The organism is Thalassospira permensis NBRC 106175 (assembly GCF_000714555.1).
GTDB lineage: Bacteria > Pseudomonadota > Alphaproteobacteria > Rhodospirillales > Thalassospiraceae > Thalassospira > Thalassospira xiamenensis.
On sequence record NZ_AUNC01000072.1, the window covers coordinates 57,672 to 115,342 of the forward strand.

Sequence of the window (57,671 nt, forward strand, 5' to 3'; positions counted from 1 at the left end):
CGTATCTTCAATCAGCGTCGCCGGATGCCCGATCCACAGACCGAACGCATCAATATAATTCTCGCAGATGCCAAGTTCGTTATAATCCTGCGCAACATTGTAAACGGTATCAAGATCCTCAAGCGTGATATCGTACCGCGACAGAAGCTCAAGCCACAATTCCCGCGATGCCGACCCTTCCGGCCCGATATTGATGCGTTTGCCGCGCAGATCGCCAACCGATTCAATGCCGGAATCATTGCGCACCACCAGCAACCCCATTTCATCATGCAGCGACATCACCGACCGCGCACCGGGGATCGGCGCAATGCCTTTCTGCGCCTCCCAGTTATTGTTCGACTGCACAATGGCAAGCTGCACCCGTCCTTCCTTCATCAGACGGATATTGCTGCCGACACCCTGGGATCGCAACGGCACGCAATGCACGCGATGGCGCTCAAAGGTACGGCTCATCATCTCGCAAATCTGGGCTGCAACCTTGAAATACACGCCACTCGTGCTGCCGCTGTAAATCGCCGCGTAATAGGATCGTTCGGTCTGGCCATCACCGGCAATCACATCGGTGTTGCTCAACGCCGCCAGACTTTCCGGATCGGTTGCCCGGCGGCGGTACTGCGACAACGGAATGGCATCGGGCTTGTAAATCAGGCCATCAATCAGGTCCGGGTTGGATTTTGCCGGGTCGATGATTGCATCGTCATATGTGTCGACATCGATATCAGGCAGGACGTCAACCGGCGACATATCGGCACTTGCATCCTCGGCAACGGTGCCACTTTCCTGCGCATACGCACCCGCCGCCCCCGCCGACAACAGAATTGCCAGCATACCGGTCGCAATCATTCTCATGCCGATCTCAAAACGCAAAACCGTCCACTCATCGTTTGTGATGAACCAATCCTCGCATCCCAACGGCCATCCTAAAGGATCGCCCGGAAGCCCGTCGAGAGCGAAGATGAATTAATACCCTTATTCTCAGCGATTTAACACAATCGTCTTCACCACGATCCTCACCGATCGTCGATATTCAGATTGTGTTTGACGCAACATCATACGCCCCTCATAAACCAGAAGACCATATAACAGAAAACCGGACCACGGCCAGATTTCGGAGAAGACGATGACGTCCATCATCGCCCTTGATCCCGGGCGCAACGATATTTATCAGGCGTTCGACCTGATATCCTCCTGGCCGGAATACCGCCAAAGCCCCCTGATCCGCGCCACCGGTCTTGCCCGCGAACTCGGTCTTGGCACTGTCTGGATCAAGGATGAAAGCAAACGGTTCGGTCTGGGCGGGGTCAAGGCACTTGGTGCCCCCTATGGCCTGAAACAGCAGCTTTTAAAACGCGGCCTCATCCCCGGAAGCCCGCAGTGCGCGGGCTATACCGCCGTTGCCGCAACCGATGGAAATCACGGCCTTGCCGTGGCATGGGCGGCCCAAAAATTCGGCTGTCATGCGCGGATCTATGTCGGAACCGAGGTCGATCAGGCCCGCATTGCCCGCATCACCGATAACGGGGCTGAAATCGTCCGGGTGGATGGCACCTATGACGATGCGGTCCTTGCCGCCGAAAATGCCGCACAATCGCCCGACGTGCTTCTGATCACCGATACCGATTATGGCCATGCACTCGACGTTACCCGCGATATCATGGCGGGTTATGCGGTTCTCGGCATCGAATGCGCCCGCCAGCTTCGGGCTGAAAACATCACCCCCGATCATGTTTTCCTGCAATGCGGCGTTGGCGGCATGGCAGCGGGTTGCGCCATCGGGCTCTGGCATGAAAGCGGTGAAAAACCGAATGTCTGCACGGTGGAGGCAACAAACGCCGCCTGCCTTCAGGCAAGCCTTTCAACCGGCGAACTGACATCGGTTCCGGGCAAGCTCCTGACCCGCATGATCGGACTGTCCTGTGGCAAACCGAGTCTCCCGGCGTTTGAAATCCTGCGCGAAGTATCCACCCACAGCATCGCGATTGATGATGACGTAGCGCTTCTGGTCCAAAACACGCTTTCCGCCGGGATCAATGGCGACGCCCCGCTTGAAACATGGGATACCGGCATCGCAGGCATCGCCGGGCTTTGGCATGTCGCCAAAAACCACGACCTTCGCGCCCGTTTTGGCCTGAATGCCCAAAGCAACGTGCTTGTGATCAACAGCGAAGGCCCCATTCCATTGCCATACCGCGCAAATATCTGAATTCTTTCGACGCGAAAAAGGCTTTCCGTTATGCCACCAACTGGACAGCGACTGGACAGCCCTGCCGGGCATCGGTACAGTCGCGCCAGACCGTGCAAATGCCCACGTCGGGTTCTATGGGGACTGCAAACAGATGAAATTGCTCGAACTGTTGTCTTGGGGGGATAACAGACTGATGGCCCGGCTTGCCTTTGCCGGTGCGCTATCAGGTGCGGGCAGTGCGGTCCTGCTGGGGCTGGTCAATACCGCCGCCGAAGGCATTGCCGATAACGGTGTCGATCAGGTCGACTGGCTTCTGGCCGGCGGCTTCATCGCCCTTGCCGTGGTCTATTTCCTGGCCGAGGTTTTCCTTCTTGCCAACATCTCGACCCAGATCGAACAGGGCATCGACAAGGTGCGTCGCAAACTGCTGGGTCAGATCGCCCATGCCGACTTTGCCCGGCTAGAAACCTTTGGTCAGGCCCGCCTGTTTGACAGCATCACCCAAAGCACTCAGGTCATTTCGCAAAACTCGCACATGATCGGCATGTCGTTCCGATCCCTTCTGCTGGTCGTTGCGGTGATGATCTATGTTTTCTGGCTGTCCACGCTGGCCTTTTTCCTGATCGTGATGGTGATCGGGGCCGGGATTGTCATTTACCTGCAGATGGGCAAACAGCTCGGCATGTGGTTTGGCAAACTCCATCTCGCCGAAACCAGCCTGTTTGGCAAGGTCGCCGACCTGTTTTCGGGCATCCGCGAAGTTCGCATGTGGTCATCGCGCAGCAGCACCCTTTTCAATGCCTTTTCGGAAAACTCGCTGACAAAGGAACAGATCACGGCAGAAACCCACAGCCTGATGTTCCGTCAGATGATCATGGGCATGACCGCCTTTTATGTCCTGCTTGCGGTGATCGTCTTTATCGTGCCGGTCTATACCGATAATTTCGGCTCCACGGTTTCCAAGGTCAGCACCGCCGTCCTGTTCATGATCGGCCCGATCAGCACTGTGGTGCAGGCAATGGCGGTTCTGGGGGCGGCCGAACAGGCCGCCGCGCGCATGGTAACCCTGTCACAGGATCTGGACGAAATTGCCGAACCGATTGACGAAAACGGTACAAAGCTGCCCGATACATTTTCAAACATCGCGTTTGATGATGTCTGCTTTACCTATCCCAACCGCGACCCGCGCCACGGCTTTGTTCTTGGCCCGATCAGCCTTTCGGTAAAAAAGGGCGAACTGATTTTCATCACCGGCGGCAACGGGGCGGGCAAATCTACCCTGATCAAGCTTCTGACCGCCCTTTATCGCCCGGTATCGGGTGCCATCCGGTTTGACGATATCCAGCTTGGCGCGCAAAATATCGCTTCTTTCCGCGATAAAATCGCCACCGTGTTTTCCGATTTCCACCTGTTTTCCGAACTGCACGGATCGGCCGAAATTGATCCCGACGAAGCAGATTACTGGCTCAACCTGTTTGAACTGTCCCATGTGACGGGTATTCGCGACGGCAAATTTGTTTCCATCGCCCTGTCTGCCGGGCAACGCAAACGTCTTGGCCTGATCACCGCCATTCTCGAACATCGCCCGATCCTTGTTCTTGATGAATGGGCCGCTGATCAGGACCCCTATTTCCGTAAAAAATTCTATTACGAAATCCTGCCACAGATCAAAGCACGCGGCATAACCATCATCGCCGTCACCCATGACGACCATTATTTCGATGCCGCCGACCGCCGCCTGCATCTCGAATCCGGCACCCTGCACGAACTTGACCGCAACGACCCGCGTGGAAGGATCTGATCATGCTGCTTATTGATCTTCTGCGATCCCGAACCCGCATCGATCTGCGCCATGCCGTCGGCCTGCTGTCGCTGGCATCAATTGCCACCACCATGGTGCTGATCATCGTCAATCTGGCCGCCGAACAGGCCGAAGACGGTGTGGCCAGCATGCGCTATCTCGGCATGATGGCTCTGTCGCTGATCGGCTATATCTGGGCCCAGAAAAAATCCAGCGACTTGATCGCCGCCGAGGTGGAACACATCCTCCATCAACTCCGCCTCAGCCTGTTTGATCGCGTGCGAAAAGCCGCCCCCGATACGCTGGCCAAGGTCGGACAGGGGGCGGTTCAAACCGCCCTCACCCAGGAAATGCAAACCGTATCGGCCGCCCTGCCCCTGATGTTGAATGGTGTGCAGCAGGTGGTCCTGATCATCTGTGTCGCGGCCTATCTCGCATGGCTGTCGACCTTCGCCTTCGTGATGATTTCCGTTCTGGCCGTTGTGGTTTCAACCATCCATCTGCAACGCATGCGCAAAATCAACGCCGCAACCCGTGACGCGATTGACGATGAAAACCTGCTTTTTGGCGGCCTGACCGATCTGTTGCATGGCTTCAAGGAAGTCAAAATGAACAGCCGGCGTCGCGACGCACTGCTCGGCGCACTCAATGACCGCTCCATCCGGGCACGCGACACCAAATCCGTGGTCAAGGCCCAATGGTCGCGCGAATTCGCCCTGATCCAGTTGGCCTTCTACGGCATGATGGCAGCCATGGTATTCATCGTTCCGATCTTCACATCGGATTATCATGACGTTGCCGTGCAAACCACGACCGCGGCCCTGTTCATGATCGGCCCGATCGGGGCCGTGGTTGCCTCAGTCCCCAGCTTCACCGATTCCGATGTGGCGCTCCGCAAGATCAACGATATCGATCACCAGCTCGAAGACGCCCTTGACGCCCAACATGCCCAAGAGGCCACCAACGGCACGTCATCGCCCGAAACCCTTGAAAAATTGGGCGGTGCCCTTGGCAATATCGCCGAAATCAGCCTGCGCGACGTTCGTTTCGCCTATCCCGGCACGACGGATAGCCCCGGCTTTGCCGTCGGTCCGATCAATGCCACCTTCAAAAAGGGTGAAATCACCTTTATCACCGGCGGCAACGGGGCTGGCAAATCGACGATCATCGCCGTCCTGACCGGCCTTCGCCCGGCGGCAAGCGGTTCGATCATGGTCAATGATTGCCCGCTCCCTTCCGACGCCTTGCAGCTTTATCGCGATCATTTCGCGACCGTGCTCTCGGACTATCATCTGTTTCGCGAACTTTACGGCATTGATGATATCGATCCCAAACGGGTTGAAACGCTGCTCAAACAGATGGAAATCGATGACAACGTCGAAATTGATGACAACGCCTTTTCAACGACGTCACTGTCACAGGGGCAACGCAAACGCCTTGCCCTGATCGCGGCCCTGCTTGAAGAAAAACCTGTTCTTGTCCTTGATGAATGGGCCGCCGATCAGGACCCGCATTTCCGCTCGGTCTTCTATGAAAAAATCCTGCCATCCTTACGCAAGCAGGGCAAGATCATCATCTGTGTCACCCATGATGACCGCTGGTTTGACGCGGCCGATACGATCTATCACGTCCGCGACGGCGAATTTGTCGACGGGCGTCAAACCACCTCCGCCTGATCTGTTACGCCACCATCAGCCCGTCCCTGACCACGTGCACGATGTCATCCCCGCCATCGCGCAGGAAAAAATGCCCGCCGGGCAAAACATGCTTGGCAAAATCACCCGTGGTCGCCGCCGCCCAGTCATCCAGTTCATCCGGCACCGGGTTCGGGTCATCCGCCCCGCCAAAGGCGGTAATCGGGCAGGACAGTTTGGGCAATCCGGTCGAAACCGCGGTTTCCGACAATCTGAAATCCGCCCGAAGCCCCGGCTCGAACAGGGCGCGATATTCCGCATTTTCCAGAATTTCGGTGGGCGTCCCGCCATAATTGGCAATCCCCTGCCAGAACTCATCTGATGACAGATGATGTAACGGTGCGCGATGCCCCGCCATATTCGGCCCGCGCCGTGCGGCAACAAACAGATGAACCGGCACTGCCATCCCCGCCTGTTGCAGATGGCACGCCAGATGATGGGAAATCAGCGCCCCCATCGAATAACCGAAAAACGCAAATGGCCGATCCATAACCGGCTTTAACCCATCGGCCACGGCCTCAACCATCGCCGAAAGATCATCAATCACCGGATCGCCAAACCGCTGTTCGCGCCCCGGCAGATTGACCGGCACCACATCAATGTCATCGGGGAACTGTGTCAGCCACGGCCGATAGGCCAACGCCCCACCCCCGGCAAACGGAAAACAGAACAGCCGCATCCGCGCCCCCGCCGTGATATTCTGACCGACCCAGACATTTTGCGTCATGTTTCTTTCCGCCCCAATTGCCGACTGCTTTACCTGTCGCAATAATATCGCGCAAATTCAAGCCGCTAAACGCGCCAGCGCGCCAGAAAACCCATCCATCGTTTCAATCGCGATCAATGTGGCCCGTGACTGCATCACCGGGTCGGTTTCGCCCGTCGCCTTGAATGCCGCCTCGTAATCGCACCAGCCCTGATAAAAATCCCGGCCATCCGCATCCCCGTCAAACAGCCAGCGTGACAGGGCGTCGATATCACGGCTCGGGTCACGATACTCGATATCGATGCCGATCATGGCATCCGGGTCTTTGGCAATCGCCACCGCCACAAGATCGCGGCTGTGGCTGATACTCGCACAATGGGTCACACCATCGATGATCAGGCCCGGCTGCCCCGAACTTTGCCGCACGGTTTCATATGTCCCATCCCCGGCGATATCCGGCCAGATATAATGTCCAAGATCGCCCAGCATCTGCCACGCTTGGGCCGAACTTTGGCGGCGTTTTTCCGTGCGGTCGCCCTTCAGATCATCGACCCGCTGCCAGCACCATAAAACGTTGCCCCCAAACGCGGTCTTGACATCGATGATTGCGTTTTTTTTCATGTATCTGGCAAGTTTTGGTTGTTTTGTTGTCGACGGGTTCATTAAATCAGGGACGTCTGCCCGGCTCGGGCAATAAAAAACGCGATAATTGATCCGATCAACCGGATCAATCTGATAATATCAATAAAAGGCAGGTTGGATATGCGCAGTTTGAAATTTGCAGTCGTCGGTTTGCTGGCACTTGTTGTTGCCGCGTGCCGCACCGCCCCCGTTCAGAATGTCAGCAGTCAGCCCTTCCCGGCTGATGCGTCAAAACTCAGCATGGCACAGATCGAAGAAAGCATCATCAAGGCCGCAGGCGAACGTGAATGGATCGTTCAACGCAAGGCCGAAGGTGAACTGATCGCCACCTATTCCCCACGCAACCATCTGGCCAAAGTCGAAATCGATTTTGACCAGTCCGAATTTTCCATTTCCTATGTCGACAGCACCAATCTGAACTATGATGGCACGTCGATTCATTATAATTACAATCGCTGGGTCAATAATCTGCGACAGGATATCTTGCGCGAAGTCTCGGCAAAGGCCGTACTCGCGAACTAGGTTTGGATATGAGTTTGCTGCACGCCAGAATTTCGCACTGGGCTTTCTGGGAAGACCGCGATGATCGCGCGGTCCTGAAATCCGGAACAGCCGGGCATACCGAAATCCCGCACACCGCAATCCCGATTGACGATATGACCGGTGCCAATCTGGCGCGCAGCCTCAAACCCGCCTGGCGGCGGCGTCTGGATCTTTATGGCCGGGCCGCCGCCGAGGTGCTCGGCCATACCATCCGTGATGGCGATAATCCGCATATCGTTTTTGCCTCCCGCCACGGCAATATTGATCGCACGCTGAAACTCCTCCATCAGGTCGCGACAAACGAAACCCTCTCCCCTGCGGATTTCAGCATGTCGGTGCATAACGCGCTGGTCGGGGTTGCCTCGATCAACTGGTCGATCACCCAAAGCCACACCGCGATTTCGGCTGGCAATGACAGCATGATTGCCGCCCTCACCGAAACATTATGCCAGCTCACCAGCGAAGATGGCCCGGTCATCCTGTGCTATGTCGATCTGCCACTGCCCGATATCTACCATGCCGAGGACCCGGACGACATTTCCGGCACCGCCCTTGCCATCCGCTTTGACCAGCCAACGAAACCGGACGGCAAAATGTTCTGGTTCGATCCGATCCCCGATCATGATCCCGCCCCCATGCCACACCGCCAGGCACGCGCCATCGCCGCCTGTCTGGGGGCATCGTCAAAAACCGGGTTGAACCTGCCGGGGAAATCCGGCGGCTGGGCCATGCAACCGCATGGCTGATAAACACGGCAGGCCGATACGGTCGTCAAAGGGCTTTAACTGGTATTGGCGGCTGCTGGCGACCGGCTTTGCCTTTTCATCCTTTGGGCTGGGTGGGCTTTTGCTGGCCATCACCATTTTCCCCGCCATGATGATCATCCTGCGCGACCGCGCCAAACGGCGCAAATACGCCCAGTTTGTCATCTGTCGCGGTTTTCGCCTTTTCACATGGATGCTTGATGTCACCGGTGTGGCCGTCGCCCAGACCGAAAATATTGAACGCCTTCGATCCGCACGTGGTGCGCTGATCATCGCCAATCATCCGACATTGCTCGATGTCGTGATGATCCTGGCCCAGATGGATCGCTGCCAGTGTGTCGTCAAACACGAACTGTTTCGCAATCCGTTCATGGCCGGTGTGGTACGTGCGGCTGGTTTCATTCGCAATAATGATGACCCGGAAAACCTGATTTCGCAGGCGCGCGATCATCTGGCAAACGGTGCCTGCATCCTGATTTTCCCCGAAGGAACCCGCACACCCAGCCGCCGCAAACTGGGCCAATTGCAACGCGGGGTAGCGAATATCGCGATAGAAACACAAGTCGACTTGATTCCTGTGGTTGTGCACTGTAATCACGATACCCTGAAAAAGGGGGTACCGTGGTATCGCATTCCGCCGTCGAAAATCCGTTTTCGCCTCGTGGTCGATGCACCGCTATCATTTGGGGACATTGCTGATCCGACGTTAAGCCGTGCTAAACAGGCGCGTTTGCTGACCCGGATCATCAAGGATTATTATCTGGACAGACTGACGCATGACTTCGCTGGAAACAGAACTTAAAGCCTTCATTATCGAGACGCTCAATCTCGAAGACATAAGTGTCGAGGATATCGACAGCGAAGAAGCCCTATTTGTCGATGGGCTCGGCCTTGATTCCATCGATGCCCTTGAACTTGGCGTTGCGATCCAGAAAAAATATGATGTCCGGATCGATGCCAAGAACGAAGATGTCAAAACCCATTTTGCATCGGTACGCAATCTGGCGAAATTCATTCAGGCTTCGGGCAAGGAGGGGTAATCATGCACAGTCGCCAGGACGTCTATCAGCAGCTTCACGATTACCTTGTCGAACTTTTCGAAGTCCCGTCCGAGGATATCACCCCTGATGCCCGCCTGTTCGAAGACCTTGACCTCGACAGCATCGATGCCGTCGACCTGATCGTCAAATTCCAGGAAATCACCGGCAAGAAAATCCCGGCCATGGAATTCCGGTCTGTGCGCACCGTCGATGACGTCGTCGAGAAGATCCATGACCTGGTCAGTTCCTAAACGGATCGCGGCCCTTCTGCTTGGCGTACTGGGTGTTACCTATCCGGTTCTGGTCTATTTCGGACTGTCGGCATTTTCGCCGCAATTCATCCTGATCGGCCTTTTGATCGTGGTGCTTTTGCGTGCCGTGACATTTGCGGTGCAAAAACGTTATGGGCCTGCCGGTCTTGCGGTTCTGGTCGCGGGTATCGTTGCCGCGGGTGGTCTGGCAAGCGAACTTCTCGCCATCCGCTTTTATCCGGTAATTGTCAGCCTGACGATGGGGGCGGTTTTTACCGTCACGCTCTTTACCGACCGACCGATGGTCGAACGCCTCGCCCGGCTGAAAATGCCCGATCTTGACGACTATTCGATTGCCTACACGCGCAAACTGACCAAAGTCTGGATCGGATTTTTCGCGGTCAACGCGATGATTGCCACATGGACGGCACTTTATGCGAGCATGGAAATATGGACGCTTTATAATGGGTTTCTGTCCTATCTGCTGATTGGCATTCTGTTTATCGGCGAATGGCCGGTCCGCCGCATTCTGCGCGCCCGCCATGACCGCAAGATCAAAGAGTCCTGATGACCGGCTTTATCGAAAAACTGCATGATCCGCAAAACGCCGATACCGCCCTTTGCATCGAAGGCGACCGGCTTTTTTGCGTTGGCGATCTGCGTTCCGATATCGACCGTCTTTGCCCCACCCTATCCGCATCTTCGCGCATCGCCATCCAATGCCAGTCGGCCCGTCTGTTCCTGATCGCGATCACCGCCGCATGGCGCGCGGGCGCCACCGTGATTTTCCCCGCGACGGATCGGCCAGCCTATCTTGATGGCATTGTCGATCAGTTCGATCTCTATCTCGACGATACTGCAATCCTTGCAAAGCTCGCCAAAGGCAACGACGCGACGCTGTCAACCACACTGCCCGCCGCATCCGATTGTCGGGCTGTGTTCTTTACCTCCGGCTCGACCGGGGATGCCAAACCCATCGCCAAGACCCTCGCCCTGATCGAAGCCGAAATAACCATACAGGAACCGCTGTGGCAGCCGCACATCCCGACCGGCGCACGCATTGTCGGACTGGTATCCCATCAGCATATCTATGGCCTGATTTTCCGCATCGTCTGGCCGGTGATGACAGACCGTGTCTTTACCGCCGATCCCGCCCCCTATTGGGAAATGATGCAGGGCGATATCGGGGCGGGCGATGTCCTGATCACAAGCCCGGCCCATCTTAAAAACCTGCATCCCGATCTGGCAGATGTACCGCGTCCATCCCTGATCTTCTCCTCAGGCGGGCCGCTTGACCTTGCCGCCGCAACCGAAACCACTGCGATGCTCGGCACCTGCCCGACAGAAATTTACGGAAGCACCGAAACCGGCGGTATCGCCCATCGCCAGCAGACCGGCGACAACTGTCCGTGGCATCCCTTGCCCGGTGTCGACATTGGTCTGAATGACGCCCGATGCCTTCGCGTGCGCGCCGCCCATATCGCGGGCGATGACTGGTATCAGACCGAAGACATCGCAAAGATCGATAACACAACCGGCACCTTTACCCTGCATGGCCGGGCCGACCGGGTGGTCAAGGTCGAAGGCAAACGCATTTCGCTGGGTGCTGTTGAACGCCATCTGCGCCAAAGCGATATGATCGAAGACGCCATTGCGCTGATCCCTGATGAAAATGACCGCCGCCTTGGCGTGGTGGCCGTGCTGTCGCCTGCGGGCCGCGATATGCTGGCCGATATCGGGCGGTTTCGCATGGGCCGGCAATTGCGGCGTGAAATCGCCAAATTCGAAGACGACGCTGCTTTGCCGCAACGTTGGCGCTTTGTCGATCGGTTACCATCCGACAGTCAGGGCAAACGCCCGCTTCATTTGCTGCGTGCGCTTTTTGCCGATATGGAACCTGTGACACCTGAAATCGTTATACAAAATCGCGATGATGACCGCGTCAATCTGGCGCTGCGCCTGCCAACGGACCTGCTTTATTTCCGGGGCCATTTCCCCGGCATGCCGATCCTGCCCGGCGTGGTCCAATTGCATTGGGCGGTGGATCAGGCCGCAACGCTTTTTGACGTACCGGTCACCATCGGCGAGGTGACACAACTGAAATATCGCAAACCGATTGCACCGGGGTCAAAACTGATGCTTGAACTTGATTGCGACCGGGAAAACAGAAAAATCAAATTCCGCTATCATTCCGACGCCGAAGGCGATCACAGCTCCGGTATTCTGAAATGGCGCGAGGCCCCCTCATGAAAATCTGTGCCGTCATCCCGACCCATAACCATCATGATGTACTTGGCGATGTGGTGGCGCGTCTGCGCGAATATGACCTTCCGGTGATCATTATTGATGACGGGTCAAACACGCAAACACACGATGTTGTCGCCGCCCTGCACGATCCCGAAAACGACATCACTTGCCTGCATCTGGACGAAAATGGCGGCAAGGGTGTGGCGGTAATGACCGGCCTTGCCATGGCCGAACGCGCCGGTTTCACCCACGCCATTCAGGTCGATGCCGATGGGCAGCATAACCTTGACCGGATCAAGGAAATGATCCGCATCGCACAAGAAGACCCAACGGCGCTTGTCACCGGCCTTCCGGTCTATGATGACAGCATCCCGCAAAAACGCCGGATCGGGCGCTGGATTTCCCATGTCTGGGTCTGGATCGAAACATTGTCGACCCACATCCGCGACAGCATGTGCGGCTTTCGCGTCTATCCCGTCTCCGAAAGCCTCGCGGTCTGGCGCGAAGAAGGCTGCGGCCATAAAATGGATTTCGACACCGAACTGATGGTACGCCTGTACTGGCGCGGTGTTCCGGTCCATCACGTCCCGACCGAAGTCACCTACCCCGAAAACAACACGTCTAACTTCCGCATGTGGAAGGACAATGTCCTGATAAGCTGGATGCACACCCGGCTGTTCTTTGGCATGCTGGCCCGCCTGCCGGGATTTATTGCGCGTGGTGGCCATTTCGGGCAGAAACACCGCACTGGTATTGATCCCGAAAAACATCCCGAAACCATCGGAGCCCCCGCCAAACACTGGTCGGAAATTGACGAACGCGGCATTTACTGGGGCATCCGGTTCCTCGGCGCGGTTTATCGTTATGGCGGGCGTCGGCTGTGTCTGGTGGTGATGTTTCCGGTCATCACTTATTTCTTTGCCACCGGACGGGTCGCGCGCCGCGCATCGCAGGATTTCCTGTCGCGCGTTGCCGCCATCACTGGTCAACCCAAACCGGGCCTGCGTGACAGTTTTCGCCATTTCATGAATTTCGGCGAAAGTGCACTGGATAAAATCGCCGCATGGTCGGGCGAAATGAAGATTGATGATCTTGATCTGCCCAACCACGCCGACAGCCTGTTTTCCTATATCCCGCGCGATCAGGCCGTCATCCTGTTCGTGTCCCACTTCGGCAATATCGAACTGGTGCGTGCGATTGCCAGCCGCGACCGCGATTTTCGCGTCAATGTGCTGCTGCATCAAAAAAACGCCGCCCGCTTTGGCCGCGTCTTGCAAAAATTCGCCCCGCAAAGCCAAGTCGATCTGATCGAAGTCACCGATATCGGCCCCGATACCGCTATGCTGCTGCGTGAAAAGGTCGAACGCGGTGAATGGGTCGTCATTGCCGCCGACCGCGTTGCCATTGGCGCACGCGATAAATCGGTGCGCGTCCCGTTTCTGGGTGATCCCGCCCCCTTCCCGCAGGGGCCGTTCGTTCTGGCCCATCTGCTGCAATGCCCGGTCTATATGGTTGCGGCATGGCGCAATGGGAAACGCTTTGAAATCGTCTGGGAAAAACTGGCCGATCAAATCACCCTGCCGCGCGCCAACCGGATCGGTAAAATCACCGAATATGCCGGGCAATATGCCAACTGGCTTGAAAAGCTTGTTGTTACAAAACCGCTGCAATGGTTCAATTTCTATGACTTCTGGGCGAAGAAAAAGGACGAGAATGAATAACAGCCGCACCACTGTGCAGTTTGGCGATGAAAACCTGCGCATCGAAGATATCGTTGCCCTTGCCGAACAGCGTGCCCTGCCCGTCCTGTCATCCGACCCGGAATTCACCACCCGCATTAAGGCCGGGGCCGATTTCCTTGATCGGGAATTGCGCGATCACGGCCATATTTACGGGGTCACCACCGGCTATGGTGATTCCGTTTCGCGCCGCGTCCCGCCCGAACTGGTCGCCGAACTCCCGCTTCATCTCAGCCGGTTTCACGGTTGCGGCCTTGGCGATATTCTCAAGCCCGATCAGGCGCGCGCTGTCCTTGCGGTCCGGCTTGCATCCCTTTGCACCGGCTATTCCGGTGTCAGCCTTGATCTTCTGCGCCAGCTTGCAGGTCTTCTCGAACACGACATCACACCCCTGATCCCCGAAGAAGGATCGGTCGGCGCCAGCGGCGATCTGACCCCGCTTTCCTACGTGGCCGCCGCCCTGATCGGCGAACGCGACGTGCTGTATCGCGGCCAGAAAATGACCGCATTGGATGCCCTTGCCACCTCCGGGTTAACGCCGTTAACGCTCCGCCCCAAGGAAGCCCTGGCGATCATGAATGGCACATCGGTCATGACCGCGATGATGTGTCAGGCATTCGTGCGTGCGGATTACCTCTGCCGCCTGACCGCGCGCATCACAGCACTTGCCTCTATCGGGTTGCTGGGCAATCCCGCCCATTTTGACAAACGCCTGTTTGCCGCCAAACCCCATCCGGGGCAGGCCCGCATCGCCGCCTTTATCGAGGATGACCTTGCCGATCTCGGCACCAATTATGCCCCGGCCCGGTTGCAGGATCGTTATTCGCTGCGCTGTGCGCCGCATGTCATCGGCGTTCTGGCCGACATGATGCCGACCTTCCGCGCAACGCTTGAAACCGAACTCAATAGCGCCAATGACAACCCGCTGATCGATGTCGAAGGCGAAACCATCCTGCATGGCGGTCATTTTTATGGCGGGCATGTTGCCTTTGTCGCCGATGGCATGAAAACCCTGATCGCCAATCTCGCCGATCTGATGGACCGGCAAATGGCGCTTCTGGTCGATACCAAGTTCAATCATGGCCTGCCATCGAACCTGTCGGGATCGGATGCGGATCGCGCCTCGATCAATCATGGGCTAAAGGCCGTGCAGATCGGCGTTTCCGCATGGACGGCCGAGGCACTTAAAAACACCATGCCCGCCAGCGTCTTTTCGCGTTCGACCGAATGCCACAATCAGGACAAGGTCAGCATGGGAACGATTGCCGCGCGTGATTGCCTGCGCATCCTGCAACTGACCGAACAGGTCGCGGCTGCCAACCTTATCGCCGTCAAACAGGCGATCACGCTGCGCCTTAAAAAGGGTGACATCAAACCCGAACAACTTGGCAGTGATATCACCGCCTTCCTTGATGAGCTTGGCAACGACATCCCCTTCATCGCCGAAGACCAGCCGCTCGAATCAACCCTTCGCCTTCTGATCGACCGCATTCAATCGCGCCACTGGGCGCTTTATGGCGGGGATCTGGCATCATGATCAGCGCATCGGTCAGTGAAACCATCCAGTTCTATCACCTCGATCCGATGAATGTCGTCTGGCACGGCAATTACGTGCAGTTCTTTGAAAATGCCCGCTGCGCGCTGCTGGATCAGATCGACTACAATTATCCGCAAATGGATGCGTCGGGCTATGTCTGGCCGGTGGTGGATATGCGGGTCAAATATGTCCGCCCCTGCACCTTCGGGCAGAACATCACGATCACCGCGACGCTCCGCGAATATGAAAACCGGCTTAAAATCGACTACCTCATCAGCGACACCAAAACCGGTGAAAAACTGACCAAGGGCTTCACCATTCAGGTCGCGGTCGAAAAATCCAGCGGCGAAATGCTCTATCGCAGCCCCGATTTCTTCATCGCAAAGATGGAGGCCATTGTTTGATCCCGATCCGCCGCCTCCTCGCACCGCTCATGATAACCGCCCTGCTTGGCACGGCCATGACCGGCACCGCACGGGCGGATGATATTCCGGCCCCGGCCACCATCGGCACCGAACAATATCTTGGCGGCTCCTTCACCATGGACCGCCATCTTGACGGCTTTGAAAAACCGCTCACCTCGAACGGCGATTTCGTCCTGTCCCCGACCAAGGGGCTGGTCTGGCGCACCCTCGCCCCGTTTCCCGGCACCACAATCCTTGATGATCACGGCATCACCCGGATCGATGATCAGGGCAACCGCGACGAACTCGCCCGCGGCGATCAGTTCCGCCAGTTTGTCGAACTGATTTCGGCTGTGCTTGCCGGAAACTGGCAACCGCTGGAACAGCGTTTTGACATCACCAGGGACACAATCGAAAACGGCACATGGCAGGTCATCCTGACGCCAAAGGACGGCAGCACCATCCAAAACCAGATCAGCAAAATCACCGCCACCGGCACCGATTTTGTTGAAAATGTCCGACTGGAAAAACCGACCGGCGACCATGATGCCATCACCCTTTCGGATCAGGCATTGCAAACCCTGCCGCTACCACCCGAATTTGCCGCCCTTCTGACCGGCGCGGATCAGTAATGGCGTTGCGCGCAATCCTCTGGGCCCTGTGCCTGATCGCGATGGCAGCTTTTACCGCGTGGCAATTGCGCGGCGGTCATACCGGGATCGATGCCGATATCCTGTCCCTGATCGGGCAGGAAAATGCCGCCCCAAACGGCCCGCAAAGTGACATCGCCACGGTCCGTCATCTGCTGGCAAATGATGGTCGGCAGGCGATCTTCATGCTCTCGCATTCTGACCGCGACACACTTGAAACCGCCGCCACTGATTTCGCAGGCCGGATCGCGGCCCTTGATGGCACGCAAACCATCACCCTTCCCGGTCACAACGACAATCGCTTCGCCGATCTGATGGCGCTTTATGGCCCGCACGCCAACAGCCTGCTGTCACCCTCTGATCGCGAAAAGCTGGCAGATGGCAACGCCGAAGCGCTCTATCGCCGCGCCATCCAGAACCTCTATTCCCCGGCAACAACGCTCAGCAGCCAGTCGCTTAAACAGGACCCGTTTGCCCTGCTGCCAGCCTTCCTGTCCGACCTTGGCGCAAAGCTTGGCACCGGTAACGAGATCATCACCCGCGACGGGCAATTTTACCTGCCGGTGATGGCAAGCCTGTCACCCGATCTGCGAAGCTCCGGCAACGATCAACGCTGGGTTATGGATGCCAACGCTGCCCTGCAATACGTCACCGATGCCACATCCGGCCTGACCACCGCCAAAACCGGCCAAATCTTCTTTGCCGTGGCAGAAGCCACCCGCGCCCAATCCGATGTGCAACGCATCGCCATCATCGCGACTATCGGCATCCTTCTGATGATCGGGCTGGTGTTCTATTCACCCATCCCGCTTTTCGGTGCCCTTCTGGTCGTCGGCAGCGGCCTTTTGGCGGGGCTCGCCGCCGTGGTGGCGATCTTCCCGGCGATCCATGCGATTGCGCTGGTGTTTGGCGCAACCATGATCGGCATTTCGGTTGATTATGCCCTGCATTACCTTGTTCTGCGCGCCAATGCCGGATCGCCCACGGAACGGCTCCGTAAAATCAGACCGGGGCTAAGCCTTGGCCTTCTGACATCCATCATCGGCTTTGGCGCACTATCGCTCAGCCCCACCCAATTGCTCTCCCAGATCGCGGTTTATTCCATCGCCGGTCTGATCGCGGCCTATTGTTCGGTGCTGTTCCTGCTGCCCCTGATCCCAGCCCGCGATGTCCAGCCATCCTCGCCGATCCGCAAACTCCATGACGGCTTGCAAGTCGCCATTGGCAAAACCTTCGCCCCGATCCGCGTGCGGCTGATCGCAAGTGCCGCGATCATCATCACCCTTGCCCTTGCAGCCTTCCTGATCCCCGGCAATAACGATATCCGCCAGTTCGGTCACGGCAATGACGCCCTGATAGCGGATGCCGGAAACATTGCAGATATCCTCGGCCTTGGCGGCAGCCCCGTCTTCATCCGCATTGACGGGGATGATCCCCAAGCCCGCCTTGAAACCGGCGAAGCAGTAAGCGATGCCCTGACACCGCTGATCGCCGATAACCGCCTTGGCGGCATGATCGGCCTGTCCGATCTGATCCCGTCCATCACCCGGCAAACCGAAAACCGCGATCTGGTCATAACCGGCCTTTATGATCGCTTTGGCCCGGCCCTTTCCGATCAGTTGCCGGTCAACATCCCCGCGCCGGATAAGGATGCCGATTACCTAATCCCCGATGACAACGCGGCAAACACATTGCCCGAAATCACCCGCCTGCATTCCGGCGGATCGGACATCATCCGGCTTCGCAACGCAACCGATATTGACGCCATCCGCACCGCCCTTGGCGATATCCAGAACGTCACCCTGATCAACCCGCCCACCGCGATCAGCAACCAGTTTGCCGCCTACCGCCTGTGGGCATGGATTGCCTTGGGGGGCGCGCTTTGTGTTGCCGCCATCCTTGCGGTTTTGCGTTACGGGCTTCAAACCGGCATCTGCGTTTTTGCCGCCCCCGCCGGGGCGATCCTGTTTGCCGTGCTGGGCGGTTATGCCTTTGGCATCGCCCAAAGCTTCTTTACCACCATGGCACTGTTTCTGGTCTTTGCCATCGGGGCTGATTACGTGCTGTTTCTGGCCGAAAGCCGCAACGGAACCCATGATGACGACACCCGCCTTGCGGTATTGCTGTCGCTGATCAGCAGCGTGCTTGCCTTTGGCCTGCTTGCCACATCATCCGTACCGCTGGTGCGCGATATCGGATCGATGATTGCCATCGGCCTGATCGGGGCGTGGTTCCTGGCCTTCTGGATGACCGCACCGACAGAAACCAATCATAACGCGCAAACCCAAAATCAGCGGGGACAAGAATAGTGAAACCCGATTTCGATATCGCCGTTATCGGTGCCGGACCCGCCGGATCGGTCATTGCCAAATTCCTCCATGATGCCGGCATGGCCGTTACCGTGCTCGAAGCCGAAACCTTCCCGCGCTTCGTGATCGGCGAAAGCCTGCTGCCCAATTGCATGAATGTGCTCGAACGCGCCGGGCTTTTGGATGCCGTGACCGATGCCGGGTTCCAGTTCAAAAACGGTGCCCTCTTCGAATGCGGCCCCCAATATATGTCGATTGATTTTCGCCAGAATTTCGAACCATCCGATTGCTGGGGCACCACGTTTCAGGTTAAGCGCGCCCGCTTTGATCAGATTCTGGCAGGTGAGACCGCGCGCGCCGGGGTCGATATCCGCTTTGGCCATCGCGTCACATCAGCAAAGCTTGCCGATGGCGATTGCCGCCTTGGCTTCACCGATGCCAATGGCAATCCGGGCGAACTTCGTGCCGGTTTTGTTGTCGACGCCAGCGGCTATGGCCGCGTCCTTCCTCGCATGCTCGGCCTTGCCCGGCCCGGCAAGTCGATTGAACGCCGTGCCCTCTTCACCCATATGCGCGATCACATCACCGATCCCGGCTATGACCGCGAAAAAATCCTGATCACGGTGCATCCGACCCGTCATGAAATCTGGTACTGGCTGATCCCGTTTTCCGATGGCACCGCGTCCGTCGGCGCGATTTATGCCGATAATGATCCGGCCTTTGTCGGCATGTCGGATCAGGACATTTTCAATCAGTTGATCAACGATACCCGTCTCGGAAGCCTGCTGGCTAATGCAGAACCGATCCGCGACCTCAATTCCATCGCCGGATATAGCGCACAATCGGAAAAACTTTTTGGCGATGGTTATGTGCTGCTCGGCAATTCGGCGGGCTTCCTTGATCCGGTCTTTTCATCGGGTGTCACCATCGCCCTGCATTCTGCCGAACTGGCCGCCAAGGCCTTGATCGCGCGTCATAATGGCAATGCTGTCGACTGGAACATGGATTTCGCCGACCCGCTGTCAAAGGGGGTCGATACGTTCCGGGCTTACGTCGATGCATGGTATGATGGACGGTTACAGACGATTATTTTCAATCAGCCCGATGACGATTCACAACTGAAACGTATGGTCGTTTCGATCCTTGCAGGTTATGCATGGAACATGGAAAACCCGCTGGTCGCCAAAACCGAACGTTATCTTGAGATGTTGCACGATCTATGCGCTCCGTCGTCGTAAAAACCCTTGTCGCTGGCATGCTTGCCACGGGCCTGAGCGCCTGTGAAACAATGAACATGCCCGATCTGACAATGCCCGACTTTTCCATGCCCGATGTCTTCACATCAACACCGGCGCAAACCGTGATGCTTGACGAGGGCTATGAATTCACCCTGCCCGAACAACCGTGGGACAGCGACGAAACCCTCGACGTCACCCAGCAGGTCACCGCAAACTGGAAAAACACCAGCAGCAACGAAACCGAAACCGGCACCTTTCAGGCCCGCATATCGCTTGAACGCGATCACGCCCGCATCGTCATGATCGATGATCTGGGCCGTCGCGCGATTGATATCGACTGGTCGACCGATGCCCTGTCGGTCCAAACCGCCGACTGGCTGCCCGCAACACTTGATGCACGCCGTATGCTGGCCGATATCGTCATGGTCTATTGGCCGCTCGATGTCGTGCGCGATGCCCTGCCCCGCGATCTGTCGATCCGCGAAACCATGGGCGAACGGATGCTTCGCATCGATAGCAACGGCCGCTTCTATGCCCGGATCGAACGCCCGGTTCGCGATATCTGGCAGGGTTTCGCCAAAATCCGCAACGAACGTTTCGGCTATGTCATCACGATCCAGTCAAAACACACTGGATCGTCGTCATGACGCTGGGCTCGCTGTATCTTTCCGCCCTTGGCATCGTATCGGCCCTTGGCACCGGGATCGATGAAACCCGTGCAACCCTGTTTGGCGACCGCCCGGCGGACATGATCGCACGCGATGGCTTCCTGCCCGACCGCGCCACGATCCTTGGCACTGTCGTCACCGATCCGGCCCCTCTGCCCGAAAACCTAGCCCGCCACGATACCCGCAACAACCGTCTGCTTTGGGCCGCAACCCGACAGATCGAAACCGACATCACCGATCTGATTGCCGATATTGGTCGCGCCCACATTGGCGTCATCATCGGCACCAGCACATCGGGCATCGAAGAAGGCACAACCGATTACGAAGCCGCCCTTGATGGCGGGGCCTTCCCCGAAACATTCCTGTATAGCCATCAGGAAATCGGATCGCCTGCCGATTTCCTGCGCGATGCCTTTGATCTTGGCGGACCATCTTATGCGATTTCAACCGCCTGCTCGTCCAGTGCCAAGGGTTTTGCCGCCGGGGCGCGCCTGATCAATACCGGGCTGTGTGATGCGGTTCTGGTCGGCGGCGTCGATAGCCTCTGCCGTCTGACCGTGCGCGGCTTTGATGCCCTGCAATCGGTTTCAAACGGCCTTTGTAATCCCATGAGCCTTAACCGCGACGGTATCAATATCGGCGAGGGGGCTGCGATCTTCATCCTGCGCCGTAATGCCCATCCCGACACGGATGCCATCGAATTGCTCGGCGTCGGTGAAAGCTCCGACGCCCATCACCCCAACGCCCCGCATCCCGATGGCCGGGGGGCCGCCATGGCAATGCAAAACGCGCTTTCCAATGCCAAACTCAAACCATCCGACATCGCCTATATCAATCTGCACGGCACCGCGACCCCGCTTAATGACGGCATGGAAGCCCGTGCCGTTTGTGATGTCTTGGGGGCCAATGTCCAGGCAAGCTCCACCAAACCCATGACCGGCCATACGCTGGGCGCTGCGGGTGCCATCGAAGCCGCGATGCTCTGGCTCTCGCTTTGCGATGCCGCCGATGGCGCCCCCCTGCCGCGCCATATCTGGGACGGTGCATCTGATCCCGAAATTCCCGACATCAATCTGGTGACCGAACCGGGCACGAAATTGCCCCCTTCGGATCGGCTGGCGATGATGAGCAACTCGTTCGCCTTTGGCGGCAGCAACGTCTCGGTCATTCTGGGCCGTGGCTGGAACCGGGGGAACCGCGCATGAATGCGTCTGTTAAACCCGCCTTCCCACCAGCCTTCCCGCCCGTCGAAACGCTGGTGCCGCACGCGGCCCCCATGCTTCTGATCGACCGCATTCTCGCTGCCGACGCCGAAAGCCTGACGGCCGAAGTCCGCATCACCAAAAACAGCCTGTTCTTCACCCCCATGCACGGCGTCCCCGCCTATGTCGGGATTGAGTATATCGCCCAGTCGGTCGCCGCCTATAGCGGCTGGCGCGCCCAGTCTGCCGCCCCCGGCACTGCACCCAAAATCGGCTATCTGCTCGGCACGCGCAAAATGACCATGGCGTGCGACGGCTTTGCCGATGGCGATGTACTTGTCATCCATGTGCAGAACATTTTCGAAGACGGCGAAATGGGTGTGTTTGACGGCGAAGTCCGCAAAGGTGACGAAACCCTTGTGACGGCCCGCATCAATGTCTATCAGCCCAATGACGCCGCATCTGTATCAGCATCCGAAACCCCAACCAGCAACCAAGAAACGACAAAGCCATGACAGAAACCATTCTGGTAACAGGTGCAAGCAAGGGGATCGGTGCCGCCACCGCGCGCCGTCTTGCAAGGGACGGTTTTGATATCGTCGTCCATTATCATTCCGATCTGGCCGGTGCCGAAACCGTCCGCGATGACATCATTGCCCTTGGCCGTACCGCACGTCTGATCCAGTTCGATATCGCCGACCGCGACGCGACGCGCGCCGCACTTGAGGCCGACATTGCCGATCATGGCGCGCCCTATGGCGTGATCCTCAATGCCGGGCTGACCCGCGATGGGCCTTTCCCGGCCCTTGAAGACGACGATTGGGACCGGGTTCTGCACACCAATCTCGATGGCTTTTACAATGTGATCAAACCGCTGATCATGCCGATCATTCAACGGCGCAAGGGCGGGCGGATTGTCGCGCTTACCTCCATCGCCGGGATCGCCGGCAATCGCGGGCAGGTCAATTACGCCGCCTCAAAGGCCGGGATCATCGGGGCTGTCAAATCGCTTGCCCTTGAACTCGCCAAACGCAAAATCACCGTCAATGCCGTTGCCCCCGGCGTGATCGAAACCCAGATGACCGGCGACCTGCCAGAGGACGAGGTCAAGGCGATGATCCCGATGCGCCGTTACGGCACCACCGACGAGGTTGCCGCAACCATCGCGTTTCTGTGCAGCCCCGATGCGTCCTACATCACGCGTCAGGTCATCAGTGTGAATGGGGGCATGTTATGAGCAAAGGCACATCCTCCACCCGCCGCGTGGTCATCACCGGCATGGCGGGCATCACCGCCCTTGGTGATAATTGGGAAGCCATTTCATCGCGCATGGCAGCGGGTGAAACCGGCATCCGGCGCATGCACGATTGGGATGGCAAATATGATCTGCGCACCCGCCTTGCCGCCCCGGTGCAGGACTTCACGCTCAAGGGTAAATTCAGCCGCAAACAGCTCCGCAGCATGGGCCGTGTCGCGCAGATGTCGGTCGATGCCACCGACAAGGCATTGGAAATGGCCGGCCTTCGTGATGATACCGCCATCCTTCAGGGCGGGCGTCTTGGCATTGCCTATGGCTCGTCATTTGGCAGCACCCCGCCCGTTCTCGGCTTCACCCGCCTGATGGAACATGGCGACAGCAACGCCATCACCGCCACCAGCTACATCCAGATGATGAGCCACACGGCAGCCGTCAATATCGGCGTGCTATACGGCATTTCCGGGCGCATCATCCCGACCTCGACCGCCTGCACATCGGGCAGCATGGGGATCGGTTACGCCTACGAGGCGATCAAATTCGGCATGCAGGACCTGATGATCGCGGGCGGGGCGGAGGAACTCTGCCCCACCATGGTCGCCGTGTTCGATACCCTGTTTGCCACCAGCACCAGTAACGACGCCCCGGAACTGTCCCCGCGCCCCTATGATGCAAGGCGCGATGGTCTGGTGATCGGCGAAGGGGCCGGAACGCTTATTCTGGAAGAATACGAACACGCCAAGGCCCGCGGGGCGACCATCTATGGCGAAATCGTCGGCTTCGCCAGCAATTCGGACGGCGCACACATCACCCAACCCGCCGCCGACAAAATGGAAGTGGCGCTCCGCAAATCGCTTGAAACGGCTGGCCTATCCCCCTCCGATATCGATATCGTCAACGGCCACGGCACCGCGACCGATCACGGCGACCTCGCCGAAAGCAAGGCAACCCGTGCGGTGTTTGACCGCGCCATCCCGATGCACACGCTCAAGGGCCATTTCGGCCACAGCCTTGGTGCATGTGGTGCCATCGAAGCGTGGCTTGGCCTTGAAATGATGCGCGAAGGCAAATTTGTCGCCACCGCCAATCTTGAACAGGTCGACCCGGAATGCGCCGAACTTGATTACATCTTTGGCGACGCCAGAAGCCTCTCGGCGGAACATATGATGAGCAACAATTTCGCCTTTGGCGGCATCAACACATCCCTGATCTTCCGGCAAATCTGATTTTACCGGCCCAACAAAAAACCCCGGCATCTGCCGGGGTTTTGCGTTTCAGGCCGCATTTCTATCCGCCGGGATCGATGCCGTCGCCTCGATCTCGATCAGGGCTTCGTCTTCGACAAGCGCGCTTACCACAACCATCGTCATCGCCGGGAAATTCTTGCCAAGCACGCGGCGATAGGCCTCGCCGACCTCGCGCTGTTTCGCAAGATATTCCTTCTTGTCGACCACGTACCATGTCAGCCTTGTCAAATGTTCCGGCCCGCCACCGGCGGCCTCCAGCACATCGACAATATTGCGCAGCGCCTGTTCCATCTGACCGACGAAATCCTTGGCGACAAAGACCTGATCAGCGTTCCAGCCGATCTGCCCGCCGATATAAAGCGGCACCCCGTCGGCCAGCACGCCATTTGCGTAACCCTTGGGCGGTTTCCATCCGTCTGGCTGAATGATTTTATGCATCTTTTTCTACCATTTCATTGATTTCGTTGTCGATTTTGGCACGCAAATCATCGGGCCACGGCACCGATTTCCCGGCACCCCTTCTGGTAAACACCAGCGTCGCTGTCATCGAAAGGCGTTGCTCATCACCACAGACAGCCGTGATTTCAAGATCAAGGCTTGATCGCCCCAACCGTTTCGGCACCAGCCGAAATTCAAGCATCTCGCCAAGGCGGCTTGGCGCGGTAAAACTGATCTGAAGCCCCGCGGTCGGCACCGCCACCTCGTCAACCCCATGCATCTGCGCAAAGCTGAACCCGATGCGGTCCTCGAACCATTCTTCGACCGTCGCATTGATCATTTCGAAATAGCGCGGATAAAAAACGATCCCCGCCGGGTCGCAATGCTGAAACAGGACTTTCTGGGCATAGGTGAACATTGTCATCTCACACCCCCAGATACCGGTCGGCAAGATCATCACTCAGATCACCGACCGCCCCCGTCCATGCGGTAACGCCCTTTTCGACGACCACATAACGGTCCGCAACGCCCGATAATTCTTTCAACGACTTATCGACGACAAGGATCGATAACCCCGATTGCTTCAACCGGTTGATCGCGGCCCAAATCTCCTGCCGCACCACCGGGGCAAGCCCCTCGGTTGCTTCATCAAGGATCAAAAGCCTTGGGTTGGTCATCAATGCCCGCCCGATGGCCAGCATCTGCTGCTCCCCCCCCGAAAGCGTCATCGCCTTCTGATCGCGCCGTTCGGCAAGCCTTGGGAACAGGTCCGACACCCGGTCAAAATCCCATTCACCGGCCCGTGCCGCCGCCATCAGGTTTTCCATCACGCTTAACCGGGCAAAGCACCGCCGTCCTTCGGGGACAAGCCCGATGCCAAGGCGTGCGGCCTTGTGCGATGGCAGTTTCGCAAGATCGGTATCGGCAAAGCGGACCTCGCCATCCCGGTGGCTCATCATCCGACAGATGGTCTTGATCGTCGTGGTCTTGCCCATGCCGTTGCGCCCCATAAGCGCAACCGCCTCGCCCTCATTCACGATCAGATCAACACCAAACAATGCCTGTGACGCACCATAAAATGCGGTGATGCCTGATACTTCCAGAAGTGCGCTCATGATCAGGCTTCCTCCCCCAGATACGCCCGCTTGACGTCTTCATTGCCACGAATATCGTCAACCGTGCCGGTCGCAATCACCCGCCCATAGACCAGAACCGAAATCCGGTCGGCCAGCGCAAAGACCGCGTCCATATCATGTTCGACCAGAAGGATCGGCGCTTCTGCCCGCAACCCATCCAGGAAACCGGTCAACCGTTTGGACCCTTCCGGCCCCATGCCCGCCATCGGCTCGTCGAGCAAAAAGGCGCGCGGTTTAAGTGCCAAGGCAACCGCCATTTCAAGCTGCCTGCGTTCGCCGTGCGATATGTCGGCGGCCCGCATCTGGGCCCGGTCGGCAAGGCCAACCCGCTCCAATTGCGCCATCGCAGGTTCGATCAACGACGCATCGCTAAGCACCGGCTTGAAAAACCGGAAGATTTTCCCGCTGACCGATTGCTGCGCCAGAACGACGTTCTGAAGCACGGAGAATTCCGGCATCAGCGATGACACCTGAAATGTCCGCGCCAACCCCATGCGGGATCGTTCCACCGCATCCAGATCGCCGATATCGCGCCCGCCAAAACGGATGTCGCCGCTATCAGGTTTGATCTCGCCCGCGATCTGCTTGATCAGGGTGGATTTCCCCGCCCCGTTCGGCCCGATCAGGGCATGGATTTCACCGGGCATAAGGTCCAGCGACACATTGTCACTCGCCAGCAACGCGCCGAACTGCTTGGTGACATTGGATAGTGAAAGAATGGCTTCAGGCATGTTTGCGCTCCCCCGCCAGAAGGCCAATCAGGCCACCGCGTGCAAACAGCACCACCACCAGCAACAGAATACCCAGCGGCAATTGCCAATATTCGAACATGCCGCCCAGAAGATGTTCCAGAATGATGTAAAGTGCCGCCCCCGCGACCGGACCAAACAGCCGCCCGACCCCGCCAAGAATGACAAACACCATGATTTCACCCGACATATGCCATGACAGCATCGACGGGCTGACAAACCGGTTCAGATCGGCATAAAGCGCACCGGCCCATGCGGTAATCATCGCTGAAATCACAAACGCCACCAGACGCACACGAAACGGCGCAATGCCAATCGCCATCATCCGCTGGCTGTTTTGCCGCGCCCCATGCAGGGCCAAACCAAACCGCGACCGGATCAGAACAGCCGAAAACGCAATCGCAACACCGAGCATCGCGGCACACAGCGCAAAGAAGCTGATCGGGTCAAGCGTGTTCAGACCCGGGAAGCTGTTGCGCACATAAATCGAAAGCCCGTCTTCCCCACCATAGGCCGGCCAGGAAATCGCGAAATAATAAATCATCTGCGCAAAGGCCAGCGTGATCATGATGAAATAGACCCCACTGGTCCGAAGCGTGATCGCCCCGATCAGAAGCGCCACCAGTGCCGATGCAATCAATGCCACGATCCAGATGACAATCATCTGCGTGCTGCCGTTGATTTCAAAGGGTGCCGTCATGATCGGCTCGTAATTCAGCGCATGGCTGGCAAGGATCCCGGCGGCATAGCCCCCGATCCCGAAAAATGCCGCATGACCAAATGACACAAGCCCGCCAAAGCCAAGCGCGATATTAAGCCCGACCCCCGCCATGCCAAGGATCGCAACCTTGGTCGCAAGGGTGATGATAAACGGTTCGCCCATGATCTGTGCGATCACCGGCACCGCAATCAGCAACGCTGCCAGAACGATATTAAGGATGGTTTCGCGGTTCATGCTCATATCAGGCTTCCGTCCCGAACAAACCGCTTGGCCGCAGGAAAAGCACCAGCGCCATAACGATATAAATCAGCATCGATGCAAGGGCCGACCCAATCGCCGTCGCACTTGCCGGATCAAAAAACGCCTCGAACCCGATGGGCAGCAAAAACCGCCCCATCGTGTCGGTAAAGCCCACCAGAAGCGATCCGACAAGTGCGCCTTTGATCGACCCGATCCCGCCAATCACGATCACAACGAATGCAAGGATCAGAACCGGCTCGCCCATGCCGACCTGAACCGATTGCGTCGTGCCGACAAACGCCCCCGCCAGCCCGGCCAACGCCGCACCCAGCGCAAAAACAATCGTGTAAAGCCGGTCGATATTGATCCCGAGTGCCGCAATCATTTCACGGTCGGCTTCGCCCGCACGAATGCGCGTGCCAAGCCGCGTCTTGCCAATCAGCAGGAACAGCCCGCCCGCCACCATCAGACCAGCCACAATAATCGCCAGCCGAAAAATCGGATATTGCGATCCACCAGGGATAGTTACCGTGCCCGAAAGGGCTTCGGGAACATTTAAAAACAGCGGGAAAGACCCGAAAATCCACCGGGTTCCTTCGGAAAAAATAAGAATAAGCGCAAATGTCGCTAGCACCTGATCAAGGTGATCGCGTTTATAAAGCCTGCGGATCACCAGCATCTCAACCAGCGCCCCTGCAAGGGCGGCCGCCATCAAACTCGCGACAAGGCCAAGCCAGAATGAACCGGTCCACGCCGCAACGGCCGCGCACGCAAACGCGCCCACCATATAAAGCGACCCGTGCGCCAGATTGATCAGCCCCATGACACCAAAAACAAGCGTCAGACCCGATGCCATCAGAAACAGCATGACCCCCGACTGAAGGCCGTTCAGAAGCTGTTCCAGAAATAAAGAAAACATAAAGGAAAACTCCGTCGCAAGATGGCGGGCATCAGCCCCGGAAACCGGACACCAATGCCCGCCGAACCTGCCAGTCTATGAAACAGACTTCGTCGTTACATCGCACATTCCGATGCATAGGCATCGGCATGATCGATAAGGGCTGTGCCAATGATCTTGTTGGTCAGAACGTCGCCTTCCTTCACCACTTCACGGACATAGATGTCCTGGATCGGATGCTGGTTCGGGCCAAAGATGAATTTGCCACGGACGGAATTGAAGTCCGCCGCCCGCAGTGCATCACGGAAGGCGTCCTTGTCATTGACGTCGGCCTTCGCCATTGCCGAAAGCAACAGGTTGGCCGTATCAAAGCCATATGACGCATAGATCGACGGCAGGCGGCCATATTCCGCCTGGAAGGTTTCGACAAACGCCTTGTTGGTATCGTTGTCGATATCCTTGGACCAGTTGGCAGTGTTCTTGATGCCAATCGCCGCATCGCCAATCGCGCCAAGAATCCCCTGATCAAGCGAGAATGCCGGCCCGATCAACGGAATATCCACACCCGACTGGGCATACTGTTTCATGAACGCAATGCCCATGCCGCCCGGCAGGAAGAAGAACACGCTATCCGCACCCGATGCACGGATCTGCGCGATTTCGGCCGCATAGTCGGTCTGGCCAAGCTTGGTGTAAACCTCGCCCGATACATCGCCCAGATAGAAACGCTTGAAACCGGCGATGGAATCCTTGCCCGCCGGATAGTTCGGCGCCATCACAAAGGTTTTCTCGTAACCGGCACTGGTCGCATAACCGCCTGCGGCTTCATGCAGGTTGTCGTTCTGATACGAAACGCTGAAATAATTCGGGTTGCAGCCCTTGCCCGCCAATTGCGACGGTGCGGCATTGACCGAAAGATAAAACTTGTCCTGTGCCACCGCCGACGGCACCACCGCCATCGCCAGGTTCGACCAGATGATACCGGTCAGAACGTCGACCTTCTCGCTCTGGATCATTTTATCGGCAAGCTGAACCGCGATATCGGGTTTCTGCTGATCGTCTTCGATCACAACCGTCAGGTCCGGGTTGTTCGCCTGCTTGACGGCGAGCATGAAACCATCACGCGCATCGATGCCAAGCCCCGCACCGCCCCCCGAAAGGGTCGTGATCATGCCAACCTTGACCGGCTCGGCCTGTGCCGCCCCCGCCATCAGTAACGCAGCCAAAGCTGCAATTGTCGTCTTAGTGCCCTTCATCAAAGCCTCCGTGTTTATATGTTTTTATCTACTCAGCAACACGTTGATCCCGCGACTTTTTCTATCATCTGTCGTCGCAGTTTTGTGAACCTGATGCCTGCCCCTGATTTTGCAGTGTTCCATCAGGCCCGTCCATCCTCAAAGCGTGGTTCGCACCCGCCAGAGTTCCGGAAACAGTTCAACTTCCAGCATTTTTTTAAGGTAGCTCACCCCGCCGGTCCCCCCGGTCCCGCGTTTGAAGCCAATGACGCGCTCCACCGTGGTCACATGGTTGAACCGCCAACGCCGGAAATAATCCTCAAAATCCACCAGCTTCTCGGCCAGTTCATAAAGCGGCCAATGCTTTTCCGGTGCGCTGTAAACCCGATGCCACGCCGCAATCACCTCGTCATGTGCCGCGTATGGCGCACTGACATCACGCGATAACACCGCATCGGGCACCGCAATCCCCTCGCGCGCCAAAAGCGCCAGCGCCTCGTCATAAAGGCTGGGCGTTGCCAGTTCGGCGTTGAGCATCTCGGTAATGTCATCGCGGTGCGCATGCGGGCGCAACATCGCATGGTTACGATTGCCTAACATAAACTCGATCTGGCGATACTGGTATGACTGGAAGCCCGACGACGGGCCCAGCGCATCGCGAAAAGTCGTATAATCACTTGGCGTCATGGTCCGCAAAACGTCCCACGCATTGTTCAATTGCTCGAATATCCGCGATACCCGTGCCAGCATCTTGAATGCCGGTTGCAGACGGCCTTCGCGAATGGCATCGCGTGCGGCGGTAATTTCACGGATCGCAAGCTTCATCCACAATTCGGATGTCTGATGCTGAATGATAAACAGCAATTCATCCTGCGCATCGGTCAAGGGATGCTGGGCGGTCAGAACCGCATCAAGCGCCAGATAATCGCCATACGACATCTGATCGGAAAAATCGGTGCGCGCGCCCTCGGTGCTGGGGTCATAGGGCTGGTTCATCGGGCAGCCGGTATTTTGGGTTTTATCGCTCATGTCACGGCATTCCTTTTGTGGAATTCCGGCTTGTCCCAGGCCCGCGTTTCCATGATCTCGGCCAGAATCTTCACCGCGCCATCAACATCGTTGTTGTCGATATAAAGCGGGGTAAAGCCGAACCGGATGATATCAGGTGCCCTGAAATCACCAATCACGCCACGCGCGATCAGCGCCTGCATCACCGCATAGCCATCTGCGAATTTGAACGAAACCTGCGATCCGCGCTTGTTCGCATCACGCGGGCTTGCCAGTTCCAGCATCGGGCAGCTTGCCTCGACCCCGGCAATGAACTGCTCGCAAAGCTCAATGCTGCGTTTGCGGATATCGGCCATCTCGACCCCATCCCACGCCTTCATCGCCTCTTCCAGAACCGTCATCTGAATGACCGGCGGCGTGCCAACCCGCATCCGCGAAACATCCGGTGCCGGGCTGTATTCAAGGTCAAAGGCAAACGGTGCAGCATGGCCCAACCATCCCGACAATGCCGGGCGAACTGTCTGGGCGTGATCGGGCCGGACATAAATGAAGGCTGGCGCACCGGGGCCACCATTGAGATACTTGTAGGTACAACCGACCGCAAAATCGGCTTCGCATCCCGCAAGGTCGACCGGAACCGCCCCCACCGAATGCGCCAGATCCCAGATCACAATCGCCCCCGCATCATGGGCCATCTTGGTGATCCGTTTCATGTCATACATCCGCCCGGTGCGATAATCGACATGGGTCAGCATCAGAACCGCAAGGTCTTCGTTGATCAGGCTTTCGACATCTTCCGGGTTTGGCGTCTTAAGCACATGGCCCTTATCAAGGCTTTTGATCAAGCCATCGGCGATATAAAGGTCGGTCGGGAAATTGCCATTGTCGGAAACCACCACCTTGCGATCCGGGTTCATTTCAAGCGCACTGGCAAGCGCCTGATAAACCTTGATCGACAATGTATCGCCCATCACCACCGTACCCGCTGCCGCCCCGATCAGACGCGCGACCAGATCGCCAACGCGTGTCGGTTGCTCCATCCACCGGGCATCGTTCCAGCCCCGGATAAGCATCTCGCCCCATTCATCACTGATCATGGCTTTCGCCCGCGCTGCCGCCGTTTTCGGCATCGCGCCAAGCGAATTACCGTCAAGGTAAATCACCCCGTCAGGGATATGGAACAAGGCTTTGGTGGCGGCGAAGTCAATCATGCAGACATTTCCTGTTTCAGGCGGAATCGCTGGATTTTTCCAGTCGCGGTTTTCGGTAGTGCGTCGATAAACAGGATCGAACGCGGATATTTATAAGGTGCAATCGTCGCCTTGACATGATCCTGCAAAAGCTTCGCCATTTCGGGCGACGGATTGGCATTCGGGGTCAATACCACATGCGCCTGCACGATATAACCGCGTTCCTCGTCAGCAGCCGCCACCACCGCACATTCCGCCACATCCGGATGCGACAGCAACGCCGCCTCGACCTCCGGCCCGGCAATGTTATAGCCCGACGAAACGATCATATCGTCATTACGCGCGGCAAAATGGAAATAGCCGTCGCTATCGACAAAAAACGCATCCCCCGTCAGGTTCCAGCCATCGCGCACATAACCCAATTGCCGATCATCGGCCAGATACCGGCACCCGGTCGGCCCGCGCACGGCAAGCTTGCCAATCGTGCCAACCGGAAGCTCGTTCATTTCATCATCAACGATCCTGGCTTCATATCCGCCCACCGGTCGCCCGGTGCAGGCCGGATGACTGTCGCCAAACCGGTTGGAAATAAAGATATGCAGCATCTCGGTGGCACCAATGCCGTCCAGCATCGGCTTGCCGGTCTTTTCCATCCATGCCTTGTAAACCGGGGCTGGCAAAGTTTCCCCGGCTGAAACGGCGGCCCGAAGGGATGATAAATCCGCCCCGTCATCCATCGCGGCCAGCATCGCCCGATATGCCGTCGGTGCGGTAAAGCACACGGTTGCCTTATAGGTTTCGATAATCTCGATCATGTTGGGCGGCGATGCCTTTTCAAGCAGCGTCGCCGTCGCCCCGAACCGCAGCGGAAAGACGGCCAGCCCGCCAAGCCCGAATGTAAAGGCAAGCGGCGGCGATCCGACAAACACGTCATCGGGCGTCACATTCAGAACTTCCTTGGCATAGCCATCGGCAATGATCAGAAGATCACGATGGAAATGCATGGTGGCCTTGGGCTCCCCCGTCGTGCCCGATGTAAAGCCCAGCAACGCCACATCATCGCGTCCGGTCTTGACCGCCTCATATTTCACCGATTTGGTCAGCGCGATGCGATCAAGCTCCGCGTCATGATTGGCCGTACCGTCAAATCCGATGACTTTCTTAAGGAATTTACTGTCCTTGGCACACGCCACCAGTTCATCCATCAGGCGCGTATCGCAAAGGGCAAATTCGATCTCGGCCTTGTCAACGATCTGCGCCAGTTCCCCTGCACGCAGCATCGGCATGGTATTGACCACAACCGCCCCCGCCTTGGTCGCGGCTAACCAGCACGCCACCATCGCCGGATTATTGGCCGACCGGATCAGAACGCGGTTGCCGGGCTTGACCCCATAATCCTCGGCCAGCGCATGGGCAATCCGGTTGGTCCAGTCGGATAATTCCTTGTATGTCCGCTGGCGGCCATTGCCGATCAATACGGTATTATCGCCAAATCCCTGTTCGACCATCCGGTCGGTCAGCTCGACCCCGGCATTGAGATATTCGGGATACTGAAACTTTTCGAGGTTAAAGACCGGCCAACTTTCGACCGGTGGCAGATTGTCCCTTGCGAACGTATCGCTATGTGCGGTCGGACCCAGAACGTGCGACATGGTTAAGCCCCTGATACAGCTATTTTTGTGCCAGCGTTTGCCGTGCAATGATTATTTTTTGGACGTCTGACGCGCCTTCGTAAATCCGAAGGGCGCGAATTTCCCTATACAGCGTTTCAACGATGTGACCAGAACGCACACCATCGCCGCCATGTATTTGTACCGCCTTGTCGATGACGGTTTGGGCATGATCTGTTGAATAAAGTTTTGCCATCGCGGCCTCGCGCGACACCCGCGATGCCCCGCTATCCTTAAGCCACGCGGCGCGATAAACCAGAAGCGCACTGGCATCGACATCAAGTGCCATGTCGGCCACATGCCCCTGCACCATCTGCAAATCAAAAAGCGGCGCGCCAAACAGTTCGCGGGACTGAACGCGACTGATGGTTTCGTCCAACGCCCGACGGGCAAAGCCCAATGCAGCGGCGGCAACGGTCGACCGGAACACGTCCAGAACCGACATCGCGATCTTGAACCCTTCGCCGGGAAGGCCAATCAGCGCGGTTGCCGGAATACGGCAATCATCAAATTTCAACCGCGCCAGCGGATGCGGCGCAATGGTTTCCAGCCGCTCGGCAATCGAAAGGCCCGCTGTGTCGGCCGGCACCAGAAACGCCGAAAGCCCCTTGGCCCCCGGTGCCTCGCCAGTGCGGGCAAACACGCAATAAAAATCGGCAATCCCGCCATTGGAAATCCAGGTTTTCTCGCCATTCAGCACGAAATGGCCGCCATCGGACCGCGCATCAAGCGCGATATTGGCAACGTCTGATCCCGATTGCGGTTCGGTCAGGGCAAAGGCGGCAATCGCCTTGCCGGACCGTACTTTCGGCAGGATCTCTGCGCGCTGGGCCCTGGTGCCAAACAGCGAAATCGCCCCGCTGCCAAGCCCCTGCATGGCAAAGGCAAAATCGGCCAGCCCGTCATAACGCGCCAGCGTCTCGCGGATCAGGCAAAGCGACCGGACGTCAAGCTTCGCCCCGTCCTGATCGGGGTCACAATCCGGGTCAATCGCCGCATGCTTCAGCCACCCGCCATCATTAAGCCGCGCCACCAGATCGCGGCACGCCCCATCGACATCATGATGATCAATACCGTCAAGATTGGCCGCCGCCCACGCATCAAGCCGTGCGGCAAGCTCGCGGTGCCGGTCTTCGAAAAACGGCCAGTCAAGATAGGACGTATCAGCCATCAGTTCCCCTCGAACACCGGTTTTTCCTTGGCGACAAATGCCTTGTAGGCGCGGTTGAAATCCTCGGTCTGCATGCAGATCGCCTGCGCCTGCGCTTCGGCCTCAATCGCCTGCTCGATCCCCATATTCCATTCCTGCGCCAGCATGGTTTTCGTCATCATGTGACCGAAATTCGGGCCTTCGGAAATCCGGGTCGCAAGCGCTATCGCCTCGGCCTCCAGAACGTCACTCTCGACCAGCCGGTTATAGAAGCCCCAACGCTCGCCCTCATCGGCACTCATGGATCGTCCGGTATAAAGAAGTTCCGCCGCCCGGCCCTGCCCGATGATGCGCGGCAGGATCGCACATGCCCCCATGTCACACCCCGCAAGCCCGACACGGGTAAACAGGAACGCTGTTTTCGATACCGGGGTCGCAATGCGCAAATCGGATGCCATGGCAATGATCGCCCCGGCACCAACGCAAATGCCATCGACGGCTGCAATCACCGGCTTGCCACAGCCAATGATCGCCTTGACCAGATCGCCGGTCATGCGGGTAAATTCCAGAAGCCCCTTCATGTCCTTGTCGATCAGCGGGCCGATAATGTCGTGCACATCCCCACCCGAACAGAAATTGCCGCCGTTCGATCCAAACACCACCGCCTTGATATCATCGGCATAGACCAGATCGCGGAACGTATCGCGAAGCTCGGCATAACTCTCGAACGTCAGCGGGTTTTTGCGTTCCGGCCGATCCAGCGAAATGACCGCAACATCGCCTTCCATGCGCCAGTTGAAATGCATTGGCGTGATGTTTGCCATCTTAGTCATGGTGCGCCTCGTTATGATGATAAACAGTCCGAAGAATACGGATCAGGGCATCGGCATCATGGGCCGACAGATCGGAAAACAGCTCGGAAACCCAGCCTTCATGCACCAATGCCCGCTCGGCAAAATCCTTCTCGCCCGCTTCCGTCAGGCGCACGATCGATGCCCGCCGATCATTTTCAACCGGCACCCGGACCAGCATCCCCTCGGTGACAAGCCGGTCAACAATCCCGGTGACATTGCCGTTTGAAACCATCAACGCACTTGAAAGCTCGCTCATGCGCATGCCATCGCGGGACCGGTAAAGGGCGGCCATCACGTCAAAGCGCGGCAGGGTGGAGCCGAATTCAAGGCGCATCTTCTCGCGAAGCTCGCCCTCGATCTTGCGCGACACTTTCAGGATTTGCAGCCACGCCCGAAGGCGCGCCTTTGAGATATCCGATGTTTCATTGTGCGGCATATCGGGGTCGCGGACTGTTTTATCCATATTCATATCTCTCCTCCCGATACCGAAATCGCCTGCCCGGTGATTGATGCGGCCTGGCGGCTTGCCAGCCACATCACGGTCTCGGCAACTTCTTCGGGCGCGATGAACCGGTTCTGCGGATTGATCTTCGCAAGGCTTGCGCGCGCGTCTTCCGCACTCATGCCGGTTTTCCCAACGATATTGGCAACCGATTGTTCAAGCATCGGCGTTTCCATGAAACCGGGGCAAACCGCATTGACCGTGATCGGCGTTGATGCAAGTTCCGTGGCAAGGCTTTTGACAAGCCCGATGACCGCATGCTTTGCCGCGCAATAGGCAGTGACATAGGCATAACCCCGAAGCCCCGCTGTCGATGCAATCGAAATCAACCGCCCCGGCTTGGCGCGGTCCATCACGTTCAATCCCTCGCGGAACGTCAAAAACGTCCCCGTCAGGTTCACATCCATCGTGCGTTTCCAAAGATCAATGGATGTTTTGCCAAACGAAGCACTTTCGGCCATGCCCGCATTGGCAATCACCAGATCGGGCGCGCCGGTCACATCGCAAAATGTGCCAAACATCGCACGGACCGATGCCTCGTCCGTCACATCGGCGGGGATGGCGGTGATACCCGGATGTCTTGCCACCTCGGCCAGCATTTCGGCACGGCGGCCTGATACCGCGACCTTGACCCCGGCATCGGCCAGCATACGGGCCATCACGGCCCCCACACCAGTTCCACCGCCGGTAATCAATGCTGTGCTGATGGCAAGGTTTCCCATGGGTTACACCTTCCCGGTCATGACGTCGGACCGTTCCGCCAGACGCCACATCTGATCGCGCCCGGCATGGTACGGTTCCGGCCAGTTTTCCGTCCGGTTGCCAAGCGTTGCCGCCGCATGCAGCGTCCAGTACGGATCGGCCAGATGCGGCCGCGCAAGGCATACAAGGTCCGCCCGTCCCGCCATCAGGATCGAATTGACGTGATCGGGTTCGTAAATATTGCCAACCGCCATGGTTGCCATATGCGCTTCGTTGCGGATCCGGTCGGAAAATGGCGTCTGGAACATGCGGCCATAAACGGGCCGTGCGGCCTTGGTCGTCTGACCGGCGGACACGTCACAGATATCAACATGATGGGCCTGCAACATCCGGGCGATCTCGACCGCTTCTTCGGGCGTGACACCCTCATCCCCGACCCAGTCATTGGCCGAAATACGCACCGATAACGGCTTGTGCGCCGGCCATGCGGCACGCACCGCATCAATGACCTCCAACGGATAACGCATCCGGTTTTCAAGCGACCCGCCATATTCATCCGCCCGCGTATTGCTGACCGGGCTGATGAAGGATGACAGAAGATATCCGTGCGCGGCATGGACCTCGATCATGTCAAAGCCCGCCCGATCCGCCATTTCGGCAGCGGCCACAAACTGATCGCGCACCCTATCCATATCATCGCGCGTCATCGGTTTTGGCGTCTGGTTACGATCCGACCACGCAATGTCGGATGCCGACAATAACGGCCAGTTACCCAATTTCAGCGGCGCATCCATTTCTTCCCAACCAAGCTGCGTCGAACCCTTGCGCCCGGAATGGCCAATCTGCGCACAGATTTTGGCATCCGTTTCGGAATGAACGAAATCGGTAATCCGTTTCCATGCCGCCTCGTGCGACGGGACATAAAAACCGGGGCACCCCGGCGTGATGCGGCCGGTATCGGAAACGCAGGTCATCTCGGTATAAACCAGCCCGGCCCCACCCTTGGCCCGTTCGGCATAATGCACCAGATGCCAGTCGGTCGGGCAGCCATCCACCGCCTTGTACTGCGCCATCGGCGACACCACGATGCGGTTTTTCAGTTTCATGTCACGCAATGTAAACGGCACGAACATCGGATGACGGACTTCGTCATTTGCCGGATCATTTGCAACTATGCCCGCCTTGCGCTGGAACCATCCTTCGGCATCCTTAAGCCACTTGGCATCACGCATCCGAAGGTTCTCATGGCTGATGCGCTGCGATCTGGTCAGAAGGGAATAGGTAAACTGCACCGGATCGAAATGGAAATACCGCTCGATCTCCTCGAACCATTCCATCGAATTGCGTGCTGCCGATTGCAGGCGCAAAACCTCCAACCGGCGTTCGTCTTCATATTTGGCAAAGGCGGATGGAAGGTCGGCCTCGGAATGCAGGTAATTGGCAAGCCCGATGGCACTTTCAAGCGCAAGCTTCGTACCCGATCCGATGGAAAAATGCGCCGTCGCCGCCGCATCCCCCATAAGGACGATATTTTCATGCGACCATGTTTTGCAAAGCACACGCGGGAAGCTCAACCACGCCGACCCGCGCACATGATGCGCATTGCTGATAAGCGCATGACCGCCCAGATGGTCCTTGAAGATTTCCTCGCAGGTGGCAATCGACTCTTCCTTGGTCATGTCGCCAAAACCATAGGCGTCCCAGGTCGCTTGCGAACATTCGACAATAAAGGTCGCGGTCTTGTCATCAAACTGATAGGCGTGCGCCCAGACCCAGCCCTTCTCGGTTTCCTCGAAAATGAATGTAAAGGCATCATCAAATTTCTGATGCGTGCCCAGCCAGACAAACTTGCATTTCCGCGTATCGATATCGGGCTGGAATTTATCGGCAAACTCGCTACGCGTTTTGGAATTAAGCCCGTCGGATGCGACGACAAGGTCAAATTCCCTAGCATAATGCGCGGCACTTTCGGCCTCGGTCTCAAACCGTAAATCAACGCCCAATTCGCGTGCCCGCTGCTGCAAAAGGATCAAAAGCTGCTTGCGCCCGATGCCGCAAAAACCATGCCCGGTCGATACGGTTTTTTCGCCACGATACTGAACGGCCACATCATCCCAATAAGAAAAATGCGCCCGGATCGCCTCGGCACTCTTGGCATCGTTTTCCGCAAGGTTATTAAGCGTCTCGTCGGACAACACAACGCCCCAGCCGAACGTGTCGTCTGGCTTGTTGCGCTCAAACACCACGACCTCATGACCGGGATCACGCAATTTCATCGAAATCGCAAAATAAAGCCCCGCAGGACCGCCACCCAAACAAGCTATTCTCACCTGACTTTCCCTTCTTGATATGGGGGTCTTTGCCCCGGTTGTTTTGGGAAACTTCAAAAACGGTACGCCTGCCCGACATTTATTTCAAGCATAAAATATTTGGGTTTGAAATATCTCGATTTTCCCCTAGAATCCCTGAAACAAGATGATGCAAGTTGCTTCAAGCAAGCCAACAACAAGGTATCTCTGATGTCCGACCTGCGGTCATGTTTCCGCGAGCCAATTCCTGAAATTGCGATAGCGGCTCAGTATTTGGATGCTGCGGTAACCGCGCACCTAAAGGGGGAACATGAACAGGCCGCCACGCTGATCAAACGATCAGATATGCCGATCATCCGGGACTGGACGGAATCAATCTGGGGCAAGAACAGCCACTACGTTTCCTCTGGCGGGATTTCTGACACAGCACCTGTTTTGACCAAACAACAGCGGGTCGTGGCCCGAATGCCAAATGCGCTGGAAAAAGGGTATCTCCATGAACGGGATGCTTTCCATTGCCGCTTTTGCGGCATTCCCGTCATTCGCAAAGAAGTCCGTGCGAAATTCGCAGTGCTCTACCCGGAATCTTTAAAATGGGGCCGGAAAAACACCGAACAGCACGCCGCATTTCAAGCGATGTGGCTTCAGTATGATCACGTGATTCCCCACGCAAGGGGCGGCAACAACGACCTCGATAATCTGGTGATTACGTGCGCACCATGTAACTTTGGGCGGATGAATTTTCTGACCGAAGAAGTCGGGCTCCTTAATCCCAGAACCAGAGAGCCTTTTCGTAGCTCTTGGGACGGGCTGGAACGATTGATGACGTGATTCGATACTGAAGGACCTAACGAAGTCTATTGCGGGCTGAAACAGAAACCCGCATTCCAAAAATGGATGTATTTGTCGGAAGAATTAAAACTGGTTTGCCTGATACCCAAGTAATCCCAAGTTGCAAGCATTCCTATGAAGGGAAACACAGAATGCTACTGATTGATCATCTTAAGAAATATCATTCTTTTGAAGATCGCGACTTTGGTCCCGGTCTTACTCTGCGTTTCAGTGCGCGAAACAGGATTAATGTTCTTGAGACACATGGAACTTTAAAACGTATTTTCTATCGAAACCATTTTGTCCCTGTTTCGAATGTCTTTCGCAATGGAGACCGACTAAAGGTTCGAAATGGCGGGGAACTATCACGGGGGGACTACCGATCTTGGTTTGGCAAAGGGTTTGTGTACGATGAGTTTCATGAATTCAGTTTTGCATCCGTATCGAGTGATCGATTTCACTACGGATTAATTCGAAACAACTGCAACTTCGAAATCTATGCGCCTGTCTTGGCATTCTGCGGGGAAATTGAGGTCGCAATTGATATCTAGCGATCTAGCAATATGAATTTCCAGATAAGGGAAGCGTAACGATTTCAACTTCAACGGGAGGCATCATGCGCTGGTTCAAGAAAAAAGCCCTAGAAGGGGCCCTGAAGAAAATCAAAGCGGGGCACCCTAATGGCTTTCCCTATTTGACAAATGCATTGCAAGTAGGGGCCGATCCCAACGCCCATCTCTCAGGTGGCTTAACCCCTCTTATGCTCTGTTGTTTCCTTGAAGATGGAATGCTGGCAGCAAAGATCCTACGCGAATACGGAGCCGATCCCCTTGTGTTAGACAGATCAGGATCATTCAATGCAATTCAGTTCGCCCAGAACCAAGGGTGCGACGGTTTAGCCGAAACCCTAGAAATGCATTCCAACGTCGAATCTTTAAGATCTCAGCTATTGGGAAATTAACTAACCATTAGAGGTTGCGCCTAGAGGTAGATTTGAACCGCTAGCAACGGCGCAACGACAGAACACATAAAAATGGATTCCAAACAAGGGACGATAAAAAAATGATCACCAACTGGGACGACGCATACGCCAATGGCGACCATATCAGGGGTGCGGCGGAATTTCCCGGCATGTGGGCCGAACTGGCATCGGCCTTCCGCGATGAAATGACCGCCGCGAACCGGGCGGAACTCGATATTGCCTATGGCAACACGGATCGCGAAAAATACGACCTGTTCCTGCCCGAAGGCACGCCAAAGGGCACGGTCGTTTTCGTGCATGGCGGCTACTGGAAGGCATTTGATAAATCGACATGGTCGCATCTGGCACGCGGGGCCGTTGCGCGCGGCTGGGCGGTCTGCCTGCCAAGCTACACCTTGGCCCCCGATGCCCGCCTGTCGGAAATCACCCGCCAGATCGGGGCGGCGATTGATCATGTTGCCAACCGCATTGCAGGCCCGATCCACCTGACCGGCCATTCGGCGGGCGGTCATCTGGTCAGCCGGATGAATTGCGTCACCTCGCCCCTGTCAACGGCGACACAGGCACGCATCAAAAACACCGTATCGATCAGCGGCCTGCATGATCTGCGCCCGCTTCTGAAAACCGCGATGAATGATGTGCTGAAACTCGACGAGGATGAGGCAATCGCCGAGAGTGCGGCGCTGACCCGCCCGCATCTGCCATGCTCCATCACCTGCTGGGTCGGCGCGGATGAACGGCCGGAATTTGTCCGCCAGAACGATCTTCTTGCCAATATCTGGACCGGGCTTGGTGCATCGACCCGGGCGGTCGAGGCCCCCGGCAAACACCATTTCGACGTCATCGCCGATCTGGCCGATCCGGATTCCGATCTGGTCGCCTGCCTGTTGCATCCGATTGAGCCGGAGGACGCATAATGTCGACAATGTCACCGGTCAGCCTCACAACCGAAAACGACATCGCGATCATCACGATTGATCACCCGCCGATCAACGCCACCAGCCATGCGGTCCGTCTGGGAATCTGGGATGCGATTGATCAGGTCAACCGCGATGATGCCATCCGGGCCGCGATCCTGATCTGTGCGGGATCAACCTTTATCGCCGGTGCCGATGTTACCGAATTTGGCAAACCGCCAATCGACCCGATCCTGCCCGATCTGATCCTGAAACTCGAACAATCGACCAAGCCGCTGATTGCCGCCCTTCACGGCAATGCCCTTGGCGGCGGGCTTGAGGTCGCACTCGGCTGTCATTACCGCATCGCGACCGCGACGGCCAAATTGGGCCTGCCCGAAGTCAATCTTGGCCTGATCCCCGGTGCCGGTGGCACCGTGCGATTACCCCGCCTGATCGCGGTTGAAAACGCGATCACCATGATCACCGGCGGCAAGCCGTTCAATACCACCACCGCCCATGATTTCGGCCTGATCGACGAAATTGTGGATGGCGATTTGCGGACTGCGGCAATCGCCTTGGCCGAGCGGATCAAAAATACCCCCTGCCCGGTCGCCCTGATCGACCGCGCCCCGGTCAATGCCCCGGATGCCGATGCTTGGGATGCCCTGATTGCCGGGATCGGCAAAAAGGCCCGTGGGCAGGACGCCCCGGTGATTGCCGCCCGGACCATCCGGGCCGCCGTGACCGGCGACGCCAGAACCGCCCTTGGATTGGAACGCGAAAACTTCATTCGCCTTCGCGACAGTGACCAGTCAAAGGCGCTGCGTCATATTTTCTTTGCCGAACGATCCGTTGCCAAGCTGCCCGAACTGGCCGGGGTCGCCCCCCGCACCATTGCCGAAATCGGCGTCATCGGCGGCGGCATCATGGGGGCCGGGATTGCCACCGCCGCCCTTCTGGCCGGCTATGCCGTGGTGATGATCGAACGCGATGACGATGCCTGTGAACGCGGCATTGCCAATGTCCGCCATCATCTTGGCGGGTCGCTCAAACGCGGCATCATCACCCAGTCCCGCCATGATCAGCTTCTGGGCGATCTCGTCAGCAGCACGGATTACGCCACCCTCGCCGATTGCGATCTGGTGATCGAGGCCGTGTTCGAGGACATGGCCGTCAAGCATGACGTGTTTGCCAAACTCTCCGCCCATTGCAAATCCGATGCGGTGCTGGCATCCAATACCTCCTATCTCGACATCGATGCGATTGCGACTGCCTGCACCCATCCCGAACGGGTGATCGGCCTGCATTTCTTCTCCCCGGCGCATGTGATGAAATTGCTCGAAGTCGTCCGCACCCGGTTGGCCAGCCCCGCAACACTCGCAACTGCCCTTGCCTTCGCCAGACGGCTTGGCAAGATCGCGGTCCCTTGCGGGGTGTGTGATGGCTTCATCGGCAACCGGATCATGTCGGCCTATCGCAAACATTGCGAATACATGCTCGAAGACGGATCTCTCCCGTCTGACATTGACCGCGCCATGACCAATTTCGGCTTCCCGATGGGCCTGTTTGCCATGCAGGACATGGCAGGCCTTGAAATCTCATGGGCCACCCGCAAACGCCTGGCCCCCACCCGTGACCCGAATGAACGCTATGTCGCCCTTGGGGATTACCTCTGTGAAATGGGCCGTTTCGGGCGCAAGAATGGCCTTGGGTGGTATCGCTATGATGAACATGGCAAAGCATCCCCTGATCCTGTTATCGATGAACTGGTGATCGCTGAATCGGCGAAAAAGGGCATCAAACGCCGCCCGTTTTCCGATGCCGAAATCATCGAAACCATCCTGTCTGCCATGCAGGCAGAAGGCGAAAAAATCCTGGCCGAGGGCATCGCGCATAGCCCGGACGCCATCGATGTCGTGATGGTCAACGGCTACGGCTTCCCCCGCCACAAGGGCGGGCCGATGCACCTAAAAAAGACCGCCTGAAGACCCGAAATCCGGGGCTTTCACCGCCCCGGAAAGGTGCCCGAACCCGGCCCTTCTCCAGCATCACCGCGACCAGCGGCCCGGTACAAACCGGGCGCAACTCGGGCATAAAGCCACCCAAATGACGCTCAACTGGCGCTCAAACAGCCCGCAAACCGGGCGCAACTCTCCCGCTTGGCCACTTTTGACTGCTTTTGACTGCCGTTTGCCCCCCATTTGACCGCCATCAAAACGGCTAAAATCGCCGCCCATGGCCATAATACCGACCCGACGAACCGCCAATCTGGCTCCCGCCGCACACCACATTCCGCCAAAACAAAAACGCCCGCCGGGAAGTTCCCGACGGGCGCAATTCTGGTGTTGACTTGGTTCTTATAGCAGACCAAAAAGAACAAATCAAGAACTTTTTGATGGGGTCAGCGATTTTTTTCGCTTACCCGACCAGAACTTCCTTGCCAGTCGAAAGCGATTCAAGCGCCGCATCGGCCAGAAGCAACGCTTTCAGGCCATCGGCACCGCTGGGATAGTTGCTGGTTTTACCCGCCACCACATCACAGAAAGTCGTCAGCTCGATCCGATAGGCATCGGCATAACGCGACATGAAGAAATCCATCAACGGTTCGGCCGTATATCCCGATCCGTTCGCCACCGTCACCGACGTGGTGCGATGGTTTCCGGCCTCGACCAAGCCTTTTGAGCCATGCACTTCGATGCGCTGGTCATAGCCATATGTCGCACGACGCGAATTGGTGATCACCGCCATCCGACCACTTTTGGTCCGAAGCGTCGCCGCAGCACTATCGACATCGCCGGTCGCCTTGATCGCCGGATCGGTCAGGACCGCACCGGTCGCATAGACCGATACAATCTCCTCGCCCAGAAGGAAGCGCGCCATATCAAGGTCATGGATCATCATATCGCGGAAAAGCCCGCCCGACCGTTTGATATAATCAACCGGCGGCGCGGACGGATCACGCGACGTGATCTGCACCATTTCAACATCGCCAATCGCGCCCGCGTCAATCTCGGCGCGAAGACGGGCAAAACTGGGGTCAAAACGACGGTTGAAGCCAACCATCAGAACCGCACCGGTTTCTTCAACCACCTTCAGGCAATCGCGGACCCGCCCGGCATCCAGATCGACCGGCTTTTCACAGAAAATCGCCTTGCCCGCCCGCGCGGCCAGTTCGATCTGATCGGCATGAAGGTCGGTGGGCGTGGCAATGATAACGGCGTGAATATTGCCATCCGCCATGATTTCCTCGACCGTCGCACGGGTCGCCCCGGTAAGGGCAATCGCGTTTTCCGCCGCGGCATCGACCGGGTCGAAAACCTTGGCGATTTTGGCATTTGGCAGGGCCTGAACGGCTTTGGCGTGGGTGATGCCGATACGGCCAGCACCAAGAAGTCCGATATTAAGCATGTCTGACATCCTGAAAGGACAAATGTTGCGAAGATGGGAATACGGAAAACGGGTTATTTGCTGTCGCGCTGGAAAATCCAGTCATGATCGGGATGGTTCTGGAACCGCCATTTGCGCATCGGCCCGGCCATGACATTCAGGTAATACATCTCATAGCCATAAGGACTGCCGCACGGGTGATGCCCCTTGGGCACCAGCACCACATCGCCGTCCGAAACCGCCATGGTTTCGTCAAGCTCCCCATCCTCGGTAAACACCCGCTGGAAACCGAAACCCTGCTTGGGGTTAAGCCGGTGATAATAGGTTTCCTCAAGGTATGTCATGTCGGGATAATTATCCTCGTCATGGCGGTGCGGCGGATAGCTTGACCAGTTGCCCGACGGGGTGAAAACCTCGGTCACGAGAAGACTGTCGGCAATATCCTTTTCCTCCATCGCAATCGGATGGATGTATCGGGTATTGGCCCCCTTGCCGCGTTCGACCAGCTCGATATCGCTGATCACGCGGGCCGGATAATTTCCCTTGCCCGGCGCGGTACAGACCGCCAGAACGCAATCGGTTGTGGCCTTGGCGTTCCAATCGGTATCGTTGGGCGCATAGACACAGGCTGGCGGGATACGTTCAAACACGCTCATGCGTTTGCCCAGTTCCCCGAAATTCTGATCGCCCACCGTGATTTCGGCCTTGCCTTCGACAAGGACCAAAATCACCTCGCGGTCGCCCGTCGGCTCGGCTGCCGCTTCACCCGCTTTCAGGTGATAAAGCCCGAACCCGACATAGCCCCAATTGGCACTTTGGGCGGTAATGTCATGGACTTTTCCGGTTGTCCCCGACGGTTTCCTCAGCAGATCGGCCATCAGGCTTCTCCCTTATCCAGTCCGGTTTTCTGCGCCATCGCACGCAGCGCCTTAAGTCCCATCGACTGATATTTGAACGGGTTGCGCACAACCGGGTCCTGTTCTGCCTCGATCACCAGCCAGCCGGAATAACCATGCTCGGCCGCGATTTTCAAAACCGGTTCGAAATCAACAATGCCTTCCTCGTCGCCGGGCACGGTAAACACCCCGCGCCGCACCCCTTCAAGGAAGCTCAGATGCTGATTACGCACCTGCTCGGCGATTTTCGGACGGACATTCTTGCAATGGATATGCGCCACCCGATCCATATAACGGCTGGCCAGTTCTTCGGGATTTGCCCCACCAAACCATGCATGCCCGGTATCAAGCAACAAATGCGTTTTCGGGCCGGTATGGGTCATGAAGGCATGAATTTCATCAGCCGTTTCAACAATCGTGCCCATATGGTGGTGATACACCAATGTCACACCCTGTTCGGCGCAATAGGCGGCAATCGCCTCGACATCCGCGCCAAATTTCGCCCATTTATCCGCTGGCAAAACCGGGCTATCAGACAAGGCTGCATTGTCATTGCCATGGATCGCATTGCTGGTTTCGCACACGATGCAGACCTTGCATCCCATGGCTTTCAGCAAATCCAGATGCGGCTGTATCGCCTTTTTCTCGTCCTCGACCGAATGGGTCAGAAGGTTAAGCGAATGCCAGCCCGACACGAATTTAAGCCCGTTGGGATCAAGCTTGGCCTTCAGTGCCGCCGGTTCGGTCGGCATCTTGTGGCCTTTTTCAATCCCGTCAAAACCGATTTCACCTGCTTCGGACAAACAGGTTTCAAGGCTGATTTCAGCACCCAGCGTCTGATCATCGTCATTGGACCAGGCAATCGGGTTGGTACCGTAAAGGATCATTTTCTTAATCTCCGGGGCGCTGTTGTTTAAGCGCAGCTTCGTAATTTTTGCGGGCTTCGTTCACCGTTGGCCGCACCGAAACTTCGGGCACGGCAACATCCCACCAATGACCACCGGCGTCGGTGCTTGGCAGGGGATCGGTATCAATGACAATGGCGTATGACCGGTCGGCCTTGCGGGCACGTTCCATCGCCGCTTCCAGTTCGCTGATCGACGATACCTTTTCGGCAATCGCCCCCATCGATCCGGCATGGGCGGTGAAATCAATCGCGGACGGCACCACATGGCGTGCGGTATCCAGAAGGTTGTTGAAACTTTCCCCACCCGTCGCCATCTGCAGCCGGTTGATGCAGCCAAAGCCACGGTTATCAAGGATCACGGTGATGATCTTGTGGCCCAGCATCACACTGGTCGCCAGTTCGGAATTCATCATCATGTATGACCCGTCACCGACCATCACGACGACCTCGCGGTCCGGCTGTGCCATCTTCACACCCAACCCACCGGCAATTTCATATCCCATGCAGGAAAAGCCGTATTCAACGTGATAACCGTTGGGTTTTGCCGCCTTCCAAAGCTTGTGCAGCTCGCCGGGCAGACCACCCGCCGCACAAACCACAATCGCATCGTCATCAACACTGCGCTGAACCGCACCAATCACCTGCGCATCGGTCGGAAGGGCATTGCCCGTCGGCGTTGCCGTTACCTTGTCCACCGCCGCAATCCAGCCGGATTTAAGGTTGGCATCAATCGCCGGTGCCCGGTAATCGCCCAACATCCCGCCGATTTCGGCAAGGGTGATTTTGGCATCGCCCGTTACCGCAATCGCATTATGTTTGGCCGCGTCATAGGCCGCGACATTGATCGATAGAATGCGCCGGTCCGGATGCTTGAAAAGGGCCCAGCTGCCGGTGGTAAAATCCTGCAACCTTGTCCCGACCGCAATGATCAGGTCGGCATTTTCGGCAATCGCATTGGCACTGCTCGCCCCCGTGACGCCAATGGAACCAAGGTTAAGCTCATCATCCCACGGCATGGCGGATTTACCCGCCTGCGTTTCCCCAACCGGAATATTGTGACGATGGGCGAACTCGGCCAGGGCATCGCAGGCCCCCGCGTAATGCACCCCACCGCCTGCAATGATCATCGGCTGCTTGGCGGCCTTGATCGCCGCCACCGCCGCGTCAAGCTGATCCAGATCGGCGCGCGGTCGCTTGGTTTTCCAGACTTTGACGTCAAAGAAACTTTCGGGCCAGTCATATGCCTCCGCCTGCACATCCTGACAGAATGCCAATGTCACCGGGCCGCAATCGGCCGGATCGGTCAGGGTCGCCATGGCGCGTGGCAGGGCGGTCAAAAGCTGCTCGGCGCGCATGATGCGGTCAAAATAACGGCTGACCGGCTTGAAACAATCATTGGCCGAAATCGTGCCATCGCCGAAATCCTCGACCTGCTGCAACACCGGATCGGGGGCGCGATTGGCAAACACATCACCGGGCACAAACAGAACCGGCAGGCGGTTGACATGCGCCAATGCGGCGGCCGTGACCATATTGGTCGCGCCGGGCCCGATCGATGTCGTGACCGTCATGGCACGTTTGCGGTTTGATGCCTTGGCATAGGCAATGGCGGCATGCGCCATGCCCTGTTCGTTATGGCCGCGCCAGGTCGGGAAATCATCGCCAATACCGTGCAATGCCTCGCCCATTCCGGCGACATTGCCATGACCGAAAATCGCCCAGCACCCGCCGAAAAACGGTACACCGTCTTCGTTCTGCTGTTTGCTCAGATACCGCACCATCGCCTGGGCGGCGGTTAATCGAACGGTTTTCATGCCGCTCCTCCCGATTTTTTGCGCGCCGCATCCCATGTGGTGCAAAGCGCGCGATATTTTTCCGCCATCTGTGTAACGGCTGTTTGATCGTCAATGTTACCCGCAAGCCAGTCGCGTGCAACCCCGGCAAAGATCGTCCGCCCGACGGCAAAGCCCTTGACCATGTCATGCTTGGCCGCAACTTCGAAACTTGCCACCAGCTCGGCTTCCGGCGCTTCAAGACCCAGAACGACGATGCCCCGGCAATAAGGATCATGGCGCGAAATCATGTCACAGGCATGACGCCATGCCGCGTCCGATTTCATTGGCTCCAGCTTCCACCAATCGGGATAAACCCCGATTTCATAAAACCGCTCGATGATTTTCGCCGTCGTCTGATCATCACAGGCCGCAACCTTTGACGGGATGATTTCCAACAGGAATTCCAACCGGTTGGCCCGTGCCCCATCCGCCAGTCGCTTGATGGTTTCTTCCTGATCTTCCTTCATCGCCGCGTCATCATCGGGGTGATAGAAACACAGCACCTTGACGACATGCTCGACCGGCCATTCGGCAAGCTTGCTGCCAATATCCGGGCCGATTTCCAACCGTAACGGACGCGATCCCGGCAATTCAACCGGCCGCCCGATCCAAAGCCCGGTGCCGGCCGCGGCATAAAGCGCATCGCGCCCCAGGCGCGGTTCGCACAGGATGCCATAACCCGATTTATCGCCCGCCACATCGCGCACCGAACGCAGGCAAAGCTCCTTGAACGGCCCGATCCGGTCGCGCGAAACGCCAACCTCATCGGCCAGGTCTTCAAGCTGCATGCGGTGATCAAATGCAAACACCCGCATTTCCGGCCAGTCACCCATCCGGTTGGTCGACCAATGGATCTGCTCCAGCTCCGCATCATGACGCAGCGACGGGTTCTTGATCCCCCGCTCAAAGAAGAACTGCAATTCTTCCCAGCTGGGATAGGCCGGCGTACAGCCATGACGCGACACGGCAAACGCGCCGCACGCATTGGCATATTTAAGCGACGTTTCCCAGTCCTGATCCGTCAGCCACCCCTTAAGCAGACCCGACATAAACCCATCACCCGCGCCCAGAACGTTAAACACCTCGACCGGGAAACCGGGGCCGGAAATCCCATCATCAAGGCTTGCACCGATCTTGCCGGTAAAGGCAACCGCCCCCATCGGCCCGCGTTTGCACACCAGTGTCGCGTTCGACGTAACCCGCACATTTTCAAGCGCCTCAAGCGTATCGGTCGTGCCACCGGCAATGTGAAATTCTTCCTCGGTCCCGACGATCAGGTCAAACAGATGCAGGGTTGCTTGCAGTTCCTTGGTCACCTTGTCCGATGCAATGAAGCGGTTTTCACCGTCCCCATGCCCCGACAATCCCCAAAGATTGGGCCGGTAATCAATATCAAGGGCCGTTTTGGCCCCGTTTTCCCGCGCCAGTTTCAATGCCTTCAGCACGGCCGCCCGGGTGCGCGGATGCGATAAATGCGTCCCCGTGACGGTGACGCACCGCGCATCGGCAATGAATTCGGGATCAATATCATCCTCGCACAGCGCCATATCGGCACAGTTTTCCCGATAGAAAATCAACGGAAACTGTTCCTGATCGCGCACGCCCAGAAGGACCAAAGCGGTCAGACGTTCCGGATCGGTGACAACACCACGGACATCGACACCCTCGGCCAGCAACTGTTCGCGGATGAAACGCCCCATGTGCTCGTCGCCCACCCGCGTGATCAGGGCCGATTTCAGGCCAAGCCTTGCGGTGCCACACGCCATATTGGTCGGTGATCCGCCGATATATTTGTTAAAGGATGCCATATCCTCAAGTCGGCCGCCGATCTGCGCCCCGTAAAGATCAACCGATGATCGTCCGATGGTAATGACATCAAGCTTTTTCATCAGATCGTCCCCCCAAGCGACCCTTCAAGCTCGGCCAGTTCCTGACCGCCCGCCATCAGATCCTGCAATTCTTCGGGTTTGATTTCGCCCCGCTTTGCCGTGCCATGTGTCTGGCCACGGTTCAGCACCGTGAAACGGTCGCCCACCGCCATGGCATGGCGCACGTTATGGGTAATGAAAATCACCCCGATGCCCGATTTCCGCACCCTATCAATGGTCGCAAGGACGTTTGACGTCTGCCGCACGCCAAGCGCCGATGTCGGTTCATCCAGAATAAGCACCTTGGCCCCGAAATAGACCGCACGCGCAATCGCCACCGTCTGCCGTTCGCCCCCCGAAAGGGTGCCGACGGCCTGTTCCGGCTCGCGCAGATTAATCCCCATGCGCGCCATTTCGTTCAGTGTGACGGAATTGGCGTGATCGAAATCGATCCATTTGAACGGGCCGAAACTTTTGCGCGGTTCACGCCCCATCCAGAAATTGCGCGTCACCGACATTAACGGGATCATCGCCAGATCCTGATAAACCGTGGCAATCCCGGCTTCCATGGCATCACGCGGGCTATCGAATGTGATTTCCCTGCCGCTGACCTTCATCGTGCCCTTGGTCGGTTTATGGACCCCCGACATGGTTTTGATAAAGGTCGACTTGCCCGCCCCGTTATCGCCCAGAAGACAATGGCATTCGCCTTCCATCACATCGAACGACACCCCGCCCAGCGCGATCACCGGACCAAAATGCTTTTCGATATTGTTCATTTCAATCAATGGCGTGCTCATCACCGTTCTCCCGTGATCATGCGGCGGATATAGGTGTTCATGATGACGGCAAGGATCAGGATACCGCCCAGGAACACACGGAACAGCGAACTTTCAGCCCCGGCAAAGAAAAGCCCCTGCTGAACCACACCGAAAATCAGCGCGCCAAGTGCTGCCCCGATGACCGATCCATATCCCCCGGTCAGAAGCGCCCCGCCGATCACCACACAGATGATCGCTTCAAATTCTTTCAAAAGTCCGCGGTCTGCTGCGGCCGAACCGAATTCCATCACCTGACAGGTGGCGAAAACCGTGGCACAGAACGCGGTAAACATGAACATCAGGATTTTGACCCGATTGACCGGCACCCCGACATAACGTGCGGCTTGCGCATCCCCGCCGGATGCAAAAATCCAGTTCCCAAACCGGGTTTTGGTCAAAAGCCAGTGCCCGAAAATCACCAGCACCACCGCCCAGACCACCAGCATCGGCAGGCCTTCGACAACCGGCTGCCCCTCGCGCGAACCGCGCGTAAAGGTATCAAGCAGGCCAAGATCGGCAAACCACTGGAACAGGTCCTTGAAAATCACGCCGCCAAACAGAAACGCCAGCGGATCGCCCTCTGCGGCTTCCTTGACCCCGCCAATAATCGTCTGGCGTGTGGTCAGGATGGATAACCAGATCGTCAAACCGCGCAGGATATAAAGAAATGCAAGGGTGACGATAAAGCTCGGCAATCCGGTCTTGATCACAAGGAACCCGTTTAACGCGCCAAGCCCGACACAAATGACAAAGGCCGCAATGATCGACAGCCACACCGGCCATCCCAGATGGACCGACAGGATGGCAATCACCACCCCGGCAAAACCGATCATCGATCCGACCGACAGATCAAATTCGCCGGCAATCATCAAAAGGCAGGCACCAACCGCAATAATGGCAAACTGCGCAGAAACCACGCCCCAGTTCTGCACCCCCTCGGGCGAGAACATGCCGCTATCGCCCGCGATCATGAAGAAGAATACAAAGACCAGGATCGTGCCACAAATAGCACCCAGTTCCGGTCGGATCATGGCACGTCGAAGGGTTGAGACTTGCTTGAGCCGCTCGTCCGTCATGACATCACTCTTTTATCTGGCAGGTGAGTTTTGCCAGGGGGCGGCACGCTGCCCACCCCCTGACGGGAGGAATGCTTAACGGAATTCGCCAGCGTATTTTTCAACAAGCGCGATATTGTCCTTGGTGATGAAACCGGGACCGGAATTGATGTTGCCGGACGGCAGAACACCATATCGTGCATAGTTGGTCAGGATAACGACCGGCAGATACCCCTGAAGGTAAGGCTGCTGATCAATGGCGAAATTGATCTCGCCCTTTTTGATCGCATCGGCAATTTCGCTTGAAAGATCGAACGTGCCAAACATGATCTGACCGGCCAGACCGGCATCGCGAACAGCGGCAAGCGTCGGATGGGCCGAATTCGGACCAAGGGTCAGGATCGCATCGACATCCGAATTGGTGTTCAGATAGGCCGCGACCTTGTTTTTGACTTCAGACGGATCCATGCCGCTATCGATCATCTGGCTGCCAAGCTCAACGCCAAGCGCATCGGCAAAGCCACGGCAACGTTCAACCGATGCCGGGTTGGTGATGTAATGGTTCACACAGACAAATGATTTCGCACCGGCGGCTGCGGCACGTTTGCCCGCCCCGAAACCGGCATCATATTCCGGCTGACCAACATGCATCAGCGCGCCAAGCTCGGCCGACTGTTCAACGGTGCCGGAATTGATTGTGATCACCGGAATACCGCGATCAACCGCATCCATGATCGGGCCTTTAAGCACGTTGAAATCGGCAATGGTGACAATGATGCCATCCGGGTTGGTAGCCGCTGCCTGCTCGACAATACGGGCCATATCGGCCAGATCGCCGGTCGGCGGGTTGCGGTAATCAACCGTGACTTCCATCTGGTCGCCTGCGACCTTGATGGCATTCTTGATGGTGTTCCACCAGCTGTCCGAGTCCGGTGCATGGCTGATCAGAACGAATTTTTCGTCTTCTGCCGAAGCAGTCCCGGTAAATCCGGCAAAGGCAATGGCAGCGGCCGCAATTGCGGTCAAAGTCTTCTTCATCGTTAGCCTCCCTAGTGGCTTTGAAACGGGGCCGCATTTTGCGCCCCGATGCGTCGACTGAATGTTCAGTGAGCGGTCCGGCCTGTGATTTCTTAAGGCGTCACTTTTTACCGGGCCTCGCTTCGGGGTCAGGTACCCCGAATTCGATGAATGGAATTTTTATTCCATTTTCATTTTGATGCAACAAATTTTTTCTATTCTCTTGCCCGATCCCGTTTTGCCCCAATCGCAACCGCCAACGAAATCGCCAGCGAAAGCGTGGCCGACAGCGCCCTGAACGCCCCCACATCAACTTCCGATACCGCAAGTGTCAGGGCGTCAATCCGCCGAAGCGGGCTGGTCATGGTATCGGTAATCGCGACAACCGGGTTGCCGAGTCCCCGTGCATAGGCCGCCAGATCGATGGTTTCCTGCGAATAGGGGGCAAAGGTAATGGCAATCATCACATCGCCCTTGCGAATGGCATGACGCGGGTTAAGCTTCCCCACCCCGTCATGCAAAACCGCCGGGATGTCCATCTTTTCAAACGCATAGGATAAATAACTCGCCACCGGGAATGCCCGCCGGAAGCCGACAATATGGATCATTGGGGCCGCGGCCAGCACATTGACCGCTTCCTCAAGCAATCCGGCATCAATCGACGACGCCAGATTTTCAAGCGACAGCCGCCCGGCCTCGACAAACTCCGCCAGAAGCGCACTGGGGCTATCGGCCCCGCTTGCCCGAAGATTTTCCAATCGCGTCGCGTAATCGGGCCATTTCTGGGCATAGGTTTCGCGAAACATTTTCTGCATTTCGGAAAAACCCGAAAAGCCCAGCAACTGGCAAAACCGCATGAAGGCGGATGGTTGCACCCCTGCCCCGGCGGACAGTTCGGCCACGGTTGAAACCGCAATACGGTCTGTATTCTGGGCGACAAATTCGGCGCATTGCCTCAATCTCTTGGGCATTGCCTCCGATATTTCAGCCAGCCGATGATTGAATTCTTCAAGCGAGACCGGCGCGGTTTGTTCCGTCATGGCGTACGGGTTTCCTGTTTTTGTTTTTGCTTGACGCTGGATGCATTCCATGATCATCCATTTTATAGAATAAAAATTCTATTTTGATACAGACAGGGAGTCCAGCGAAATGGCATCCATCGGTATTGGCCTTATCGGCACCGGTTTCATGGGCAAGGCGCATGCGCTTGCATTTGGCGCGGTTCGCGCCGTGATGGGCGATGTCCCTGATGTCCGTCTTGAACTGCTCTGTGATACCCCGGCGGACAAAGCCAGAACCATGGCCGATCAGTTCGGCTTTGCGCGTGCCACCGATGACTGGAAGGCCCTGATTGCCGATCCGGCGGTCGATACCGTGTCGATCACCACCCCCAATATGCTGCATTTTGACATGGCGCTGGCCGCAATTGCGGCGGGCAAGCATGTCTATTGCGAAAAGCCGCTGGCCCTGACGCTTGATCAGGCGCGTGCGATGCGCGATGCGGCGCGCAAGGCCGGGGTGAAAACCATGGTCGGCTATAATTACATCAAAAACCCCGCCTTTACCCATGCCTGCAAACTGGTGCGCGAGGGTGCGATTGGCGACATTGTGCATTTTCGCGGCTGGGTGGACGAGGATTATCAGGCCAACCCCGAACTCCCCTGGACCTGGCGCAGCACGATTGCCGATGCTGGTTTGGGCGCACTTGGCGATCTGGGATGTCATCTGGTTTCGATGACCTATGGCCTTGTTGGCCCAATCGACAGTCTGATTGCCGATATGCAGACGGTCCATGAAACCCGCCCGCTGGCCGATGGGGCGGGCCGGGCAAAGGTCGAAAACGAAGATACTGCAACCGCCCTTGTCCGCTTTGCCAATGGCGCACAGGGCAGCATTTCAACCTCCCGCTCCGCCTGGGGCCGCAAAAACCGGCTGGCATGGGAAGTCCACGGGACAAAGGGCATGCTGTGCTTTGATCAGGAACGGCTGAACGAATTGCAGCTTTACCGCAATGACGGCCCGACCGCCAAACAGGGCTTCACCACCATCCTGACCGGCCCGGAACATCCGCCTTATGGCAATTTCTGCCCGGCACCGGGTCATCAGCTTGGCTTTAACGACCTCAAGGTGATCGAAGCCGCCGCCCTTCTGCGCGCCATCCGCGACAATCACGCTGCCTATCCGGGCTTTGACGATGCCTTTGAATTCGAAAAAGTCATCCACGCGGTCGCCCTGTCGGCCCGCGAAGAACGGCGTGTAAAAATCGACGACCTTTAACGCATGGCATTATCGGAAGGGCCCAAGCGTCCGACTTATGTTCGGGCTTGCCCTTCCACTTGGCAAAAAGCACCAATATCCCCGCCCTCTGCTGTGCTTTTGATTTTGCTGGCATGGTTTCCATCCTTCTTTGGTGTGTCCCCCCCCAAACGGTCGGCGCTTCCAAAAGATGCCCTCTAAACAGCCAAGCAACATGCGCAAGACAGGCTGCAATTTGACCGTCAATACGCCACCGATAATGAAAAGGCCGGAACAGCACTTCTGCTATTCCGGCCTTCATCATTCAGGAGCCGACGGGAGGTCTCGGCTCCCTCACTGAACCACCGGCAATTCCTTGCGGTCGCCCTCAAGCGTCCATTCCATTGGATTAAGAGCACGGCCCTCGGCCGATACGACGCCGTTTTGATGGAACAACACCGTGCCATATTGCGCATCTTCGATACGATATGTGCCATCGGTATCAACATGAACATCAAGCGCATGGCTATTGGCAAATTTCGCCAAATCACCGGCATGTCCCAGTCGAACAACCCATATCCCATCACGCCCCGCAAGACGCAATTCATGCCCGGCCGACCCGCCCGTTTGCACAAGCTCCAAAGGTCCCGAAGCCGATATAAGCAACGCACCCTCGCCTGAACGTGCCGACGCCCGATGTCCATCGACATGCCATTCATCAAACGCCAATGTCGGGAACCATGCATGGGTAAAATCAGGTTGCGGTGCCACACCTTCAAACCGGACAATCGCAAGATCACGATATTGCTGAACGCGTGGAACACTTGCCGATCCGCCCCAGAAGGACGGGCGACCAAAACCGGATTGAACAATTTCGCCGGGATGGTTGATGAATATCTGTGCGCCCGGCTCGCGACCGATCCGCGCCTGAAGAAGCGTTTCCTGATATCCCCAGTCCCGCCAACGATAAAGGGCGGCACTTCCCATCGCGGTTTCACTGGTTTTGTAATGATACAATCGGCAAAACGCATTTTCGCCCTGCCAGAAAGTCCATTCCTGCGCGGTATCGCGTTTCTCCCAGCAGGCAATGTCGGCAAGATCAGGCAATTCAAGCCCATGATCACGCAACGCCAAAGCCATCTGGGCCAGGCAATTCACATGCGCCCCAAACTGCCCTTTGCCCCACAACAATCTGGCAAGACCGTTTAGTTCCAAAGTATCGGCGACGCAAAGTGAATGCTCGTAACTTCGGCCCTGCGCCCCGGTAATGACGCCGTGATGCGCCGAATTGGCAATCATGGTGATCAGTCGGGTAATGGCCCCAGATGCCCGTTTCCGAATGACTTCGTCGGGTGCAAGCGCAAACAGGGCCGCCAGCCCTTTAAGATCAATCGGGAAATAGGTTCCGGAATTGAATTCCGCCATTTCGGCCGCTTCGAAATGATCGAACCACGCCATCAGACGCTCAAAGCCCGCCTGTTTCTGTGCGATGCCATTGCGATCTGCGCGCCGAAAATGCGACTGCGGCAACAGGTTCCCGGCCAGATAGGCAGAAGTATGGAACAACAATGCATGGTTTTCCGAGAAATACCACTGAACATCGTTGCCCGGCTCATCCATCCAGTAACGGAATTCAAGAATAGCGGCATCGATACGCGCGACCAAAGATACCGGGAGCCGATCCGCAAACACAATGCGCGTCCACAAAAGCGGAACCAGCGCAAAGTCAGCACAGTCATAACACTGCTCAATCCCCGGCAAAGCCGTGTTGATGATTGCCTCGGCACGCGCCAACGCCACCTCATCCCCGACGGCCGCACAGGCAAGTGCGGTTTCGGTATCGGTTTCACCGTTCTTTGCAATCCATGCAAGGCTTTCGGCAATGCGCGTCTCAAGGTTTTCCGGTGCTGGCCCGGTTACAGAACGCCAACTGACTTCCGCACCAAGCCGCGCTTCGGATGCAAAATCGCCGCACTGGAACGCAAATCCGAAATACCGGTAATCTGCCGGAAAA

At 57.2% G+C, this 57,671-nt stretch carries 54 protein-coding genes (2 of these 54 cut by a window edge); 26 read left to right on the plus strand and 28 right to left on the minus strand.

Annotation, left to right across the window (positions count from 1 at the left end):
• Nucleotides 1-849 carry the 5' portion of a TAXI family TRAP transporter solute-binding subunit gene (locus tag SMB34_RS20155; protein ID WP_084716709.1) on the minus strand. Its footprint begins 417 nt before the window's first position, so the window shows 849 of its 1,266 coding nt (coding positions 1-849); it begins with the start codon at nucleotides 847-849; its stop codon lies beyond the left edge, outside the window.
• A gap of 271 nt (nucleotides 850-1,120) precedes the next feature.
• Here SMB34_RS20155 and SMB34_RS20160 point away from each other — a divergent pair, with 271 nt between their 5' ends.
• The 3 genes from SMB34_RS20160 (at nucleotide 1,121) to SMB34_RS20170 (ending at nucleotide 5,662) form a co-directional block, all read left to right on the plus strand.
• A complete protein-coding gene (locus SMB34_RS20160; protein WP_051682445.1) occupies nucleotides 1,121-2,203 on the plus strand; it encodes a diaminopropionate ammonia-lyase in 1,083 nt (360 codons plus the stop codon).
• Nucleotides 2,204-2,336: 133 nt separating this feature from the next.
• Nucleotides 2,337-3,986 (plus strand): cyclic peptide export ABC transporter, encoded by a 1,650-nt coding sequence (locus SMB34_RS20165; RefSeq protein ID WP_037992704.1) that lies wholly within the window; start codon nucleotides 2,337-2,339, stop codon nucleotides 3,984-3,986.
• A gap of 2 nt (nucleotides 3,987-3,988) precedes the next feature.
• Nucleotides 3,989-5,662, plus strand: a complete 1,674-nt coding sequence (locus tag SMB34_RS20170; RefSeq protein ID WP_037992706.1) for a cyclic peptide export ABC transporter — start codon at nucleotides 3,989-3,991, stop codon at nucleotides 5,660-5,662.
• 4 nt (nucleotides 5,663-5,666) lie between these two features.
• Here the strand turns inward: SMB34_RS20170 and SMB34_RS20175 are convergent, their stop codons facing one another.
• Together SMB34_RS20175 and SMB34_RS20180 are read right to left on the minus strand one after the other, a co-directional pair.
• Nucleotides 5,667-6,407 (minus strand): thioesterase II family protein, encoded by a 741-nt coding sequence (locus tag SMB34_RS20175; protein WP_037992709.1) that lies wholly within the window; start codon nucleotides 6,405-6,407, stop codon nucleotides 5,667-5,669.
• Nucleotides 6,408-6,464: 57 nt separating this feature from the next.
• On the minus strand, nucleotides 6,465-7,007 hold the full coding sequence (locus SMB34_RS20180; RefSeq protein WP_156962719.1) for a 4'-phosphopantetheinyl transferase family protein: 543 nt from the start codon (nucleotides 7,005-7,007) through the stop codon (nucleotides 6,465-6,467).
• 141 nt (nucleotides 7,008-7,148) lie between these two features.
• On the opposite strand from SMB34_RS20180, the gene SMB34_RS20185 reads away from it, so the two are divergent.
• The 18 genes from SMB34_RS20185 to SMB34_RS20270 are packed head-to-tail and all read left to right on the plus strand — an operon-like array spanning nucleotide 7,149 to nucleotide 24,101.
• Entirely contained in the window at nucleotides 7,149-7,550 is a 402-nt protein-coding gene (locus SMB34_RS20185; RefSeq protein ID WP_007090633.1) for a hypothetical protein, read from the plus strand.
• An 8-nt stretch (nucleotides 7,551-7,558) separates the two neighbouring features.
• On the plus strand, nucleotides 7,559-8,317 hold the full coding sequence (locus SMB34_RS20830; RefSeq protein WP_051682447.1) for a beta-ketoacyl synthase chain length factor: 759 nt from the start codon (nucleotides 7,559-7,561) through the stop codon (nucleotides 8,315-8,317).
• Nucleotides 8,310-9,137: a lysophospholipid acyltransferase family protein gene (locus tag SMB34_RS20195; RefSeq protein ID WP_051682448.1), complete on the plus strand. Its 828-nt coding sequence runs from the start codon at nucleotides 8,310-8,312 to the stop codon at nucleotides 9,135-9,137. Before SMB34_RS20830 ends, SMB34_RS20195 begins: the two co-directional genes overlap by 8 nt.
• Entirely contained in the window at nucleotides 9,112-9,375 is a 264-nt protein-coding gene (locus SMB34_RS20200) for a phosphopantetheine-binding protein (protein WP_007090636.1), read from the plus strand. Before SMB34_RS20195 ends, SMB34_RS20200 begins: the two co-directional genes overlap by 26 nt.
• A gap of 2 nt (nucleotides 9,376-9,377) precedes the next feature.
• Nucleotides 9,378-9,626, plus strand: coding sequence for an acyl carrier protein (locus SMB34_RS20205; RefSeq protein WP_037992713.1), 249 nt, complete (start codon nucleotides 9,378-9,380; stop codon nucleotides 9,624-9,626).
• Nucleotides 9,607-10,194 (plus strand): COG4648 family protein, encoded by a 588-nt coding sequence (locus SMB34_RS20210; protein ID WP_037992715.1) that lies wholly within the window; start codon nucleotides 9,607-9,609, stop codon nucleotides 10,192-10,194. Before SMB34_RS20205 ends, SMB34_RS20210 begins: the two co-directional genes overlap by 20 nt.
• Nucleotides 10,194-11,876 carry an ApeI family dehydratase gene (locus SMB34_RS20215; RefSeq protein WP_051682449.1) on the plus strand — a complete coding sequence of 561 codons (1,683 nt, stop codon included), beginning with the start codon at nucleotides 10,194-10,196 and terminating at the stop codon, nucleotides 11,874-11,876. Before SMB34_RS20210 ends, SMB34_RS20215 begins: the two co-directional genes overlap by 1 nt.
• Nucleotides 11,873-13,594 (plus strand): glycosyltransferase family 2 protein, encoded by a 1,722-nt coding sequence (locus SMB34_RS20220; RefSeq protein WP_051682450.1) that lies wholly within the window; start codon nucleotides 11,873-11,875, stop codon nucleotides 13,592-13,594. The genes SMB34_RS20215 and SMB34_RS20220 overlap by 4 nt, the downstream gene beginning before the upstream one ends.
• Entirely contained in the window at nucleotides 13,587-15,149 is a 1,563-nt protein-coding gene (locus SMB34_RS20225) for an HAL/PAL/TAL family ammonia-lyase (protein WP_037992718.1), read from the plus strand. The genes SMB34_RS20220 and SMB34_RS20225 overlap by 8 nt, the downstream gene beginning before the upstream one ends.
• Nucleotides 15,146-15,553 (plus strand): acyl-CoA thioesterase, encoded by a 408-nt coding sequence (locus tag SMB34_RS20230; protein ID WP_037992720.1) that lies wholly within the window; start codon nucleotides 15,146-15,148, stop codon nucleotides 15,551-15,553. Before SMB34_RS20225 ends, SMB34_RS20230 begins: the two co-directional genes overlap by 4 nt.
• Nucleotides 15,550-16,185, plus strand: a complete 636-nt coding sequence (locus SMB34_RS20235; RefSeq protein ID WP_156962721.1) for a LolA family protein — start codon at nucleotides 15,550-15,552, stop codon at nucleotides 16,183-16,185. The genes SMB34_RS20230 and SMB34_RS20235 overlap by 4 nt, the downstream gene beginning before the upstream one ends.
• Nucleotides 16,185-18,512, plus strand: coding sequence for an MMPL family transporter (locus SMB34_RS20240; protein WP_037992724.1), 2,328 nt, complete (start codon nucleotides 16,185-16,187; stop codon nucleotides 18,510-18,512). The genes SMB34_RS20235 and SMB34_RS20240 overlap by 1 nt, the downstream gene beginning before the upstream one ends.
• Nucleotides 18,512-19,750 carry an NAD(P)/FAD-dependent oxidoreductase gene (locus SMB34_RS20245; RefSeq protein WP_084716711.1) on the plus strand — a complete coding sequence of 413 codons (1,239 nt, stop codon included), beginning with the start codon at nucleotides 18,512-18,514 and terminating at the stop codon, nucleotides 19,748-19,750. The genes SMB34_RS20240 and SMB34_RS20245 overlap by 1 nt, the downstream gene beginning before the upstream one ends.
• A gap of 56 nt (nucleotides 19,751-19,806) precedes the next feature.
• Nucleotides 19,807-20,397: a DUF3261 domain-containing protein gene (locus SMB34_RS20250; RefSeq protein WP_167332791.1), complete on the plus strand. Its 591-nt coding sequence runs from the start codon at nucleotides 19,807-19,809 to the stop codon at nucleotides 20,395-20,397.
• A complete protein-coding gene (locus tag SMB34_RS20255) occupies nucleotides 20,394-21,623 on the plus strand; it encodes a beta-ketoacyl-[acyl-carrier-protein] synthase family protein (protein WP_037992728.1) in 1,230 nt (409 codons plus the stop codon). Before SMB34_RS20250 ends, SMB34_RS20255 begins: the two co-directional genes overlap by 4 nt.
• Nucleotides 21,620-22,135, plus strand: coding sequence for a hotdog family protein (locus SMB34_RS20260; protein WP_051682451.1), 516 nt, complete (start codon nucleotides 21,620-21,622; stop codon nucleotides 22,133-22,135). The genes SMB34_RS20255 and SMB34_RS20260 overlap by 4 nt, the downstream gene beginning before the upstream one ends.
• Nucleotides 22,132-22,857, plus strand: a complete 726-nt coding sequence (gene fabG / locus SMB34_RS20265) for a 3-oxoacyl-ACP reductase FabG (protein WP_037992730.1) — start codon at nucleotides 22,132-22,134, stop codon at nucleotides 22,855-22,857. Before SMB34_RS20260 ends, fabG begins: the two co-directional genes overlap by 4 nt.
• Nucleotides 22,854-24,101, plus strand: a complete 1,248-nt coding sequence (locus SMB34_RS20270) for a beta-ketoacyl-ACP synthase (protein WP_037992733.1) — start codon at nucleotides 22,854-22,856, stop codon at nucleotides 24,099-24,101. The genes fabG and SMB34_RS20270 overlap by 4 nt, the downstream gene beginning before the upstream one ends.
• 48 nt (nucleotides 24,102-24,149) lie before the next feature.
• On the opposite strand, the gene SMB34_RS20275 is transcribed toward SMB34_RS20270, so the two are convergent.
• The 15 genes from SMB34_RS20275 to SMB34_RS20345 form a co-directional block, all read right to left on the minus strand.
• Nucleotides 24,150-24,560: a RidA family protein gene (locus tag SMB34_RS20275; protein WP_037992735.1), complete on the minus strand. Its 411-nt coding sequence runs from the start codon at nucleotides 24,558-24,560 to the stop codon at nucleotides 24,150-24,152.
• A complete protein-coding gene (locus SMB34_RS20280) occupies nucleotides 24,553-24,984 on the minus strand; it encodes an acyl-CoA thioesterase (protein WP_037992737.1) in 432 nt (143 codons plus the stop codon). The genes SMB34_RS20275 and SMB34_RS20280 overlap by 8 nt, the downstream gene beginning before the upstream one ends.
• Nucleotide 24,985: 1 nt before the next feature.
• The gene (locus tag SMB34_RS20285) at nucleotides 24,986-25,675 is read right to left on the minus strand and encodes an ABC transporter ATP-binding protein (protein ID WP_037992738.1); all 690 of its coding nucleotides are present in this window, start codon (nucleotides 25,673-25,675) and stop codon (nucleotides 24,986-24,988) included.
• Nucleotides 25,676-25,677: 2 nt separating this feature from the next.
• Nucleotides 25,678-26,427, minus strand: coding sequence for an ABC transporter ATP-binding protein (locus SMB34_RS20290; protein ID WP_037992739.1), 750 nt, complete (start codon nucleotides 26,425-26,427; stop codon nucleotides 25,678-25,680).
• Nucleotides 26,420-27,406, minus strand: coding sequence for a branched-chain amino acid ABC transporter permease (locus tag SMB34_RS20295; protein ID WP_037992741.1), 987 nt, complete (start codon nucleotides 27,404-27,406; stop codon nucleotides 26,420-26,422). The genes SMB34_RS20290 and SMB34_RS20295 overlap by 8 nt, the downstream gene beginning before the upstream one ends.
• 1 nt (nucleotide 27,407) lies before the next feature.
• Nucleotides 27,408-28,325, minus strand: a complete 918-nt coding sequence (locus tag SMB34_RS20300; RefSeq protein ID WP_037992743.1) for a branched-chain amino acid ABC transporter permease — start codon at nucleotides 28,323-28,325, stop codon at nucleotides 27,408-27,410.
• 95 nt (nucleotides 28,326-28,420) lie between these two features.
• Nucleotides 28,421-29,560 carry an ABC transporter substrate-binding protein gene (locus SMB34_RS20305; protein ID WP_037992746.1) on the minus strand — a complete coding sequence of 380 codons (1,140 nt, stop codon included), beginning with the start codon at nucleotides 29,558-29,560 and terminating at the stop codon, nucleotides 28,421-28,423.
• 138 nt (nucleotides 29,561-29,698) lie between these two features.
• Nucleotides 29,699-30,568, minus strand: coding sequence for a tryptophan 2,3-dioxygenase (kynA, locus tag SMB34_RS20310; RefSeq protein WP_205618075.1), 870 nt, complete (start codon nucleotides 30,566-30,568; stop codon nucleotides 29,699-29,701).
• Entirely contained in the window at nucleotides 30,565-31,758 is a 1,194-nt protein-coding gene (gene kynU / locus SMB34_RS20315; RefSeq protein WP_037992748.1) for a kynureninase, read from the minus strand. The genes kynA and kynU overlap by 4 nt, the downstream gene beginning before the upstream one ends.
• The gene (locus tag SMB34_RS20320) at nucleotides 31,755-33,389 is read right to left on the minus strand and encodes an AMP-binding protein (RefSeq protein WP_037992751.1); all 1,635 of its coding nucleotides are present in this window, start codon (nucleotides 33,387-33,389) and stop codon (nucleotides 31,755-31,757) included. Before SMB34_RS20320 ends, kynU begins: the two co-directional genes overlap by 4 nt.
• A 19-nt stretch (nucleotides 33,390-33,408) precedes the next feature.
• Nucleotides 33,409-34,578, minus strand: coding sequence for an acyl-CoA dehydrogenase family protein (locus SMB34_RS20325; protein WP_037992752.1), 1,170 nt, complete (start codon nucleotides 34,576-34,578; stop codon nucleotides 33,409-33,411).
• Nucleotides 34,578-35,390 carry an enoyl-CoA hydratase family protein gene (locus SMB34_RS20330; RefSeq protein ID WP_037992753.1) on the minus strand — a complete coding sequence of 271 codons (813 nt, stop codon included), beginning with the start codon at nucleotides 35,388-35,390 and terminating at the stop codon, nucleotides 34,578-34,580. The genes SMB34_RS20325 and SMB34_RS20330 overlap by 1 nt, the downstream gene beginning before the upstream one ends.
• Nucleotides 35,383-35,874 (minus strand): MarR family winged helix-turn-helix transcriptional regulator, encoded by a 492-nt coding sequence (locus SMB34_RS20335; RefSeq protein WP_240478889.1) that lies wholly within the window; start codon nucleotides 35,872-35,874, stop codon nucleotides 35,383-35,385. Before SMB34_RS20335 ends, SMB34_RS20330 begins: the two co-directional genes overlap by 8 nt.
• A gap of 2 nt (nucleotides 35,875-35,876) precedes the next feature.
• Nucleotides 35,877-36,635: an SDR family NAD(P)-dependent oxidoreductase gene (locus tag SMB34_RS20340; protein ID WP_037992755.1), complete on the minus strand. Its 759-nt coding sequence runs from the start codon at nucleotides 36,633-36,635 to the stop codon at nucleotides 35,877-35,879.
• Between the two features lie 3 nt (nucleotides 36,636-36,638).
• On the minus strand, nucleotides 36,639-38,945 hold the full coding sequence (locus SMB34_RS20345; RefSeq protein ID WP_037992833.1) for a bifunctional salicylyl-CoA 5-hydroxylase/oxidoreductase: 2,307 nt from the start codon (nucleotides 38,943-38,945) through the stop codon (nucleotides 36,639-36,641).
• Nucleotides 38,946-39,050: 105 nt separating this feature from the next.
• Between SMB34_RS20345 and SMB34_RS20350 the strand changes: the two genes are divergently transcribed.
• The 4 genes from SMB34_RS20350 to SMB34_RS20370 all read left to right on the plus strand — a co-directional run bounded on the left by SMB34_RS20350 (nucleotide 39,051) and on the right by SMB34_RS20370 (nucleotide 43,621).
• Nucleotides 39,051-39,755, plus strand: a complete 705-nt coding sequence (locus tag SMB34_RS20350; protein WP_205618076.1) for an HNH endonuclease — start codon at nucleotides 39,051-39,053, stop codon at nucleotides 39,753-39,755.
• 616 nt (nucleotides 39,756-40,371) lie between these two features.
• Nucleotides 40,372-40,716, plus strand: coding sequence for a hypothetical protein (locus tag SMB34_RS20360; RefSeq protein ID WP_037992758.1), 345 nt, complete (start codon nucleotides 40,372-40,374; stop codon nucleotides 40,714-40,716).
• A gap of 101 nt (nucleotides 40,717-40,817) precedes the next feature.
• Complete coding sequence (locus tag SMB34_RS20365) at nucleotides 40,818-41,654, plus strand: alpha/beta hydrolase (RefSeq protein WP_037992760.1); 837 nt, start codon at nucleotides 40,818-40,820, stop codon at nucleotides 41,652-41,654.
• Entirely contained in the window at nucleotides 41,654-43,621 is a 1,968-nt protein-coding gene (locus SMB34_RS20370; protein ID WP_240478890.1) for a 3-hydroxyacyl-CoA dehydrogenase NAD-binding domain-containing protein, read from the plus strand. Before SMB34_RS20365 ends, SMB34_RS20370 begins: the two co-directional genes overlap by 1 nt.
• Before the next feature lie 433 nt (nucleotides 43,622-44,054).
• Here SMB34_RS20370 and iolG read toward each other — a convergent pair whose 3' ends face one another.
• The 9 genes from iolG to SMB34_RS20415 form a co-directional block, all read right to left on the minus strand.
• Nucleotides 44,055-45,044 carry an inositol 2-dehydrogenase gene (gene iolG, locus SMB34_RS20375; protein ID WP_037992762.1) on the minus strand — a complete coding sequence of 330 codons (990 nt, stop codon included), beginning with the start codon at nucleotides 45,042-45,044 and terminating at the stop codon, nucleotides 44,055-44,057.
• 53 nt (nucleotides 45,045-45,097) lie between these two features.
• A complete protein-coding gene (gene iolB, locus SMB34_RS20380) occupies nucleotides 45,098-45,901 on the minus strand; it encodes a 5-deoxy-glucuronate isomerase (protein ID WP_037992764.1) in 804 nt (267 codons plus the stop codon).
• Nucleotides 45,901-46,806, minus strand: a complete 906-nt coding sequence (gene iolE, locus SMB34_RS20385; RefSeq protein ID WP_037992766.1) for a myo-inosose-2 dehydratase — start codon at nucleotides 46,804-46,806, stop codon at nucleotides 45,901-45,903. The genes iolB and iolE overlap by 1 nt, the downstream gene beginning before the upstream one ends.
• Before the next feature lie 4 nt (nucleotides 46,807-46,810).
• The gene (gene iolD, locus SMB34_RS20390; protein WP_037992768.1) at nucleotides 46,811-48,640 is read right to left on the minus strand and encodes a 3D-(3,5/4)-trihydroxycyclohexane-1,2-dione acylhydrolase (decyclizing); all 1,830 of its coding nucleotides are present in this window, start codon (nucleotides 48,638-48,640) and stop codon (nucleotides 46,811-46,813) included.
• A complete protein-coding gene (locus tag SMB34_RS20395; RefSeq protein ID WP_037992771.1) occupies nucleotides 48,637-50,550 on the minus strand; it encodes a bifunctional 5-dehydro-2-deoxygluconokinase/5-dehydro-2-deoxyphosphogluconate aldolase in 1,914 nt (637 codons plus the stop codon). The genes iolD and SMB34_RS20395 overlap by 4 nt, the downstream gene beginning before the upstream one ends.
• The gene (locus SMB34_RS20400; protein WP_037992773.1) at nucleotides 50,550-51,329 is read right to left on the minus strand and encodes an ATP-binding cassette domain-containing protein; all 780 of its coding nucleotides are present in this window, start codon (nucleotides 51,327-51,329) and stop codon (nucleotides 50,550-50,552) included. Before SMB34_RS20400 ends, SMB34_RS20395 begins: the two co-directional genes overlap by 1 nt.
• A complete protein-coding gene (locus SMB34_RS20405) occupies nucleotides 51,329-52,426 on the minus strand; it encodes an ABC transporter permease (RefSeq protein WP_007090674.1) in 1,098 nt (365 codons plus the stop codon). The genes SMB34_RS20400 and SMB34_RS20405 overlap by 1 nt, the downstream gene beginning before the upstream one ends.
• Nucleotides 52,427-52,501: 75 nt before the next feature.
• A complete protein-coding gene (locus tag SMB34_RS20410; RefSeq protein WP_037992775.1) occupies nucleotides 52,502-53,443 on the minus strand; it encodes a sugar ABC transporter substrate-binding protein in 942 nt (313 codons plus the stop codon).
• 194 nt (nucleotides 53,444-53,637) lie between these two features.
• A complete protein-coding gene (locus tag SMB34_RS20415) occupies nucleotides 53,638-54,462 on the minus strand; it encodes a MurR/RpiR family transcriptional regulator (RefSeq protein ID WP_037992838.1) in 825 nt (274 codons plus the stop codon).
• Nucleotides 54,463-54,571: 109 nt separating this feature from the next.
• On the opposite strand from SMB34_RS20415, the gene SMB34_RS20420 reads away from it, so the two are divergent.
• Entirely contained in the window at nucleotides 54,572-55,699 is a 1,128-nt protein-coding gene (locus tag SMB34_RS20420) for a Gfo/Idh/MocA family protein (RefSeq protein WP_037992776.1), read from the plus strand.
• Nucleotides 55,700-56,011: 312 nt separating this feature from the next.
• Here the strand turns inward: SMB34_RS20420 and SMB34_RS20425 are convergent, their stop codons facing one another.
• On the minus strand, nucleotides 56,012-57,671 hold the 3' portion of the coding sequence (locus tag SMB34_RS20425) for a hypothetical protein (RefSeq protein WP_037992777.1). The gene runs 809 nt beyond the window's last position; the window shows 1,660 of its 2,469 coding nt (coding positions 810-2,469); its start codon lies beyond the right edge, outside the window; its stop codon occupies nucleotides 56,012-56,014.

What these genes read in the sequence shown, in the direction of transcription:
- SMB34_RS20160 (WP_051682445.1), top strand. Translation starts at nt 1,121, where the DNA reads ATGACGTCCATCATCGCCCTTGATCCCGGGCGCAACGATATTTATCAG.
- SMB34_RS20165 (WP_037992704.1), top strand. Translation starts at nt 2,337, where the DNA reads ATGAAATTGCTCGAACTGTTGTCTTGGGGGGATAACAGACTGATGGCC.
- SMB34_RS20170 (WP_037992706.1), top strand. Translation starts at nt 3,989, where the DNA reads ATGCTGCTTATTGATCTTCTGCGATCCCGAACCCGCATCGATCTGCGC.
- SMB34_RS20175 (WP_037992709.1), bottom strand. Translation starts at nt 6,407, where the DNA reads ATGACGCAAAATGTCTGGGTCGGTCAGAATATCACGGCGGGGGCGCGG.
- SMB34_RS20180 (WP_156962719.1), bottom strand. Translation starts at nt 7,007, where the DNA reads ATGAAAAAAAACGCAATCATCGATGTCAAGACCGCGTTTGGGGGCAAC.
- SMB34_RS20185 (WP_007090633.1), top strand. Translation starts at nt 7,149, where the DNA reads ATGCGCAGTTTGAAATTTGCAGTCGTCGGTTTGCTGGCACTTGTTGTT.
- SMB34_RS20830 (WP_051682447.1), top strand. Translation starts at nt 7,559, where the DNA reads ATGAGTTTGCTGCACGCCAGAATTTCGCACTGGGCTTTCTGGGAAGAC.
- SMB34_RS20195 (WP_051682448.1), top strand. Translation starts at nt 8,310, where the DNA reads ATGGCTGATAAACACGGCAGGCCGATACGGTCGTCAAAGGGCTTTAAC.
- SMB34_RS20200 (WP_007090636.1), top strand. Translation starts at nt 9,112, where the DNA reads ATGACTTCGCTGGAAACAGAACTTAAAGCCTTCATTATCGAGACGCTC.
- SMB34_RS20205 (WP_037992713.1), top strand. Translation starts at nt 9,378, where the DNA reads ATGCACAGTCGCCAGGACGTCTATCAGCAGCTTCACGATTACCTTGTC.
- SMB34_RS20210 (WP_037992715.1), top strand. Translation starts at nt 9,607, where the DNA reads ATGACCTGGTCAGTTCCTAAACGGATCGCGGCCCTTCTGCTTGGCGTA.
- SMB34_RS20215 (WP_051682449.1), top strand. Translation starts at nt 10,194, where the DNA reads ATGACCGGCTTTATCGAAAAACTGCATGATCCGCAAAACGCCGATACC.
- SMB34_RS20220 (WP_051682450.1), top strand. Translation starts at nt 11,873, where the DNA reads ATGAAAATCTGTGCCGTCATCCCGACCCATAACCATCATGATGTACTT.
- SMB34_RS20225 (WP_037992718.1), top strand. Translation starts at nt 13,587, where the DNA reads ATGAATAACAGCCGCACCACTGTGCAGTTTGGCGATGAAAACCTGCGC.
- SMB34_RS20230 (WP_037992720.1), top strand. Translation starts at nt 15,146, where the DNA reads ATGATCAGCGCATCGGTCAGTGAAACCATCCAGTTCTATCACCTCGAT.
- SMB34_RS20240 (WP_037992724.1), top strand. Translation starts at nt 16,185, where the DNA reads ATGGCGTTGCGCGCAATCCTCTGGGCCCTGTGCCTGATCGCGATGGCA.
- SMB34_RS20250 (WP_167332791.1), top strand. Translation starts at nt 19,807, where the DNA reads ATGCCCGATCTGACAATGCCCGACTTTTCCATGCCCGATGTCTTCACA.
- SMB34_RS20255 (WP_037992728.1), top strand. Translation starts at nt 20,394, where the DNA reads ATGACGCTGGGCTCGCTGTATCTTTCCGCCCTTGGCATCGTATCGGCC.
- SMB34_RS20260 (WP_051682451.1), top strand. Translation starts at nt 21,620, where the DNA reads ATGAATGCGTCTGTTAAACCCGCCTTCCCACCAGCCTTCCCGCCCGTC.
- fabG (WP_037992730.1), top strand. Translation starts at nt 22,132, where the DNA reads ATGACAGAAACCATTCTGGTAACAGGTGCAAGCAAGGGGATCGGTGCC.
- SMB34_RS20270 (WP_037992733.1), top strand. Translation starts at nt 22,854, where the DNA reads ATGAGCAAAGGCACATCCTCCACCCGCCGCGTGGTCATCACCGGCATG.
- SMB34_RS20275 (WP_037992735.1), bottom strand. Translation starts at nt 24,560, where the DNA reads ATGCATAAAATCATTCAGCCAGACGGATGGAAACCGCCCAAGGGTTAC.
- SMB34_RS20280 (WP_037992737.1), bottom strand. Translation starts at nt 24,984, where the DNA reads ATGACAATGTTCACCTATGCCCAGAAAGTCCTGTTTCAGCATTGCGAC.
- SMB34_RS20285 (WP_037992738.1), bottom strand. Translation starts at nt 25,675, where the DNA reads ATGAGCGCACTTCTGGAAGTATCAGGCATCACCGCATTTTATGGTGCG.
- SMB34_RS20290 (WP_037992739.1), bottom strand. Translation starts at nt 26,427, where the DNA reads ATGCCTGAAGCCATTCTTTCACTATCCAATGTCACCAAGCAGTTCGGC.
- SMB34_RS20295 (WP_037992741.1), bottom strand. Translation starts at nt 27,406, where the DNA reads ATGAGCATGAACCGCGAAACCATCCTTAATATCGTTCTGGCAGCGTTG.
- SMB34_RS20300 (WP_037992743.1), bottom strand. Translation starts at nt 28,325, where the DNA reads ATGTTTTCTTTATTTCTGGAACAGCTTCTGAACGGCCTTCAGTCGGGG.
- SMB34_RS20305 (WP_037992746.1), bottom strand. Translation starts at nt 29,560, where the DNA reads ATGAAGGGCACTAAGACGACAATTGCAGCTTTGGCTGCGTTACTGATG.
- kynA (WP_205618075.1), bottom strand. Translation starts at nt 30,568, where the DNA reads ATGAGCGATAAAACCCAAAATACCGGCTGCCCGATGAACCAGCCCTAT.
- kynU (WP_037992748.1), bottom strand. Translation starts at nt 31,758, where the DNA reads ATGATTGACTTCGCCGCCACCAAAGCCTTGTTCCATATCCCTGACGGG.
- SMB34_RS20320 (WP_037992751.1), bottom strand. Translation starts at nt 33,389, where the DNA reads ATGTCGCACGTTCTGGGTCCGACCGCACATAGCGATACGTTCGCAAGG.
- SMB34_RS20325 (WP_037992752.1), bottom strand. Translation starts at nt 34,578, where the DNA reads ATGGCTGATACGTCCTATCTTGACTGGCCGTTTTTCGAAGACCGGCAC.
- SMB34_RS20330 (WP_037992753.1), bottom strand. Translation starts at nt 35,390, where the DNA reads ATGACTAAGATGGCAAACATCACGCCAATGCATTTCAACTGGCGCATG.
- SMB34_RS20335 (WP_240478889.1), bottom strand. Translation starts at nt 35,874, where the DNA reads ATGGATAAAACAGTCCGCGACCCCGATATGCCGCACAATGAAACATCG.
- SMB34_RS20340 (WP_037992755.1), bottom strand. Translation starts at nt 36,635, where the DNA reads ATGGGAAACCTTGCCATCAGCACAGCATTGATTACCGGCGGTGGAACT.
- SMB34_RS20360 (WP_037992758.1), top strand. Translation starts at nt 40,372, where the DNA reads ATGCGCTGGTTCAAGAAAAAAGCCCTAGAAGGGGCCCTGAAGAAAATC.
- SMB34_RS20365 (WP_037992760.1), top strand. Translation starts at nt 40,818, where the DNA reads ATGATCACCAACTGGGACGACGCATACGCCAATGGCGACCATATCAGG.
- SMB34_RS20370 (WP_240478890.1), top strand. Translation starts at nt 41,654, where the DNA reads ATGTCGACAATGTCACCGGTCAGCCTCACAACCGAAAACGACATCGCG.
- iolG (WP_037992762.1), bottom strand. Translation starts at nt 45,044, where the DNA reads ATGCTTAATATCGGACTTCTTGGTGCTGGCCGTATCGGCATCACCCAC.
- iolB (WP_037992764.1), bottom strand. Translation starts at nt 45,901, where the DNA reads ATGGCCGATCTGCTGAGGAAACCGTCGGGGACAACCGGAAAAGTCCAT.
- iolE (WP_037992766.1), bottom strand. Translation starts at nt 46,806, where the DNA reads ATGATCCTTTACGGTACCAACCCGATTGCCTGGTCCAATGACGATGAT.
- iolD (WP_037992768.1), bottom strand. Translation starts at nt 48,640, where the DNA reads ATGAAAACCGTTCGATTAACCGCCGCCCAGGCGATGGTGCGGTATCTG.
- SMB34_RS20395 (WP_037992771.1), bottom strand. Translation starts at nt 50,550, where the DNA reads ATGAAAAAGCTTGATGTCATTACCATCGGACGATCATCGGTTGATCTT.
- SMB34_RS20400 (WP_037992773.1), bottom strand. Translation starts at nt 51,329, where the DNA reads ATGAGCACGCCATTGATTGAAATGAACAATATCGAAAAGCATTTTGGT.
- SMB34_RS20405 (WP_007090674.1), bottom strand. Translation starts at nt 52,426, where the DNA reads ATGACGGACGAGCGGCTCAAGCAAGTCTCAACCCTTCGACGTGCCATG.
- SMB34_RS20410 (WP_037992775.1), bottom strand. Translation starts at nt 53,443, where the DNA reads ATGAAGAAGACTTTGACCGCAATTGCGGCCGCTGCCATTGCCTTTGCC.
- SMB34_RS20415 (WP_037992838.1), bottom strand. Translation starts at nt 54,462, where the DNA reads ATGACGGAACAAACCGCGCCGGTCTCGCTTGAAGAATTCAATCATCGG.
- SMB34_RS20420 (WP_037992776.1), top strand. Translation starts at nt 54,572, where the DNA reads ATGGCATCCATCGGTATTGGCCTTATCGGCACCGGTTTCATGGGCAAG.